At 69.9% G+C, this 55628-nt stretch carries 56 protein-coding genes, 2 pseudogenes and 1 riboswitch (1 of these 59 running past the window's edge); of the genes and pseudogenes, 25 read left to right on the top strand and 33 right to left on the bottom strand.

The genetic code is table 11. From position 1 onward, the window contains the following. From egtD to egtA, 4 genes and pseudogenes are all read right to left on the bottom strand, one after another. A protein-coding gene (gene egtD / locus GPZ80_RS32225; protein ID WP_246477565.1) for an L-histidine N(alpha)-methyltransferase crosses the window boundary here: on the bottom strand, positions 1–331 show its 5' end (the start). Its footprint begins 614 nt before the window's first position; the window shows 331 of its 945 coding nt (coding positions 1–331); the start codon lies at positions 329–331; the stop codon falls past the left edge of the window. A 99-nt stretch (positions 332–430) separates the two neighbouring features. Then, a pseudogene (gene egtC, locus GPZ80_RS32220) lies at positions 431–1150 on the bottom strand (ergothioneine biosynthesis protein EgtC); the annotation flags it as partial. Positions 1151–1155: 5 nt separating this feature from the next. Next, on the bottom strand, positions 1156–2469 hold the full coding sequence (gene egtB / locus GPZ80_RS27895) for an ergothioneine biosynthesis protein EgtB (RefSeq protein WP_187224073.1): 1314 nt from the start codon (positions 2467–2469) through the stop codon (positions 1156–1158). Beyond that, a complete protein-coding gene (gene egtA / locus GPZ80_RS27890; RefSeq protein ID WP_312880621.1) occupies positions 2466–3614 on the bottom strand; it encodes an ergothioneine biosynthesis glutamate--cysteine ligase EgtA in 1149 nt (382 codons plus the stop codon). Before egtA ends, egtB begins: the two co-directional genes overlap by 4 nt. A gap of 239 nt (positions 3615–3853) precedes the next feature. Between egtA and GPZ80_RS27885 the strand changes: the two genes are divergently transcribed. The 6 genes from GPZ80_RS27885 (at position 3854) to GPZ80_RS27860 (ending at position 10297) form a co-directional block, all read left to right on the top strand. After that, positions 3854–4447 carry a TetR/AcrR family transcriptional regulator gene (locus GPZ80_RS27885; protein ID WP_187224071.1) on the top strand — a complete coding sequence of 198 codons (594 nt, stop codon included), beginning with the start codon at positions 3854–3856 and terminating at the stop codon, positions 4445–4447. A gap of 170 nt (positions 4448–4617) precedes the next feature. Continuing rightward, the gene (locus GPZ80_RS27880) at positions 4618–5940 is read left to right on the top strand and encodes a hemolysin family protein (protein WP_187224070.1); all 1323 of its coding nucleotides are present in this window, start codon (positions 4618–4620) and stop codon (positions 5938–5940) included. Next, positions 5937–6986: a hemolysin family protein gene (locus tag GPZ80_RS27875; RefSeq protein WP_187224069.1), complete on the top strand. Its 1050-nt coding sequence runs from the start codon at positions 5937–5939 to the stop codon at positions 6984–6986. The genes GPZ80_RS27880 and GPZ80_RS27875 overlap by 4 nt, the downstream gene beginning before the upstream one ends. A 1-nt stretch (position 6987) precedes the next feature. Beyond that, positions 6988–7866, top strand: a complete 879-nt coding sequence (locus GPZ80_RS27870) for a 3-methyladenine DNA glycosylase (protein ID WP_187224068.1) — start codon at positions 6988–6990, stop codon at positions 7864–7866. Positions 7867–7959: 93 nt separating this feature from the next. Beyond that, on the top strand, positions 7960–9723 hold the full coding sequence (locus tag GPZ80_RS27865) for a substrate-binding domain-containing protein (protein WP_187224067.1): 1764 nt from the start codon (positions 7960–7962) through the stop codon (positions 9721–9723). 67 nt (positions 9724–9790) lie between these two features. Beyond that, on the top strand, positions 9791–10297 hold the full coding sequence (locus tag GPZ80_RS27860; protein ID WP_187224066.1) for a SecDF P1 head subdomain-containing protein: 507 nt from the start codon (positions 9791–9793) through the stop codon (positions 10295–10297). Here the strand turns inward: GPZ80_RS27860 and GPZ80_RS27855 are convergent, their stop codons facing one another. Continuing rightward, entirely contained in the window at positions 10298–11125 is an 828-nt protein-coding gene (locus GPZ80_RS27855; RefSeq protein WP_187224065.1) for an aldo/keto reductase, read from the bottom strand. Between the two features lie 85 nt (positions 11126–11210). On the opposite strand from GPZ80_RS27855, the gene rnhA reads away from it, so the two are divergent. Then, entirely contained in the window at positions 11211–11690 is a 480-nt protein-coding gene (gene rnhA / locus GPZ80_RS27850) for a ribonuclease HI (protein WP_187224064.1), read from the top strand. On the opposite strand, the gene GPZ80_RS27845 is transcribed toward rnhA, so the two are convergent. The 4 genes from GPZ80_RS27845 to gcvP all read right to left on the bottom strand — a co-directional run bounded on the left by GPZ80_RS27845 (position 11664) and on the right by gcvP (position 16777). Continuing rightward, the gene (locus GPZ80_RS27845; RefSeq protein WP_187224103.1) at positions 11664–12845 is read right to left on the bottom strand and encodes an RNA polymerase sigma factor; all 1182 of its coding nucleotides are present in this window, start codon (positions 12843–12845) and stop codon (positions 11664–11666) included. The two genes, rnhA and GPZ80_RS27845, sit on opposite strands and share 27 nt — an antisense overlap. A 5-nt stretch (positions 12846–12850) precedes the next feature. Continuing rightward, complete coding sequence (locus GPZ80_RS27840) at positions 12851–13258, bottom strand: YciI family protein (RefSeq protein ID WP_187224063.1); 408 nt, start codon at positions 13256–13258, stop codon at positions 12851–12853. Positions 13259–13360: 102 nt separating this feature from the next. Then, positions 13361–13795 carry a VOC family protein gene (locus GPZ80_RS27835; protein ID WP_246477556.1) on the bottom strand — a complete coding sequence of 145 codons (435 nt, stop codon included), beginning with the start codon at positions 13793–13795 and terminating at the stop codon, positions 13361–13363. A 114-nt stretch (positions 13796–13909) separates the two neighbouring features. After that, positions 13910–16777, bottom strand: a complete 2868-nt coding sequence (gcvP, locus tag GPZ80_RS27830) for an aminomethyl-transferring glycine dehydrogenase (protein WP_187224062.1) — start codon at positions 16775–16777, stop codon at positions 13910–13912. Positions 16778–16955: 178 nt separating this feature from the next. Beyond that, positions 16956–17056, bottom strand: a riboswitch (glycine riboswitch). A 79-nt stretch (positions 17057–17135) separates the two neighbouring features. Here gcvP and GPZ80_RS27825 point away from each other — a divergent pair. Further along, on the top strand, positions 17136–17900 hold the full coding sequence (locus GPZ80_RS27825) for a GNAT family N-acetyltransferase (RefSeq protein ID WP_187224061.1): 765 nt from the start codon (positions 17136–17138) through the stop codon (positions 17898–17900). A 4-nt stretch (positions 17901–17904) separates the two neighbouring features. Here the strand turns inward: GPZ80_RS27825 and GPZ80_RS33040 are convergent, their stop codons facing one another. The 7 genes from GPZ80_RS33040 to GPZ80_RS27790 all read right to left on the bottom strand — a co-directional run bounded on the left by GPZ80_RS33040 (position 17905) and on the right by GPZ80_RS27790 (position 22114). Continuing rightward, positions 17905–18564, bottom strand: coding sequence for a hypothetical protein (locus tag GPZ80_RS33040; RefSeq protein ID WP_246477555.1), 660 nt, complete (start codon positions 18562–18564; stop codon positions 17905–17907). Positions 18565–18577: 13 nt separating this feature from the next. Further along, entirely contained in the window at positions 18578–19144 is a 567-nt protein-coding gene (locus GPZ80_RS27815) for a MerR family transcriptional regulator (protein WP_187224060.1), read from the bottom strand. Positions 19145–19341: 197 nt separating this feature from the next. After that, positions 19342–19815 (bottom strand): bifunctional nuclease family protein, encoded by a 474-nt coding sequence (locus GPZ80_RS27810; RefSeq protein ID WP_054046144.1) that lies wholly within the window; start codon positions 19813–19815, stop codon positions 19342–19344. A 151-nt stretch (positions 19816–19966) separates the two neighbouring features. Further along, the gene (gene ftsR, locus GPZ80_RS27805; RefSeq protein WP_312880620.1) at positions 19967–20623 is read right to left on the bottom strand and encodes a transcriptional regulator FtsR; all 657 of its coding nucleotides are present in this window, start codon (positions 20621–20623) and stop codon (positions 19967–19969) included. 70 nt (positions 20624–20693) lie between these two features. Beyond that, the gene (gene garA, locus GPZ80_RS27800; protein ID WP_091375509.1) at positions 20694–21146 is read right to left on the bottom strand and encodes a glycogen accumulation regulator GarA; all 453 of its coding nucleotides are present in this window, start codon (positions 21144–21146) and stop codon (positions 20694–20696) included. A 131-nt stretch (positions 21147–21277) separates the two neighbouring features. Beyond that, on the bottom strand, positions 21278–21880 hold the full coding sequence (clsA, locus tag GPZ80_RS27795) for a cardiolipin synthase ClsA (protein WP_187224058.1): 603 nt from the start codon (positions 21878–21880) through the stop codon (positions 21278–21280). A 24-nt stretch (positions 21881–21904) separates the two neighbouring features. After that, positions 21905–22114: a hypothetical protein gene (locus tag GPZ80_RS27790; RefSeq protein ID WP_222719964.1), complete on the bottom strand. Its 210-nt coding sequence runs from the start codon at positions 22112–22114 to the stop codon at positions 21905–21907. 453 nt (positions 22115–22567) lie between these two features. On the opposite strand from GPZ80_RS27790, the gene GPZ80_RS27785 reads away from it, so the two are divergent. Beyond that, positions 22568–23872, top strand: coding sequence for an FAD-binding oxidoreductase (locus GPZ80_RS27785; RefSeq protein ID WP_187224057.1), 1305 nt, complete (start codon positions 22568–22570; stop codon positions 23870–23872). Positions 23873–24033: 161 nt separating this feature from the next. Here GPZ80_RS27785 and GPZ80_RS27780 read toward each other — a convergent pair whose 3' ends face one another. Further along, positions 24034–24858, bottom strand: coding sequence for a crotonase/enoyl-CoA hydratase family protein (locus GPZ80_RS27780; RefSeq protein ID WP_187224056.1), 825 nt, complete (start codon positions 24856–24858; stop codon positions 24034–24036). Between the two features lie 178 nt (positions 24859–25036). Here GPZ80_RS27780 and GPZ80_RS27775 point away from each other — a divergent pair, with 178 nt between their 5' ends. The 3 genes and pseudogenes from GPZ80_RS27775 to GPZ80_RS27765 all read left to right on the top strand — a co-directional run. Continuing rightward, positions 25037–25189 (top strand): hypothetical protein, encoded by a 153-nt coding sequence (locus GPZ80_RS27775; RefSeq protein ID WP_187224055.1) that lies wholly within the window; start codon positions 25037–25039, stop codon positions 25187–25189. 26 nt (positions 25190–25215) lie between these two features. After that, positions 25216–26013 (top strand): alpha/beta fold hydrolase, encoded by a 798-nt coding sequence (locus GPZ80_RS27770; protein ID WP_187224054.1) that lies wholly within the window; start codon positions 25216–25218, stop codon positions 26011–26013. Positions 26014–26097: 84 nt separating this feature from the next. Continuing rightward, positions 26098–27303, top strand: a pseudogene (locus GPZ80_RS27765) (MFS transporter); the annotation flags it as partial. 3 nt (positions 27304–27306) lie between these two features. Here GPZ80_RS27765 and GPZ80_RS33035 read toward each other — a convergent pair. The 6 genes from GPZ80_RS33035 to GPZ80_RS27740 form a co-directional block, all read right to left on the bottom strand. After that, positions 27307–27981 carry an ArsR/SmtB family transcription factor gene (locus GPZ80_RS33035; RefSeq protein ID WP_246477553.1) on the bottom strand — a complete coding sequence of 225 codons (675 nt, stop codon included), beginning with the start codon at positions 27979–27981 and terminating at the stop codon, positions 27307–27309. A gap of 46 nt (positions 27982–28027) precedes the next feature. Next, positions 28028–29086: an LLM class flavin-dependent oxidoreductase gene (locus GPZ80_RS27760; protein ID WP_187224052.1), complete on the bottom strand. Its 1059-nt coding sequence runs from the start codon at positions 29084–29086 to the stop codon at positions 28028–28030. 90 nt (positions 29087–29176) lie between these two features. Continuing rightward, positions 29177–31336 (bottom strand): excinuclease ABC subunit UvrB, encoded by a 2160-nt coding sequence (gene uvrB / locus GPZ80_RS27755; protein ID WP_187224051.1) that lies wholly within the window; start codon positions 31334–31336, stop codon positions 29177–29179. A gap of 31 nt (positions 31337–31367) precedes the next feature. Next, positions 31368–31931 (bottom strand): TetR/AcrR family transcriptional regulator, encoded by a 564-nt coding sequence (locus tag GPZ80_RS27750; protein ID WP_187224050.1) that lies wholly within the window; start codon positions 31929–31931, stop codon positions 31368–31370. Continuing rightward, a complete protein-coding gene (locus tag GPZ80_RS33880; protein WP_312880618.1) occupies positions 31924–34356 on the bottom strand; it encodes a molybdopterin-dependent oxidoreductase in 2433 nt (810 codons plus the stop codon). Before GPZ80_RS33880 ends, GPZ80_RS27750 begins: the two co-directional genes overlap by 8 nt. A gap of 71 nt (positions 34357–34427) precedes the next feature. Beyond that, the gene (locus GPZ80_RS27740; RefSeq protein WP_187224048.1) at positions 34428–35756 is read right to left on the bottom strand and encodes a DUF5685 family protein; all 1329 of its coding nucleotides are present in this window, start codon (positions 35754–35756) and stop codon (positions 34428–34430) included. Between the two features lie 130 nt (positions 35757–35886). On the opposite strand from GPZ80_RS27740, the gene GPZ80_RS27735 reads away from it, so the two are divergent. Together GPZ80_RS27735 and GPZ80_RS27730 are read left to right on the top strand one after the other, a co-directional pair. Next, positions 35887–36450, top strand: a complete 564-nt coding sequence (locus tag GPZ80_RS27735; protein WP_187224047.1) for a ribonuclease FAU-1 family protein — start codon at positions 35887–35889, stop codon at positions 36448–36450. A 145-nt stretch (positions 36451–36595) separates the two neighbouring features. Further along, complete coding sequence (locus GPZ80_RS27730) at positions 36596–37117, top strand: ribonuclease FAU-1 family protein (RefSeq protein WP_187224046.1); 522 nt, start codon at positions 36596–36598, stop codon at positions 37115–37117. A gap of 130 nt (positions 37118–37247) precedes the next feature. Here GPZ80_RS27730 and GPZ80_RS27725 read toward each other — a convergent pair whose 3' ends face one another. From GPZ80_RS27725 to GPZ80_RS27715, 3 genes are read right to left on the bottom strand one after another with little or no spacing between them, the layout of a single operon-like run. Then, positions 37248–38510: an RNA polymerase sigma factor gene (locus tag GPZ80_RS27725; RefSeq protein WP_187224045.1), complete on the bottom strand. Its 1263-nt coding sequence runs from the start codon at positions 38508–38510 to the stop codon at positions 37248–37250. Beyond that, positions 38507–38878: a YciI family protein gene (locus GPZ80_RS27720; protein WP_187224044.1), complete on the bottom strand. Its 372-nt coding sequence runs from the start codon at positions 38876–38878 to the stop codon at positions 38507–38509. Before GPZ80_RS27720 ends, GPZ80_RS27725 begins: the two co-directional genes overlap by 4 nt. Before the next feature lie 44 nt (positions 38879–38922). Continuing rightward, positions 38923–39105: a hypothetical protein gene (locus GPZ80_RS27715; RefSeq protein ID WP_187224043.1), complete on the bottom strand. Its 183-nt coding sequence runs from the start codon at positions 39103–39105 to the stop codon at positions 38923–38925. 345 nt (positions 39106–39450) lie between these two features. On the opposite strand from GPZ80_RS27715, the gene GPZ80_RS27710 reads away from it, so the two are divergent. Then, positions 39451–39873 (top strand): hypothetical protein, encoded by a 423-nt coding sequence (locus GPZ80_RS27710; RefSeq protein WP_187224042.1) that lies wholly within the window; start codon positions 39451–39453, stop codon positions 39871–39873. 128 nt (positions 39874–40001) lie between these two features. On the opposite strand, the gene coaE is transcribed toward GPZ80_RS27710, so the two are convergent. Beyond that, positions 40002–41171 carry a dephospho-CoA kinase gene (gene coaE / locus GPZ80_RS27705; protein WP_187224041.1) on the bottom strand — a complete coding sequence of 390 codons (1170 nt, stop codon included), beginning with the start codon at positions 41169–41171 and terminating at the stop codon, positions 40002–40004. 58 nt (positions 41172–41229) lie between these two features. On the opposite strand from coaE, the gene GPZ80_RS27700 reads away from it, so the two are divergent. Both GPZ80_RS27700 and GPZ80_RS27695 read left to right on the top strand, forming a co-directional pair. Continuing rightward, entirely contained in the window at positions 41230–41829 is a 600-nt protein-coding gene (locus GPZ80_RS27700; protein WP_187224040.1) for a DUF4126 domain-containing protein, read from the top strand. Between the two features lie 86 nt (positions 41830–41915). Further along, positions 41916–42128: a hypothetical protein gene (locus GPZ80_RS27695; RefSeq protein ID WP_187224039.1), complete on the top strand. Its 213-nt coding sequence runs from the start codon at positions 41916–41918 to the stop codon at positions 42126–42128. On the opposite strand, the gene GPZ80_RS27690 is transcribed toward GPZ80_RS27695, so the two are convergent. Together GPZ80_RS27690 and rpsA are read right to left on the bottom strand one after the other, a co-directional pair. Further along, positions 42129–42797 (bottom strand): Clp protease N-terminal domain-containing protein, encoded by a 669-nt coding sequence (locus GPZ80_RS27690; RefSeq protein WP_187224038.1) that lies wholly within the window; start codon positions 42795–42797, stop codon positions 42129–42131. A gap of 195 nt (positions 42798–42992) precedes the next feature. Next, positions 42993–44504 (bottom strand): 30S ribosomal protein S1, encoded by a 1512-nt coding sequence (rpsA, locus tag GPZ80_RS27685; RefSeq protein WP_187224037.1) that lies wholly within the window; start codon positions 44502–44504, stop codon positions 42993–42995. 278 nt (positions 44505–44782) lie between these two features. Between rpsA and GPZ80_RS27680 the strand changes: the two genes are divergently transcribed. The 5 genes from GPZ80_RS27680 (at position 44783) to GPZ80_RS27660 (ending at position 49773) form a co-directional block, all read left to right on the top strand. Beyond that, positions 44783–45604, top strand: a complete 822-nt coding sequence (locus GPZ80_RS27680; RefSeq protein WP_187224036.1) for a class I SAM-dependent methyltransferase — start codon at positions 44783–44785, stop codon at positions 45602–45604. Then, the gene (locus GPZ80_RS27675) at positions 45601–46512 is read left to right on the top strand and encodes a GNAT family N-acetyltransferase (protein WP_187224035.1); all 912 of its coding nucleotides are present in this window, start codon (positions 45601–45603) and stop codon (positions 46510–46512) included. The genes GPZ80_RS27680 and GPZ80_RS27675 overlap by 4 nt, the downstream gene beginning before the upstream one ends. 86 nt (positions 46513–46598) lie before the next feature. Then, positions 46599–47210 carry a hypothetical protein gene (locus tag GPZ80_RS27670; RefSeq protein WP_187224034.1) on the top strand — a complete coding sequence of 204 codons (612 nt, stop codon included), beginning with the start codon at positions 46599–46601 and terminating at the stop codon, positions 47208–47210. After that, positions 47207–49186, top strand: coding sequence for a YhgE/Pip family protein (locus GPZ80_RS27665; protein WP_187224033.1), 1980 nt, complete (start codon positions 47207–47209; stop codon positions 49184–49186). Before GPZ80_RS27670 ends, GPZ80_RS27665 begins: the two co-directional genes overlap by 4 nt. Continuing rightward, entirely contained in the window at positions 49183–49773 is a 591-nt protein-coding gene (locus GPZ80_RS27660) for a TetR/AcrR family transcriptional regulator (protein WP_187224032.1), read from the top strand. Before GPZ80_RS27665 ends, GPZ80_RS27660 begins: the two co-directional genes overlap by 4 nt. A 66-nt stretch (positions 49774–49839) precedes the next feature. Here the strand turns inward: GPZ80_RS27660 and GPZ80_RS32215 are convergent, their stop codons facing one another. Together GPZ80_RS32215 and GPZ80_RS27650 are read right to left on the bottom strand one after the other, a co-directional pair. Next, a complete protein-coding gene (locus tag GPZ80_RS32215; protein ID WP_222719963.1) occupies positions 49840–50136 on the bottom strand; it encodes a hypothetical protein in 297 nt (98 codons plus the stop codon). A 171-nt stretch (positions 50137–50307) separates the two neighbouring features. Continuing rightward, complete coding sequence (locus GPZ80_RS27650) at positions 50308–50706, bottom strand: helix-turn-helix domain-containing protein (RefSeq protein ID WP_187224031.1); 399 nt, start codon at positions 50704–50706, stop codon at positions 50308–50310. Positions 50707–50881: 175 nt separating this feature from the next. Here GPZ80_RS27650 and GPZ80_RS27645 point away from each other — a divergent pair, with 175 nt between their 5' ends. The 3 genes from GPZ80_RS27645 to GPZ80_RS27635 all read left to right on the top strand — a co-directional run bounded on the left by GPZ80_RS27645 (position 50882) and on the right by GPZ80_RS27635 (position 54318). Continuing rightward, complete coding sequence (locus tag GPZ80_RS27645; RefSeq protein ID WP_312880616.1) at positions 50882–52249, top strand: hemolysin family protein; 1368 nt, start codon at positions 50882–50884, stop codon at positions 52247–52249. After that, positions 52246–53289: a hemolysin family protein gene (locus GPZ80_RS27640; protein WP_187224030.1), complete on the top strand. Its 1044-nt coding sequence runs from the start codon at positions 52246–52248 to the stop codon at positions 53287–53289. The genes GPZ80_RS27645 and GPZ80_RS27640 overlap by 4 nt, the downstream gene beginning before the upstream one ends. Before the next feature lie 66 nt (positions 53290–53355). Continuing rightward, positions 53356–54318 carry a sporulation protein gene (locus GPZ80_RS27635; protein ID WP_187224029.1) on the top strand — a complete coding sequence of 321 codons (963 nt, stop codon included), beginning with the start codon at positions 53356–53358 and terminating at the stop codon, positions 54316–54318. Positions 54319–54384: 66 nt separating this feature from the next. On the opposite strand, the gene GPZ80_RS27630 is transcribed toward GPZ80_RS27635, so the two are convergent. Together GPZ80_RS27630 and bluB are read right to left on the bottom strand one after the other, a co-directional pair. Beyond that, the gene (locus GPZ80_RS27630) at positions 54385–54915 is read right to left on the bottom strand and encodes a Rossmann-fold NAD(P)-binding domain-containing protein (RefSeq protein ID WP_246477552.1); all 531 of its coding nucleotides are present in this window, start codon (positions 54913–54915) and stop codon (positions 54385–54387) included. 40 nt (positions 54916–54955) lie between these two features. Further along, on the bottom strand, positions 54956–55585 hold the full coding sequence (bluB, locus tag GPZ80_RS27625; protein ID WP_187224028.1) for a 5,6-dimethylbenzimidazole synthase: 630 nt from the start codon (positions 55583–55585) through the stop codon (positions 54956–54958). Between the last annotated feature and the right edge of the window lie 43 nt (positions 55586–55628).

The raw sequence follows: 55628 nt of genomic DNA, 5'->3' as shown, positions 1-55628 counted from the left end.
GCGCCGACTCCGAGACATCCAGGACGACGATCTGCGACAGGGTGCCGCCGTCGCGCAGGGCGTCGAGCAGCAGCCGGGTCTTCTCCGAGGAGCCCGAACCCAGTTCCACCAACGTGTGCGCGCCGGTCACCGAAGCGATCTCGGCCGCGCGGGCCGCGAGGATCTCACGTTCCGCGCGAGTCGGGTAGTACTCCGGGAGCCGGGTGATCTGTTCGAACAGCTCGCTGCCCCGGGTGTCGTAGAACCACTTGGGCGGCAGAGATTTGGGCGTTGCGGTCAGTCCCATGCGGACATCGGCGGCGAGCGAACGAGCGGCGTGGTCTTCGGGCAGGTGTACTTCGACAGCGGAGTTCCTGGCGTCGGTCGTGGTCACTACTGCGTTCCCCTCCGGTGATTCGGCGATCGGCCCCAATTCGGTGACGCGCACATCCGGGGCCGGGTCAAGCGTGGCGGTGACCAGCAGGCGGTCACCCAAGGTCGTCCACTGTGGATCGTCGTCCCACGGCTCGGAGGCCAGGACGACGCTGTCTTCGTTCCTCAGCACGGAAAGCGAGTGCCACCAGGTGGTGGCGACCAGCGTCCGGCCGTCGGTGAGCAGGAAGTTGAGCCGCGAGTCCGGCGCCACCGCGCCGATCGCGCGGGCCACCTCGGCCAGCGCGTCGGCCGGGTCGAGGCCCGCCCGCAGCCGATGCCGCACCATGGCCCAGATCAGTGCGCTGTCGGTGGGTGCGTCGAGCGTCATCAGGTCCACTGTGGGCAGTTCGGCGGCGAGCCCGGCGACACTCCCCGGCCATCCGCCGATCCGCCCGTTGTGGCTGAACATCCACGGCCCCTCGGTGAAGGGCGCGCAGGCGTCGTCGCAGATCGGCATGCCGATCGTGGCCGACCGGACGGCGCCGAGCACCACGTCGCTGCGGGTGCTCGCGGCGACGGCGGCGAAGCCGTGGTCGATCCACATCGGGACCGCGCGGCGGTAGCGGACCGTCTGCCCGTCGGTGCGCCAGGCGACGCCGAACCCGTCGACGTTGACCGTGCCGCCCTGCCGCATGTCCTTCGGCGCGAACGTCTGCCTCAGCAACCCTTGCGGCGGGTCGAACAGCAAGGTGGACAAGGACACGGCGGGGCCGAGGTAACCCAGATGTCGGCACACGGCGTCTACCGCGCCTCATCCGGGAGCACGTCGCGGGCGCATCTGAAGCCGGCGAAGATCTGCCTGCGGATCGGGTGGTCCCAGTTGCGGAAAGTCCCGCGCACGGCCGCTTCGTCGGTGCCGAATGACCCTCCGCGCAGCATCTTGTAGTCGCCACCGAAGAACACCTCGGAGTACTCCCGGTATGGGAACGCCGCGAACCCCGGATACGCCTCGAAACCGGAGTCGCACCACTCCCAGACGTCGCCGATGAGCTGGCGGACACCCAGCGCCGACTCGCCTGCCGGGTACGAGCCGACCGGCGCGGGGCGCAGGTGCCGCTGTCCGAGGTTGGCGTGCTCGACGCCGGGATCCTCATCACCCCACGGGTAGCGTCGCGAGCGGCCGGTGGCCGGGTCGAACCGGGCGGCCTTCTCCCACTCCGGCTCGGTCGGCAGCCGCTTGCCCGCCCACTTCGCGTACGCGGCGGCCTCGTGGAAGCTGACGTGCACCACCGGCTCGTCCTGCGGGATCCGTTCCACCACACCGAACCGCGTGCGCACCCAGCCATCGCCATCGCGCTTCCAGAACCGGGGCGCCACCAGGTTGGCCTGCTTGCGGTAGGCCCAGCCCTCGGGGCTCCACCAGCGCTCGTCGTCGTAGCCGCCCGTGTCGATGAACGCCAGGTAGTCGCCGTTGCTGACCGGGACCGTGTCGATGAAGAAGGCGTCGACGTGGCGCCGGTACGCGGGCCGCTCGTTGTCCAGCGCCCACGGCTCGGTGGAAGTGCCCATGGTGAACTCGCCCGCGGGCACCAGCACCTCGCGCCGCGCGGGCCGAGTCGCCGGACCTGGGTCCGGCGCGTGCAGGACCGGCGCGCCGACGCGGAGTTGGTGGGTGGCCAGCATGGTCTCGTCGTGCTGCTGCTCGTGCTGCACGATCATCCCGAACGCGAAACCCTGGTCGACCAGCCGCGAGCCCTCAAGGGGGACGCGCTCAAGCACGTCTAACACCTTCTCGCGCACCTCGCGCACATACCCGCGGGTCTCTGCGGGTGAGAGCAGCGGCAGCGCGGGCCGGTCGGCGCGCGCGTGCTGGAAAGCGTCGTAGAGGTGGTCGATGTCCTCGCGCACCGGCTCGCGTCCGCCGACGTCGCGCACCAGCCAGAGCTCTTCCTGGTTGCCGATGTGCGCGAGGTCCCAGACCAGCGGCGACATCAGCTTCGAGTGCTGACGGACCAGGTCGTCGTCATCGACGGCTTCGGTCAGTGTGGTGCTGCGCTCACGGGAGCGCCGCAGCGCGTCGGCGACCTTCCCGCGCAAATCCTCCGTGCTCGTCACGGCGTCCTCTCCATGGTCCTGTCGGTCAGCCGTTCCAGTTCCCCCGTGACCAGCCGGGCGTATTCGGGCGGAAGGCCCAGGTCCGCCACCGCGCGCAGCCCGATGTCGATCACCGCGCGGGCGGCGGCGGCGAGCGGCGGGTCGGCCAGGCCGCGCCGGGCCGCGACGACCCAGCGGTCGGCCACCGGCGCGCAGGCCGCGGCGACCGCGTCGACGGTGGCCGGGTCGGCGGTCAGCGCGGCCACGAGGGCCGCGGGGGTGATCCAGCCCGCGCCGTCCTGGGCGTCGAGGTAGCGCACCTCGAAGTAGCCCTGCGGGCGAACCGGTGGGAACAGCGTCGAGATGTGGTAGTCGAGATCGGCCGTGGTGGGCGGGTCGGGCAGGGCCCCGGCGATCCAGTCGGCGAAGGTCACCCCAGGGGGCGCGTCCCAGGCCTGACCTGGTCTTCGCACGCAGAGCAGCGGGGTGTCAAGAACATGCTGGACCCACGCGCCCACCGGGTCGTCGGTCCGCGGCAGCGGGCGGCTGCGCGCCGGGTCGGTGCCGAACACGCTGCGGGCCCTGGTCGAGGCCCAGCCGGTGAGCTCGCCCGCGAGGTGCGGCGAGTTCGCGAACAGCGCGAGCATCACGGGCCCCAGTGACGTGATCGCCGCCCACCGGGCGGGGGTGTCGGCGGCTTCACCGACGTCGACGCAGACCTGTAGGCCGGCGGTCGCGCACATCATGGCGATCCCGTCGGGGCCGATGGGCTCGAACGCGCGCTCCATGGCCGCGTAGCGGGGGGTGTCGAGGACTCGGCGCGGAGTCCGGAAAGGATCGGTGCCCCAGGCACCCAGGACCAGGCCCGCTTGATCGAGCCGGTCGGCGAGATAGTGGTGGTCGGCGATGACCGCGTCGAGCAACTGCCCGAAATCGGAGGCCGGGAGGGAGGAGATCTCGACTTGACCGCCAGGCTCCAAGGAGAGCGGCGATCCCGCCGGAAGTGCGAGATGGGGACTGTCGGGTCTTAGTGTCGGCGGTGTGTGGGGCCCCAGAGCGGCCGCCAGATGATCGGAGTCGAGACGCCGCCGGGGATCGTCACGATGGTGGACGGTCCATTCGAGCTCGACTCCCACCAGGTTCGGTGGTCCATGTTTGAAACACACCGAAGCGACGTACGCCTCGGCTTCCACACGGGCCCGTAACCGTCGTCCGTCGGGCCCGGTGGTCTCCGGATCGCATACTGCGGTCAGAGGACTCACCCCTTCGTCCGTGCCGTGAAATCGACGCTACACGGGGGCACCGACAGCCGCATGATCTCAAAGTGCGGGGGCACGAGGGCGACGTGATACCCAATACGTACGTACGGATTGCTTCCTGCGGGTTCGACTGACACGATCGTCGGGTGCCCCGCGTGAGCCAAGACCACCTCGACGCGCGCCGCCGTCAGATCCTCGACGGGGCGCGGTCCTGCTTCGCGCGCCACGGGTACGAGGGTGCGACCGTGCGCCGCCTCGAAGAGGCTACCGGGTTGTCGCGTGGCGCGATCTTCCACCACTTCCGCGACAAGGAGTCGCTTTTCCTCGCCCTGGCCGAGGACGACGTGCTGCGGATGACCGAGGTCGTCGCCCAGCAGGGCCTCGTCCAGGTCATGCGTGAGCTGCTTTCCACCCCCGCGGGCGGCGACGGCGACAGCCCGGCCGACTGGCTGGGCACCCGGCTGGAGGTCTCGCGCAGGCTGCGGACCGACCCGGAGTTCCGGGCCCGCTGGGCGGAGCGCTCCGAGCAGCTCACCATCGCCACCCGCGAGCGCCTGCTGCGCCAGCGCCAGGCAGGCAACCTGCGTGACGACGTCGACGTGACCGTGCTGACCGCGTTCCTCGAACTGGTCCTCGAAGGTCTGGTCTCACACTTGGCGATGGGCCTGCCCGCCGACGACCTCGATCCGGTCCTCGACCTCGTCGAGGAGACCGTCCGCCGACACCGCCGGACCACCTGACGCCGGTCGAGCGAAAACCCGTCTGGATTCCCTAGAATGGGCTACCAGCAGATTCTATTTCTCAAGGAGTGACCGTTTCCCGTGCGTGAAGCACAATCACCGGGCCGCAGTAGCGGGCCGGGAGAGAGTCCCGGCGACCATACCGGCCCGGTATCCGGGTGTGATGCCCGGTGACCGGTCCCCTGATCAGCGTCCTCGGCCTGCTGGCCGTTTTCGCGCTCACTCTCGGAACGGCGCTCTTCGTCGCCGCCGAGTTCTCCCTCACGACCCTGGAACGCAGCCAGGTCGACCACCACGCCGAGCAAGTCGGCGACCGGCGGGCGCTGGCCATCCAGAAGGCCCACCGGACCCTGTCGTTCCAGCTCTCCGGCGCGCAGCTGGGCATCACGATCACCACGCTGATCACCGGCTACATCGCCGAGCCCGCCCTCGCGCAGCTGATCGAGCCGCTGCTAGCGCTGATCGGCCTGCCCAAGAGCGCGGCCGACGCGGTGGCGATCACGATCGCGCTGGTCGTGGCGACCTCGCTGTCGATGGTGTTCGGCGAGCTGGTCCCGAAGAACCTCGCCATCGCCCGCCCGCTGGCGACCGCGCGCGCCGTCGCCGGTCCGCAGGCCGTGTTCTCCGCGGCGCTGCGGTGGCTGATCACCGCCCTCAACGGCGCGGCGAACTGGGTGGTACGCCGCCTCGGCGTCGAGCCCCAGGAAGAACTGCGGTCGGCCCGCTCCCCCGACGAGCTGGGCGGCCTGGTCCGCTCCAGTGAGGCCAAGGGGATGCTCGACACCGGCACCGCCGCGCTGTTGAGCCGGTCGCTGCGCTTCGGCGACCGCACGGCCGACGAGCTGATGACCCCGCGTGTGCAGGTGCAGGCGCTGCGCGCGGACGCGACGGTGCTCGACTTGATCGCGCTCGCGCGCGCGACCGGGTTCTCACGGTTCCCGGTGCACGGCGGCGATCTCGACGAGATCCGCGGCGTGGTGCACGTCAAGCAGGTCTTCGGCGTCCCTCACGCGATGCGTGCGACGACGAAGGCGGCGTCCCTGGCGCGTCCGGTGCCCACGGTCCCGGAGACGCTCGACGGCGACGTCCTGCTCGACCGACTGCGCGGCTCCGGGCTGCAGGTCGCGGTGGTCGTCGACGAGTACGGCGGCACGGCGGGCCTGGTCACCCTGGAGGACCTGATCGAGGAGATCGTCGGCGACGTGCGCGACGAGCACGACCGCGGCGAGGTCAACCCGGTCCGCCCGCTGGGCAAGGACAGCTGGATGGTGTCCGGGCTGCTGCGCGACGACGAACTGGCCGAGGCGACCGGGTTCCGGATGCCCGCGGGCGACTACGAAACGGTGGCGGGGTTCGTCCTCAACCGCCTTGGAAGGATTCCCTCGGTGAACGACGAGCTGCGCTATGACGGCTGGCTCATCACGGTGATGCGGATGGACCGCCACCGCATCGCCGAGCTGCGGGTCGCCAAGGTCCACGAGGTGACCGCATGACCGACGTCCTCGCCCTGTTCACGACCATTCTCCTGTTGCTGGGCAACGGTTTCTTCGTCGGCGCCGAGTTCGCGATCATCACCGCCCGACGCGACCGGCTCGAGGCGCTGGCCCGTGAGGGCAAGCACCGCGCGGCCGTGGCGATCGAGGCGGGCCAGCAGCTGCCGCTGCTCATCGCGGGCGCGCAGCTGGGGATCACGGTGTGCTCGCTGGGGTTGGGCGCGCTGTCCGAGCCGGTGATCGCGAGCCTGCTGGAGCGCCCGTTCCACTCGCTCGACATTCCGCCCGCGGTCCTGCACGGTGTCGCTTTCGCGATCGCCCTGGGCATCGTGGTCACGCTGCACACGGTGATCGGCGAGATGGTGCCGAAGAACCTCGCCATCGCGGGCCCGGAGGGCGTGGCGATGGCGCTGGTCCCGGTGCACTACGCGTTCTGCAAGCTGGTGCGGCCGGTGCTGGCGCTGTTCACGGTGGCGTCGACGTTCGTGCTCAAGCGGTTCAAGGTCGAGCCACGCGACGAGATGGAGAACGCCTACACCCCCGACGAGCTGGCGAACCTGATCTCGGAGTCCCGGCGCGAGGGTCTGCTCGACGACTCCGAGCACCGGCGGCTCACCCAGACGCTGTCCTCGGCGGAGCGGACCGTCGCCGACGTGATGGTGCCGCTGGCACAGCTCAAGACCGTGCCCTCGCCGCCGACCCTCGGCGACATCGAGCGCGCGGTCGCCGAGACCGGCTACTCGCGGTTCCCGGTGCGGATGTCCGACGGGTCGATCACCGGCTACGTGCACGTCAAGGACGTGCTCGACCAGGTCGACGCCGACCCGGCGACCCGGCTGCCCGCGTCGCGGGTGCGCGGGCTGCCGCAGCTGCCCGCCGACTCGCGGGTCGACGAGGCGCTCAGCGCGCTGCGCCGGGCGCACAGCCACCTGGCGACCGCGGTCGCCCCGGACCGCACCGTGCTCGGCGTGGTCGCGCTGGAGGACCTGGTCGAGGAGTACGTGGGCACCGTGCGGGACGGGACGCACATCGCCAACGGTGGCTGAGATGACCGTCCTCGAGGAGATCGACTGGCACGCCCGGCGCGACGCGCACGCCGAGCGGATGCGCGCGTGGACCGAGCCACACCAGGCGCGGCGGGCGCGCGGCGAGAAGCACCCGGTGCTGGACTTCCTGTTCACGTACTACTCGCACCGGCCCGCGCACCTGGAGCGGTGGCACCCGGGTGCGGGCGTGGTATTGGCGGGCGAATCGGCGCGGGCCTACCTGCGCTGGCCCACCTACACCGCCACCGACGCGGGCGTCACCGTCGACCTCGCGGCGCTGCCGCAATCGCGGCGGCGCAGCGCCCGGTTCATCCGGGACCTGGTGGCCGCCACCGCGTCCCGGCCGCCGCGGCTGGGCTGCTTCGGGCTGCACGAGTGGGCGATGGTCTACCGGCTGCCGGAGACGGAGATCCGACACGTCGACTGGCCGCTGCGGCTCGGCGCGGCGGGCACCGACGAGGTCGTCGAAACTCAGACGATCAAGTGCAGCCACTTCGACGCCTTCCGGTTCTTCACCGAGCCCGCGCGCCCCCGCAATACCCTGGAACCCAGCCGGGACCGGCAGATCGCGATGGAGCAGCCGGGCTGTCTGCACGCGACGATGGACTTGTTCAAATGGGCGTACAAGCTCGATCCGTACACGCCGTCGGACCTGCTGGCCGACTGCTTCGAACTGGCGTCCGACGTGCGCGAACTGGACATGCGGGCAAGCCCGTACGACCTGTCCCCGCTGGGCTACGAGCCGGTGCGGATCGAGACCGAGCGTGGCCGCGCCGAGTACGCGCGCAGGCAGGCGGAGTTCGTCCGCCGCGCGGAACCGTTGCGCCACAGGCTGATCGCGCTGTGCGACCTTCTACTGGAGAGTTCTACTCACAGTTAGACCCTTGACGCACGCACTTCACCTAATAGAGTGCCTCTGCCGGGCGCCGACTACGGACAGCATCTCTGTTCGCGAGCGCACGAAAGGGTAGGCATGCCTCGACAACGTGTGGTCGGCCGTCGCAGCGCGCTGCGGCGGTCGGTTCTCGTCCTGGGCTTGGTCCTGCTCATGATCGCCCTGTGGCTGGGCGCCACCTGGCTGCGCTATGTCGCCGACGAGCGGGCCGCCGAGCGGGGCCGCGAGTGTCCACATGGGCCGACGACGCTCAAGGTCACCGTCGCGCCGAGTGTCGAAGAGCCGCTGCGCGAGATCGCCGGGCGGTGGAACGCCGCCGGGGTGGTGGTCGACGATTTCTGCGTCAAGGTCACGATCGCGGCGACCGAGTCCGGTCCGATCCTCACCGGGCTCACCGGCGAGTGGAACGTCCGTGAACTCGGCGACCGGCCGCACGCCTGGCTGCCGGAGTCCTCGTTCTGGACCGACCGGCTCAGCGCCGTCGACGACGCCCTGCTCGGCTCGGCGCCGGACACGGTCGCGAGCAGCCCGGTGGTGCTGGCGACGCCGGAACCAGCGTCGAAGGCACTCACCGACACGGTGACGTTCACCTGGGCCGACGTCGCCGCCCTGATCCCCGACCCGAGCGGCTGGTCGCGGTTCGGCCAGTCCGGCTGGGGCAGGCTGATCGTCGCGCTGCCGCAGCCCGCGGCGAACCCCGCCACCGGGCTGGCGGTGCAGGCGGTGCTGTCCGGGGTCGGCAAGCAGAGCCCGCTGACCCACGACGTCCTCGAACGCCCGGAGGTCGCCGACGCGATCGGCAAGCTGACCGCGGGCCAGCCGACCGGTGTCCCGGAGACGACCCGCGAAGCCCTGATCAGCCTGGGCGCGGCGGAGTCGATGACGACCGCGCCGTTCAGCGCGGTGCCGGTGTTGGAGGTCGACCTGCACCGGCGCAACCTCGCCATCGACGGCGGTCCCCCGGCCAGGCGTCCGCTGTTCGAGGTCATGCCCGACGGCCCGATCCCGACCGCCGACTTCCCCTTCGTCCGCCTCGCGGGCATCGACGCCGCCCTGGCGAACGCCGCCGACCGGTTTCGCCAGTTTTTGCTCGAACCGGACCAACAGCGGTCGCTGGGCCGCGCGGGCCTGCGGACGGCGTCGCGGGAGCGCCCGCCCAGCACCCTCGGCATCACCTGGCCGGACCTTCCGCCCGCCACCGCCCCGGCGAACCCGCGCACCACCCAGCAACTCGCCGCCACGTGGGCCGCGGCCGCGGAGGGCGGGCGCATCGTGACCATGCTGGTGGACGTGTCGAAGTCGATGGGCGACGACAACGGCGACGGCCGCACGCGGATGCAGTGGGTGCAGGAGGCGCTGCACGGGTACGCGAACTACACGGTGTCCGGTTCGTTGGGACTTTGGCGGTTCTCCCAGGCGCTGGACCGCGGCAGGCCCTACCAACAGTTGGTGGCGACCGGCCCGATCGGCGACACCCGGGCTCCCCTGCACCAGGCGGTCGACACCCTGGCGCCCACCGGGGCGACTCACCTGCACGAGAGCGTCGCCGCGGCTTATCGGTCGGCGGTCAGCGGCTATGTGGTGGGCAAGCGCAACGAGATCGTCGTGATCACCGATGGCGGCAGCGAGGGCTCGATGACGTTGACTGAGCTGACCGCGGCGATCAAGGCGCTCGGCAGCACCAAGAAGCCGGTCGCGGTCAGCGTGATCACGTTGGGAACCAACCAGAACCGGGCCGCGTTGCGCGACATCGCCAAGCTCACCGGCGGGACTGTTTCGACGCTGTCCAGCGCACGCGGCCTTCAGGCGGCGTTGGGCCAGCTCGCGGCCCGGCGAGACTGACCACCACCCGAACAGGCACCCAGCAACGAACCCCGCCCGGCCAGGTAGGACATCATAGGATCCGATCATGCCCAAGCTGATCATCCTCGCCGGTCTGCTGCTCGCCCTCACCGCGTGCGGCACGGAGTCGGCCCCGACCCCGCCACCGCGGACCACGCAGGCGGGCAGCGGGCCGGTCGACGTCAAGGTCGCGGTGGAGATGCGGCCGGTGCTCGCGGTCGACCCGCCCGCCCAGACCCCCGCGCCTGCCGCCCCTGACGTGCTGACCGGCGAGGACGGCTCGACCTACCGCCTCGGCCCGTCCATCGGCGACTTCAAGCGGTTCGAGAACGTCGCGACGGAGCAGACCGACTCCGGTTGGGTGCTCACCATCGAGCTGCCCGAGGACACCGCCGCGATCTTCGCGAAGTGGACCGGCGAGCACGTGGGCGAACAACTCGCCATCGTGGTGGACGGTGAGGTGGTCTCCGCGCCGAAGATCATGTCCGCGATCACCGGTGGCACGCTCCAGATCGCCGGTCGGTTCACCCAGAAGGAGATTCGAGAGCTGGGGCGCGCCATCACCGGGAAGTGATCACGCCCAGAACTTCTCCGGGTCGGGACCGGTGCGCACGCCGTTGTCCAGCGCGTCGAGTGCCTTGTGGTCCTCGGTGGTGAGCTCGAAGTCGAACACGTCGAAGTTGGCGCGGATCCGTTGCGGGGTGACCGACTTCGGGATGACGACATTGCCCAGGTCCAGGTGCCAACGCAGGACGACCTGGGCGGCGGAGCGGCCCAGCCGGTCGGCGATCGCGACCACGGTCGGGTCCTTGAGCACCACACCTTGGCCCAGTGGGCTCCACGCCTCGGTGGCGATGCCGTGCTTGGCGTGGAACGCGCGAAGTTCGGCCTGAGGCAGGTTCGGGTGCAGCTCGATCTGGTTGAGCGCGGGCACCGTGCCGGTCTCGGCGAAGAGACGCTCCAGGTGCGGGACATGGAAGTTGGACACGCCGATCGACCGGACGCGGCCGTCTTCCTTGATCTTCTCCAGGGCCCGCCAGGTGTCGACGTACTTGTCGGCGCCGGGCGCGGGCCAGTGGATCAGGAACAGGTCGATGTAGTCGAGCCCCAGGTTCGCCAGGCTCTCGTCGAACGCCCGCAGCGCCTCGTCGTAGCCCTGTCGGTCGTTCCAGACCTTGGTCGTGACGTACAGCTCCTCGCGCGGCAGCCCGGACTCGGCCAGCGCCCGGCCGGTGCCCACCTCGTTGCGGTAGTAGGCGGCGGTGTCGAAGCTGCGGTACCCGGCCTCGACGGCTTCGGCCACGACCGCGCGGACCTCGTCGTCGGGCACCTGGAACACACCGAACCCGAGTTGCGGGATGGTGGTGCCGTCGTTCAGCGAGATGTCGGGGTTGGTCGGCATGCGGCGGTTTCCTCCTGTGTGGATGTTCTCCACCAGGTGCCAACTCCCGGAGGGCCCACATATTCCCGCCGCTAGGATCGCGCCAATGACCGTGGTCGAGATCTACACCGATGGCGCCTGCATCCCCAATCCCGGCCCGGGCGGCTGGGGCGCGGTCCTGCGCTACGGCGGCCACGAACGCGAACTGCGCGGCGGCGACGTCGGTGAGACGACCAACAACCGGATGGAGCTGATGGCACCCATCCAGGCGTTGGAGACGCTGACCCGGGCGGCCAAGGTGAACCTGTTCACCGACAGCACCTACGTCCGCAACGGCATCACCAAGTGGGTCACCACCTGGAAGTCCAACGGCTGGATGACGAGCGCCAAGAAGCCCGTGGCCAACGAGGACCTCTGGCGCCGCCTCGACCTCGCCGCCGCCCGCCACGACATCGAGTGGCACTGGGTCAAGGGCCACAACGGCCACCCCGACAACGAACGCGCCGACCGCCTGGCGCTGGCGGGCCTGCACGACGCCTTGCTGGTGGCGGGCCTGGAACTACCCGTCGGACGCAAGCGAGTCTGAGAACCCGCCGGGGTCCCGCAGCCGCGCGTTGAGCCGTGCGGCCTGGCGGGTGAGGTGGTCGCGTTCGGGCAGGCTGGACGCCGACCGCGCGGCCTGAGCATAGAGCCTCGCCGCGGTCGCCAGGTCACCGTCGCGCTCTTGCAGGTACGCCGCGACGGCGGTGTGGCGCGGCAGGTCGGGGTCGAGTTCCGCCAAGGCGGCCAGGCCCGCCCGCGGGCCGTCGGCCTCGCCGACCGCGACGGCCCGGTTGAGGCGGGCCACCGGGCTGCCGGTGAGGCGCACCAGTTCGTCGTACCACTCGACGATCTGCACCCAATCGGTCTCCTGCGCCGTCCGGGCGTCGGCGTGGAGCGCGGCGATGGCGGCCTGCGTCTGGAACTCGCCCAGGCGGTCGCGGGCCAGGGCAGCCTGGAGGATGTCGACGCCCTCAACGATCAGGCGGGTGTCCCACCGGCCGCGGTCCTGCTCCGCCAAGGGCACGAGCCTGCCCTCGGCGTCGGTCCGCGCCGGGCGGCGGGCGTGGTGCAGCAGCATGAGCGCGAGCAGGCCCGCGACCTCCTCGTGGTTGATCCTGGCGGCCAGCTGGCGGGTGAGCCGGATCGCCTCCGCGGCGAGGTCGACGTCGCCGGAGTAACCCTCGTTGAACACCAGGTAGAGCACCCGCAGCACGGTGGCGACGTCGCCGGGCTGGTTGAACCGCACCGCCGAGACGGTCCGCTTGGCCCGGCTGATCCGCTGGGCCATGGTCGCCTCCGGCACCAGGTAGGCCTGCGCGATCTGCCGCGTGGTCAGGCCACCGACCGCGCGCAGCGTGAGCGCGACGGCCGACGCCGGGGTCAGCGACGGGTGCGCGCACAGGAAGTACAGCTGCAGCGTGTCGTCCACCGCCTCGCCCGGGCCGGACACCGGTTCCTCCTCGACGCGCGCCTCGCGGTCGCGCCGGGAGGTGTCGGCGCGGACGGCGTCGAGGAACTTGCGCCAGGCCACGGTGACCAGCCAGCCCTTGGGGTCCGCAGGCGCGTCCCGCGGCCACACCCGGAGGGCCTCGATCAGGGCGTCCTGCACGGCGTCCTCGGCCGCCGCGAAGTCAGCTCCGCGGCGGACGAGGACGCCGATCACGCTGGGGGTGAGCGCCCGCAGCAGGGCCTCGTCCACAGTCGTCACTCCGTGGTGGTCGGGCACACGCCGTAGAACGGGCGCACCTCCAACCACTCGTGGATCGGCTTGCCACCGGCGCCCGGGGCCGCGGACAACTCGCCCGCCAGCTCCAGCGCGCGCTCATAGGTCTCGACGTCGATCACCATCCAGCCCGCGATCAGGTCCTTGGTCTCCGCGAACGGACCGTCGGTGATCGGCGGGCGGCCCTCGCCGTCGGAGCGGACGAATGTGCCCTGCGGGGAAAGCGCCTGGCTGTCGACGAACTCGCCGGTGCCCTCGAGCTTGGCGGCGAAGTCGTTCATGTACCGCATGTGCGCCGAGACCTCCTCCGGCGTCCACTGGTCCATCGGCACGTCGTTGACCGATGCGGGCGCGCCCCGGTAGTGCTTCAGCAGCAGGTACTTGGCCATCTTGATCTCCTTGTGAAGTGCGGCCCTTGTGGCCTGTTCACCCCGGGGACGGAGCCGCGCACGGGTTCTCGACATCCCACCGCGGGTAATTTCGGAAATTTCTCAACCGAGCTGTTCGCCCAGCGAGACGATGATGCCCGCGGGACCGCGCAGGTAGCAGAGCCGATAGCTGTCCTCGTACTGCGTCACCTCGCCCACCAATTCGGCGCCGTGGGCACGCAGGCGGGCGACGGTGTCGTCGATGTCGTCGACGGCGAACATGATGCGACGCAGGCCCAGTGTGTTCGCCGGTGCGTTCGGCTCACCGCCGAGCACCTCGGGCGAGCGGAACCGGGTCAGCTCAAGGCGGCCGTGGCCGTCCGGGGTCCGCATCATCACAACGTCGACCCGGACACCGTCGAGCCCGACGCACTTGTCCACCCACTCGCCCTCGGCGGGCCCCTTGCCCTCCACCTCCATGCCGAGTTCGACGAAGAACGCGGTGGCGGCGTCGAGGTCGTCGACGACAACGCCGACGTTGTCCATCCGCTTGATCATGGTGGGCTCCTCCGCTTGTCGCGTCGCCCGCCGTGACGCTGGTGTCCCCTGGCATGACCAGCCAATGGAAACGGGCCCCGCCGAAGGTTATCGGCGGGGCCCGTCCCGAGGCGATCAGCTCTGGTAGGCGTCCAGCGGCGGGCAGGAGCAGACCAGGTTGCGGTCGCCCTTGGCGCCATCGATGCGGCGCACCGGGGGCCAGATCTTGGTGGCGCTGACGCCTGCCGGGTAGACCGCTTCCTCCCGCGTGTACGGGTGGTCCCACTTGCCCGCGATCGACGCGGCTGTGTGCGGGGCGTTGCGCAGCGGGTTGTCCTCCAGCGGCCAGTCCCCCGCCGCGACCCGGTCGACCTCGCCCTTGATGGCGATCATGGCGTCGCAGAAGCGGTCGATCTCGGCGAGGTCCTCGGACTCCGTCGGCTCCACCATCAACGTGCCCGCGACCGGGAAAGACATGGTCGGGGCATGCAGGCCGTAGTCGGCGAGCCGCTTGGCCACGTCGTCGACCGTGACGCCGGTGGCCTTGGTCATCGGGCGCAGGTCGAGGATGCACTCGTGGGCGACGAAGCCGCCCTCGCCGGTGTAGAGCACCGGGAAGTGCTCGTCGAGCCTGCGGGCGACGTAGTTGGCCGCGGCGACCGCGGTCAGGGTGGCCCGGCGCAGGCCGTCGGCGCCCATCATGCGGACGTAGGCCCACGAGATCGGCAGAATCGACGCGCTGCCCCACGGGGCGGCGCTGATCGGGCCGACGCCGGTGGCCGGGCCCGCGAGCGGCTGCAGCGGGTGGTTCGGCAGGAACTGCGCGAGGTGCGAACGCACGCCGATCGGGCCGACGCCGGGGCCGCCGCCGCCGTGCGGGATGCAGAACGTCTTGTGCAGGTTCAGGTGCGAGACGTCCGAGCCGAACTTGCCGTACCGGGCGAGGCCGATGAGCGCGTTGAGGTTCGCACCGTCCACATAGACCTGGCCGCCCGCGTCGTGCACCAGGGCGCACACCTCGCGCACGGTGTCCTCGTAGACCCCGTGGGTGGACGGGTAGGTGATCATGACCGCGGCGAGGTCGTCGGCGTGCTCGGCGACGCTGGCCCGCAGGTGGTCCATGTCGATGTTGCCCGAGTCGTCGCACTTGACGACGGCGACGCGCATGCCCGCCATGACCGCGCTGGCCGCGTTGGTGCCGTGCGCGCTCGACGGGATCAGGCAGACGTCGCGCTCACCGTGGCCCTGGGAGCGGTGGTACGCGCGGATCGCCAGCAGGCCCGCGAACTCTCCCTGGCTACCCGCGTTGGGCTGCAGGCTGACCGCGTCATAGCCGGTGAGCTGCGCGAGCCAGGTCTCCAGGTCCTTGATCACCTGGAGGATGCCCGCGGCGTCCTCGGCCGGGGCGAACGGGTGCAGGTCGGCGAAGGCGGGCCAGGTGATCGGCTCCATCTCCGCGGTCGCGTTGAGCTTCATCGTGCACGAGCCCAGCGGGATCATGCTGCGGTCGAGCGCGACGTCCTTGTCCGACAGCGACCGCAGGTAGCGCAGCAGCGCGGTCTCGGAGCGGTGGGTGCTGAACACCGGGTGCGTCAGGTACTCCGAGGTCCGCACCAGCTCGGCCGGGATGGCGTCGTCGGTGTCGAGGTCGAGCGCGTCGGCGTCGGCGGTCACGCCGAACGCCTGCCACACCAGTGCGAGCGTGTCGCGCGAGGTGGTCTCGTCGCACGCGACGCCGACGTGGTCGGCGTCGACGAGGCGCAGGTTGACGCCCAGGTCGCGAGCCGCGGCGACGATGTCCGCGGCGTTGCCGGGAACACGGACCCGCACGGTGTCGAAGAACGAGTCGGTCACGACGTCCACGCCACCGGCGCGCAGGCCCGCGGCCAGCACCGCGGCCATGCGGTGCGCGCGGGTCGCGATGGCCTTGAGGCCGTCCGGGCCGTGGTAGACGGCGTACATCGAGGCGACGACGGCGAGCAGCACCTGCGCGGTGCAGATGTTCGACGTGGCCTTCTCGCGGCGGATGTGCTGCTCGCGGGTCTGCAGCGCGAGCCGATAGGCCAGGTTGCCGTCGGCGTCGGTGGACACGCCCACCAGCCTGCCCGGCAGCTGGCGCTCCAGTCCGGCGTGGACGGCCATGTACCCGGCGTGCGGGCCGCCGAAGCCCATCGGCACACCGAAGCGCTGTGTGGTGCCGACGACGACGTCCGCGCCGATCTCACCGGGCGCGCGGAGCACGGTCAGTGAGAGCAGGTCGGCGGCGACCGCGACCTTCGCGCCGCGCTCGTGGGCCTCGGCGATCAGGGCTTCGTGGTCGCGGACCGCGCCGCTGGCACCCGGGTAGGACAGCAGCACACCGAAGAAGTCACCCTCGGGCAGCCCGTCGGCCAGGTCGGACACCACGACCTCGATGCCGAGGGGCTCCGCGCGGGTCTCGATGACGGCGATGGTCTGCGGGAACGTGTCGGCGTCGACGACGAACCGGGCCGACTTCGACTTGCCCGCGCGGCGCACCAGGGTCATCGCCTCGGCGGCCGCGGTGGACTCGTCGAGCATCGACGCGTTCGCCGTCGGCAGGCCGGACAGGTCGGCGACCATGGTCTGGAAGTTGAGGAGGGCTTCGAGCCTGCCCTGGGAGATCTCCGGCTGGTACGGCGTGTAGGCGGTGTACCAGGCCGGGCTTTCCAGCACGTTGCGGCGGATCACCGGCGGTGTCACGGTGCCGTAGTAGCCCAGGCCGATCATCTGGGTGAGGGTGCGGTTGCGGGAGGCCAGTTCACGCAGCTCGGCCAGCGAGCCGACCTCGGTCGCCGGCGGCGGAAGCTCAAGGCCCATGTCGCGCTCGCGGATCGACTCCGGCACCGCGCGCTGGGCGAGTTCCTCAAGCGATCCGACCCCGATGACGTCGAGGATCTTCGCCAGCTCAGCGGGGCGGGGACCGACGTGCCGGTCGGCGAACAGGGTGCCGTGCTCGAGCGCGGCGAGGGGGATCCGAGTCATGGTGCAGCTCCTCCGGCGATACAAGGGGTCGGGCCTGAGCGGGTGGTTGCCCGCTTGGCCCTCCCCCTCTGTCCGTGCCCGTGAACCCGAGCGCCTGAGAGCTTCGTCCGAACTGCCGGACTTGCACCTTCGGCGGGGCTTCCCAGGGGTGCCTGGGATGCCCGCTTTCCAGAGGCGTCTCGCCCACGCGGTCCTTGTGCCTGAGAGGTTCCGGGGAGGATTTGCTCCTTCGGCGTCGACACGGCCGGTTGACCGCTCGAGCTCTCCCGCGTGGGATCAGCGACGACACCGTGAAGTCTAGACGGTGGGTATCCAAACTCGTTTGCCCAGAGTGCTCAATGCGGGGTCCACTGTCCGAATGGACACCTCGTCGGCACTCTCCGCGTTCGATCGACAACTCAGGCGTGAACTTCCGCCCGGTGACTCAGCCACCAGGATCGAGCGGACGGCCCGGCTCGTCCGACACGTCAGCGACCAGCCGCACAGCTGGACCGGTGTGGTGTGGAGCGACCTGGACTCCTCGACGGCGGGCGCCGAGATCGCCGCCGAGTCCCGGAACTTCCGCGGCGGCTACGAGTGGAAGTACTACACCCACGACCTCCCCGCCGACCTGCCCGACCACCTACGCGCGGCGGGCCTGCGCCAGGGGGATCTGGAGGCGGTGATGGTGGCCGAGGCCGCCGAGGTCCCGGACTTCGCCCCGCCCGCCGGGGTCGAACTGGTCGACGTGACCGACGAGGAAGGCATCATCGCGGCCACCGACGTGCACGACGAGGTGTTCGGCCAGTGCCACCGCGGCCTGCGTGAGCGGCTGCTGGCCGTGCTCGCCGAAGCCCCGGAGACCTTGGACGTGGTACTCGCGGTCGCCGGTGACACCCCGGTGAGCGCCGCGCGAACCGACTACTACCCGGGCACCGAGTTCGCGGGGCTCTGGGGTGGCGGCACCCTGGAGGCGTGGCGCGGCAAGGGCATCTACAAAGCGCTGGTCAGCCACCGCGCCCGCCGAGCCCAGGCTCGGGGAGTGCGTTATCTGCAGGTGGACGCGCTACCGACGAGCGAGCCGATCCTGACCCGCATCGGCTTCACCCGCCTAACCTCGACCAGGCCATTCATGGCCGGGTGAACGGCTACTGCCAGCCGCCCGGCTGCTGCGGCGGATAGCCCGGCTGCTGCGGGGCAAATCCAGGCTGCTGGGGGTAACCGGGCTGCTGCGGGTAGCCGTAGCCCGGTGCCTGCTGGGCGAACGCGGGCGGCGGCTTGTATCCGCGCATGCCGTGGCCGACGGGCGGAAGCATGACGATGACCGTGGCCGCCAGCCACACCAACAGCACGATCACCAGGAAGGCCATGCGGCTCGCACCGCCGAGGCTGATCACCCTGATCACCGCGAACACGTAGTACAGCGAGACCATTACGCCAAGCCCGGCGAGCGTCCACCGCGCGAAACCGAGCCGGAAGAACATCGCGATCGCGAGCGCCAACACGGCCGCGCCGATCCCGGCGGTGATCCACAGGAGGGCCTGCCGGGAGTCGGCGGACGCGTCTCCGTTGCCGAACGCGATGCCGATCGACGAAATCGCGATCTCCGGGTAGTCGAACCCGCCTTTGAGCGCAGCCTGGCCGGTCAGGATCCCGATGACGATGCTCAACGCCGAACACAGCACGAACAGGCTGGCGGACACGTAGGCCATCACTCGGCTGGGCGGACCTGCCGGACCACCACCCCAGCCCTGCATCGGCGGACCAGCCGGAAAAGGCTGCTGGAACTGCGGGTTGGGGTAGCCCATTGTCTGTCGGTACCTAACCGGCGTTGCGCGCCTTCCGGCGCTGGGTGAGCTCGTCCTGCGACTGGTGCGGCATCTCGATGCCGTCCGCGCGCTCGGCGGGGAACTCGTGAATCGTACCGGTGATCTCTCGGATGGCGCCGCTGACGGCGATACCGAACACGCCCTGTCCGCCCTGCAACAGGTCGACGACCTCTTCGGGGGACGTGCACTCGTAGACCGTGGTGCCGTCGCTGAACAGGGTGATGCGGGCCAGGTCGCGCACACCGTGCCGTCGCAAGTGGTCGACCGCCACGCGGATGTTCTGCAGGGAGACGCCGGTGTCGAGCAGGCGCTTGACGACCTTGAGAACCAGGACGTCCTTGAACGAGTACAGCCGCTGCGAACCGGAGCCGTGCGCACCGCGCACCGTGGGAACCACCAGGTCAGTGCGCGCCCAGTAGTCGAGCTGCCGATACGTGATGCCTGCGATCTGGCACGCGGCAGGACCCCGGTAGCCGACGAGTTCGTCGGGCAGTGAGGCGTCCGGGAACAGTTCGCCCTGCTCTCCGGTATCAGCCCCGACGGGACCTTCCTCGAACACGCCTGCCTCCCCTCGTCCGACCACCGATGTGGCCGGCGAACGAGACCGCCCGTTCCGCTCTGGGGAACCGCCGGCCATGCGTATCGGCCGGTGCGGACTGTGGGTCACGGCCGCATCGGCGATTCGCTCATCCCTGACGGTAAGACTGGCGTGGGGACTGGTCAACGCGACGCGCGGGAACGCGACGCGCCGGTTGCTCAGGTGTCGGCGCCGCGGAAATCTTCCGGCGAGACGGAGTCGAGGAACTCTCGGAACTTCTCGACCTCGTCCTCCTGCTCGTCCGGAATGATCAATCCGGCTTCCTGCAGCACTGAGTCCTCAGCGTGGATCGGCACGCCGACCCGCAACGCCAATGCGACGGAGTCGCTCGGCCGGGCCGAGACCCGGACGTCGCCGTCGAAGACGAGTTCGGCGAAGAACGTGCCCTCGCGAAGATCGGTGATCCGGACCTGTTCCAACTCGCGACCCAGCGCCCCGATCACGTCCTTGAGCAGGTCATGGGTGAGCGGCCGCGCGGGCCGCACCCCCTGCTGCTCAAGGGCGATCGCGGTCGCCTCCACGGAGCCGATCCAGATCGGGAGATACCTCTCACCTTCGGTCTCGCGCAGCAACAAGATCGGCTGGTTCGCGGGCAACTCCACCCGCACTCCCACGACGCGCATCTCGCTCATCGGGCTCGCCTCCCTCCGCTCGCTGGGGCGTCCGGCGTCCCGTCATCTGAGGATCGCTTATCGCCTACTCCGACGCTACCCGCCATCCGGCTCGGACGCCTGACTATCTCATCGTGATCAGATCACAATGATTACCTGCACAAGGCCACTTTTACCGGCCCGTGATACGCCGCAGACCCGCTTTGACCAGCAATGAGTGCAATCCGACCGACAACGCCCCGAGTTCGCGGGCGATGCTGTCGGCGCGATCGCGCGCCGCGGGATCGCGTTGGCGGTACATCGGCGCGACCACCTGCTCCATGAGACCGACCTCCCGGTCGGCCGCCGCGCGGAACGCGCGCAGGTGCCGGGGTTCGATCCCGTAGTCGGCCAGGCCTGCCGCGAGCCGGGCGATCTGGACCGCGTCGGCGTCGTAGAAACCGTCCGAGCCCGCCGCGACGAGTCCGTACTGCTCGAGATCGTCGAGCAGCATCCCCGTCACCCCGGCTTGGCGCAGCACATCGTCCCTGGTCAGCCGGGTGTCCGAGCCCGCGGCGAACTCGTCGGGATCGATCCGTTCCACGGCGATGGCCAGCGGTCGGGCGGCGCCGCCACGATCGGCCTGCTCCAACTGGTCTTTGATCACGCGCAGCGGCAGGTAGTGATCGCGCTGCGCGGCCAACACGAAGCGCAGACGCTCCACGTCGTCGCCGGTGAAGCGCCGGTATCCGGCGGGCGAGCGGTCCGGCCGGATGAGGCCTTCCGCTTCCAGAAACCGGATCTTGGAGATCGTCACGTCCGGGAACTCGGGGCGGAGCCGTTGCAGCACCGCCCCGATGTTCCACCCGTCACTGGCGGGCCGCGCCGCCGTCACGGTCGAATGCCCATAAGTCAAACCACTAGGCGCCCGCGCCGGGTCCGGTGAGGAACACCAGGCGGAACTTGCCGATCTGGACCTCGTCGCCACCGGCGAGCACGGCCTGGTCGACCGGTTCGCGGTTGACGTAGGTGCCATTGAGGCTGCCGACGTCGATCACCACGAACTCGCCACCCTCGCGGCGGAACTCCGCGTGGCGACGGGACACGGTGACGTCGTCGAGGAAGATGTCGCTGTCCGGGTGCCGTCCCGCACTGGTGGTGTCGCGGTCGAGCAGGAATCGGGAGCCCGCGTTCGGGCCACGCTTGACCACGAGCAGGGCCGACCCGGCAGGCAGGGCGTCGACACCCGCGACCGCGGGTTCTGGAGCCGGGGCCTGGGTGCCCTCGACATCGGAGAGGAAGTCGGCCCGGAATACGGAAGTCCGCTCCGGAGACTGCTCCGGCGGGACGCCGGGCCCGTCGTTCGTGCTCACCTGAGCTCCTCCTGCTGTCCTATTACGTTGAACACTGCCAACGTACCGTGCGCGATCAGCAGCCGGGCCGGTGGCTCCCCTCCAGCCCGAACGATCGAACGAAGATCGTCTCACGCGGCGGGCGCGGTTGGCTACGCGACTCCGGTCTTGAGCCGCAGCGCCGCCCTCGTCTGCACGAGGTAGAGCGCCCCCGACCAGAGGAACAGCGCGCCACCCCAGATGGCCAGCGCGTAGGAGACCGGGCGGACGACGCCTGCCAGCGTGGAGGTGCCCTCGGCGAGCAGCAGCAGGGGGAAGGCGTACATCAGGTTGAAGGTCGCCGCCTTGCCGATGTAGGTCACCTCCGGTGGGCCGAAGCCGCGCCGCCGCAGCAGCGCGACGCAGCCTGCCACGACCACGTCACGCGCGATCAGGGCGGCCGCGACCCACCACGGCACGATGTCGCGCAGGACGAACGCGACGATCGTGGCGAGGGTGTAGAGCCGGTCGGCCAGCGGATCGAGCAGCGCGCCGAGCCTGCTGGCCTGGTCGAGCCAGCGGGCGATCTTGCCGTCCAGCCAGTCGGTGAACCCGCTGAACATCAGGATCGCGATGGCCCACCCGTCGGCCTGCGGCCCCAGAAGCAGGTACAGGAACACCGGCACACCGGCCAGGCGCAACGCGCTGAGCGCGTTGGGGATGGTGAGGACCCGATCGGATCCCCGGTCAGACGGTTCCCCGTCGCGTGCGGCCATGAGCGGGAGCGTAATCGGCCCGATTCAGGCTCGGCGGTGCGACCAGCCTTGGCTGTCGAGCGCGGTCGGGGTCAGGGCGCAGGGCCTGCCGTAGGTGTCCATGCCGACCCAGCGGGCCGTGCCCGCGAACCGCTCAAGGACGAAGGGATGGCCTTTGCTCCACACGACGCTGCAGGGAACGGTCGGGAGTGGGCGGGGCTTGCGGATCACGGGTCTGGCCGCGATGTCGTTCACGCTGTTTTCCGTTCAGCACGATGGTGGGTCCAACCCTGCCGCTCGAGTGCGGATCTACTCAGCGACTGTGGTCTGCCGTAGCGGTCGAAACCGACCCAGAACGCGTACCCGTCCACAGCTTCCAGGACGTAGGCGCGCCCGCGGCTCCACACGACGCTGCAGGGCAAGGTGGGCAGTCTACGCGGATGCTTTTGGGTCAGTACGGGCTGACCCGACTCGGGCTCGAACTCCGAGATCGCCTCGCTCATCTCGCCCACCTCCGTCAGAAGTGTCGATCACGGAATCGGCTTCGTTAGCCTGTTCACCTAGTGGACGCCTGACTGGTGGAGTTGTTCCACTTCCTGGCCCACACAGAGCTACATTGCGCACCCTGAAAGGGGACCTGTGAGCCTCGTCCGGCGGCTTGCCTCGACGGTGGGTGACGACCATGTCCTCACAGATGCGGCTGTGTGCATGGGTTTCACGACGGATTGGACCGGCAGACACCGCGGCCACGCCCGATTCGTCGTCCGGCCCGCCGACCGCGACCAGGTCGCCGAGGTGCTGCGGCTGTGTCGGGACGAGGGCGTCGCGGTGGTCCCGCAGGGCGGCAACACCGGGCTTGTCGGCGGCGGGATCGCCCACCATGGCGAGGTTCTGCTGAGTCTGACCCGGCTCGACACGCTCGGCGAGGTCGATGGAGCAAGCAGGCAGGTGACAGCGGGCGCGGGCGTCACGCTGGCCGCGCTTCGGGCGCACGCGGCGGGTTCCGGACTGGATTTCGCGGTCGACATCGCCTCGCGCGACAGCGCGACTGTCGGCGGGATGGTGGCGACCAACGCGGGCGGACTGCGGGTGCTGCGGTGGGGTCCGATGCGCCAACAGGTCGCCGGGGTGGAGGCCGTGCTGGCCGACGGGCGGGTCGTGGGCACGCTTTCGGGGCTGGACAAGGACAGCACCGGCTACGACCTCGCGGGCCTGCTGACCGGCAGCGAGGGCACCCTTGCCGTGATCACCGCAGTCCGGCTGCGGCTCATTCCGGCCTTCGCTTGCAAGGCTACGGCGACGCTGGCGTTCGCGACCACTGACGACGCGGTCGCCGCAGTGACGGCGTTGCGAGCACTGCCCTCGTTGACCTCGGCGGAGGTGTTCTACGACGACGGCGCGCGACTGGTGTGCGCCCACCGGAACGTGCCACCGCCGTTTCCGGTGCCACACCCGGTGTACCTGCTGGTCGAGTGCTCGGACGACACCGACCCGACCGAGCCGCTTGGCGCCGCCGTCGAGGGCCTGCCCGGGGTGCTCGACTCGGCCCTGGCGGTCGACGAGCCGTCCCGCCGAGCGCTGTGGACCCTGCGCGAGGGACACGCCGACGCGGTCAATTCCCTTGGCCCGCCGCTGAAACTCGACGTCGGCGTGCCTCCCGCGGCCGCCGCGGAGTTCGAGCGGGAGATCCGTTCGATCGTCACCAGCGGCACATTGGTCCTTTTCGGACACTTGGCCGAGGGCAACTTCCACGTCAACGTGGTCGGCGCGGGAGCGGATGAGGACCGGATCACCGAGGCCGTGCTTCGCGCCGCCGCCGCCCACGGCGGCACCATCTCAGCCGAACACGGCATAGGCGTCGCCAAGGCTCCCTGGCTACACCTCACCCGCTCCCCCGCCGAACGCGACCTCTACACCGCCATCAAACAAGCCTTCGACCCCACCGCCCTACTCAACCCCGCCACCCTCGTTTCGTCCCCGACACGGTCGCGAGTCCCACGTTCCCGACAGTGAGTTCTACGTTCAGGACAGTGAGTTCTCATTTCGCGACGCTCAAGCCCCCGCAAGTCAGGTGCTGCAACCGAACTCGGCTGTCGCGAAATGAGAACTCACTGTCCTGAACGTAGACCTCACTGTCGGGAACGTGGGACTCGCGACCGTGTCGGGGTGCGCGGTTATTCGCCGGTGAAGTTTGGGGGGCGGCGTTCGAGGAAGGACTGGACGGCTTCGCCGAGGTCCTTGCTGGGGAGGAAGGCAGAGTTCCAGGCGGCGACGTAGCGCAGGCCGTCGGCGACGCGGCGGTCGCGGTCCTGGCCCAGCACGTCCTTGGTGCCCTGCACGACCAGCGGGGGATTCTGCGCGATCTCGGCGGCCAGCGCCCGGGCGGCGTCGAGGAGCGCGGCCTGGTCGGGGTGGACGTCGTTGACGAGGTTGATCGCGCGGGCCCGCTCGGCGTCGATGTCCTTGCCGGTGAAGGCGAGTTCGCGCAGGTGGCCCTCGCCGATGATGCCGGACAGGCGCTGCAGGCTGCCCAGGTCGGCGACGATCGCGACCTTGACCTCGCGGACGCTGAACTTGGCGTCAGCGCTGGCCAGGCGGATGTCGGCGGCCGCGATGACGTCCACGCCGCCGCCGATGCACCAGCCGCTGACCGCGGCGATGACGGGCTTGCGGCACGCGGCGACCGACGTGACCGAGTTCTGCAGGTCGCGGATCGTGTCCAGGAACCGGGTCCGCGCGCCCGCCAGGCTGTCCGGGCCGAGCATGTCGGCCCAGGAGCCCATCATCGCGGGCAGGTCGAGCCCATAGGAGAAGTTCGCGCCGCTTCCGGTGAGCACGACCGCGCGGACGTCGGGGTCGGCGTCGAGGGCGTTGAAGACCATCGGCAACTCGCGCCAGAAGTCCGGTCCCATCGCGTTGCCCTTGCCCGGACCGAGCAGCGTCACCTCGGCCACATGATCGGCTACGTCGACTTTCAGGGACACCAGGTTTTCTGTCATGCGGCTATTATTACTCACGAGTAACCAGTTGTCTGCCTGCGTCTGGGACTGGGGTTCTACTCGCGGTATGTCAAGCCACGCCGCGGGGTTCCCCCGATCGTGCAAGGCCTGGTTTGTCAGGCTGCACCCGGGCGCGGGGTAAATTCCGAGTCTGAAACGGGAGCGATGGGAGACCCGCATGGCAGGCCAGACCGCTATGTCGACGCCGATCTTCGACGAACTGCTGCGGGAGATGGCGGCGAACTCGGCCAAGCCGGAACAACCGAAGCAGGACACCGCCGAGCAGTCGGAGGCCAAGGCGGGCGCCGGGCGGCGCAGGCGGCCCGAATGAGCCATACCGCCGAGTAACATCTCGGCATGGAACTCGCGCGGTCCTTCACCACCGGCGGACACACCCTGCGCTACACCGAGTTCGGCACGGGCGACACGCTCGTCGTCCTCACCCACGGCCAGCTGATGACCCGCCGCATGCACGCGCCGCTGGCCAGGTCGCTGGCCGAGGCGGGCTACCGGGTGATCACCCTCGACCTGCTCGGCCACGGCGAGTCCGACCGCCCGACCCGGTCCTGGGAGTACTCGATGTCCATCTGGGCCACCCAGGTCGTGGCCCTGCTCGACCACCTCGGCGTCGACCAGGCCGTCATCGGCGGCACGTCACTGGGCGCCAACGTCTCCCTCGAGGTCGCCGTCGCGGCCCCGGAGCGCGTCCTCGGCCTGGTCGTCGAGATGCCGGTCCTGGACAACGCCATCGTCGCCGGGCTGATGGCGTTCACCCCGTTGCTGTTCACCGCGCGCTTCCTCCCCGCGCTGGTCCGTGGCGTGGCGTGGCTGGCGGACAAGGTGCCCAGCGGCGACCAGTGGGTCGACGTCGTCACCGACACCCTGCGCCAGGAGCCTGCCGCGATGGCCGCGGCCGTGCACGGGATCTTCTTCGGCCGCATCGCCCCGCCGAAGGCGCTGCGCACCGCGATCACCGCGCCCGCCCTGGTGATCGGACACCGGCGCGACCCGATTCACCCCTTCGGCGACGCGGACATGCTCGCCAACGAGCTGCCCAACTCGATGTTCGTCGAGGCGGAGAGCCCCCTGGAGCTGCGCTTGCGGCCGGAACGGCTGACCAGTCGGATCACCGGGTTCCTGGAGACCATTTCCTGATCGAATTCCGCTGAACCACCCGCACGTGGATCGGGGGACCGTCATACTCCATGCGGCCGAATCCCCGACCGATGACGGACGCCCATGACCTCGACGACCGGCACCGCTTCCCGGGGTATGTTCGAGCCCTTGCGGCACACCATGTTCCGCAGGCTCGCGACCGGCCGGGTCGCGACCTACCTGGCCAACTCCATCGCGCCCATCGCGCTCGCGTTCGCCGTGTTGGACCTGACCGGGTCGGTCATCACGCTGGGCCTGGTCGTCGGCGCCCGCTCGATCGCCAACGTGACCCTGCTGCTCATGGGCGGCGTGCTGGCCGACCGGCTGCCGCGCGGGGTGATTTTGCAGGGCGCCAGCATCGCCGCGGCGGTGTCGCAGGCGCTGACCGGTGCCGCGGTCCTCATGGGGTTCGCGACCGTGCCGATGCTGGTCGTGCTGAGCGTGGTCAACGGCGCCGTCTCCGCGGTGTCGCTGCCCGCCGCGTCCGCGCTGACCCCGCAGACCGTCCCCACGCACCTGCTCCGGCAGGCGAACGCCGTAGTCCGGATGGGCGTCAACACCGCCATGATCGCCGGTGCGTCACTGGGCGGCATGGTCGCCGCATTCGCCGGTCCCGGCTGGGCTATCTCGGCGACGGCGCTGGTCTTCGTGGTCGCCGCCGTCTGCTACGCCCGGGTCGACGCCCCCGAGATCGACGAGACCGCCCCGACCCGCCCGCTCGCCGACATCCGGGCGGGCTGGCGCGAGTTCACCGCGCGGTCCTGGGTCTGGTCTGTGGTGGCGGGCCTGATGGTCATCAACGCGGCCGTGGTGGCCGGTGTCTTCGTGCTCGGACCGTCCATCGCCGACTCGACCATCGGACGCTTCGCCTGGGGTCTGGTCCTCGGCGCGCAGACCGTCGGGTCGCTGATCGGCGGCATCGTGGCCAGCCGGTGGCTACCGTCGCGGGCCCTGCTGTTCGGCACGGCGCTGCTCGGGTCGCAGTCGGTGGTGCTGGTGGTCCTGGCGCACGCGCCGCTGATGATCCCGCTGCTCGTGGTGATGTTCGTCGGCGGCATCGCGGTCGAGCAGTTCGGCATCGCGTGGGACTTGGCGCTGCAGGAGAACGTTCCGCAGGACCGCCTTGCCCGCGTGTACTCCTACGACGCCCTCGGCTCGTTCATCGCCATCCCCTTGGGCGAGATCGCCGTGGGCCCGCTGGCGAAGCAGTTCGGCGTGTCCACCACGCTCACCGGGGCCGCGATCCTGGTCGGCGCCGCTGTCCTGGCGGTCTGCTTGGTGCCCGCCGTCGGTTCACTGCGGCGCAAGCCGGACGCCGAGGAGGCCAAAGAGCGCGTCACCGCCCGCGTCGGTCAGTCGGACAGCCCGCGAAGTACCGACGCGGACTACCCACCGCCGGGTCGTCAGCGTGGCGCACAGGGCGGCTCCGGCGGCTCCGGCAAGGTGCGGCCTGCGCTCAGTCCAGTCGAGACAGGCCCGGGCGACGGGCCTGCTGCCTGACCGCAGGTCGACCGCGAGGTCGCCGAACCACGCCGCACCTTCCTTGGTGAGGCTGAGGTTGGTGTCCAACAGCCGCCTGTCCCGCATGGCGTCGGCGATCCCGACGCCGAGGGTGCCCGCGAGGTGGTCGTAGCAGGTGCGGGCGGCGGCCATGGCCTTGTTGGTGGTGGCGGCTTTGAGGGTCTTGGTCGGCGCGGGCGAAAACCTGGTCATCATCAGTTCGATGAGTTCGGCGGTGCCGTGGTCGGCCAGCCGGACGTAGCGGTGCCTGCCCTGGCGTTCCTCGGTGAGCAGGCCGCCCTCGACGAGCTTGCTCAGGTGCTCAGACGCGGTGGACCTGGCGACCCCGGCGGCGTTGCCCAGTTCGGTCGCCGTCCAGGCCCGGCCGTCGAGCAGGGCCAGGCAGAAGCCCGCCCTGGTCTCGTCGGCGAGGAGGGCGGCGAGCTTGGCCAGGCCTTGGGCGGACATGGCTCCAGGATGCCCTGTGGACGGTTCGGCGGCGGCCGAAGTGTGGTCAGTCGCCGAGAAGCTGCCTGACCCGAGGCACGACCTGCTCGCCGTAGAGCCGGATCGACTCAAGCCGCTGGTCGTGCGGCAGGCCGCCGACGCCGTATTTGAGCTGGAATCGGGACAGGCCGAGGGTACGCACAGACCAGGCGATCTTCTGCGCGACGGTCTCCGGCGACCCGACGAACAGCGCGCCGCGTGGGCCGGCCATCGCGTCGTAGTCAGCGCGGGTCATCGGCGCCCACCCGCGCTCGGCGCCGATCTTGGCGAACGCTGCCTGGTGGTGGGCGAAGTGCTGGGCCCGCGCGAGTTCGTCGGTCTCGGCGAGGTGTCCAGGACTGTGCATGGCGACCGGCAGGTCCGGGTGGCCTGCCTCGGCCAGCGCCCGCCGGTACAGCTCGGCCAGTGGAACGAACCGCTCCGGCGAGCCGCCGATCACGGCCATCACCAGCGGCAGCCCGTAGGCGGCGGCCCGGACGACGGACTGCGGCGTGCCGCCGACACCGACCCACGCGGGGAGCCGACCCGACTCGGTGACCGGGTACGCCTGGGCCTGCTCCAGTGGCGGCCGGACGGATCCGCGCCAGGTGACCGGCTTCTCGTCCTGCAGGTGGGTGAACAGGTCGAGCTTCTCGGCGAACAGCACGTCGTAGTCGGCCAGGGAGTGCCCGAAGAGCGGGAAGGACTCGGTGAACGATCCGCGGCCCAGCGTGACCTCCGCGCGCCCGCGCGACACCGCGTCCAGGGTGGCGAACCGCTCGTACACGCGGACCGGGTCGTCGGAGCTCAACACGGTCACGCCGGTGCCGAGCCGGATCCTGTCAGTCTGACCGGCGATCGCGGCGAGGACCACGTCCGGGGAGGACACCGCCATCTCGGCGCGGTGGTGCTCGCCGACGCCGAAGTAGTCGACACCGACCTGGTCGGCCAGCACGCCTTCGGCCACGACTTGGCGGATCGCCTCCGCCTGGCTCACCAGCTCGCCGTCGGCGCCGTTCTCCACGTCGCCGAAGGTGTCCAGCCCGAACGTGGGCTCCTGACGCGTGCCCAGGATCTCGTAGCCCATTGCCCCACTCCCCTATTGGTAGTTGAACTCTCAAACAAGGGGTGGGGCGGGCCTATTCCCGCACTGACGGTCGACGCACGCCGAAGGCTGTCACTTGATCCCGGCCGCGTCCATTCCCCGGAGTTCGCGCTTGAGGTCGTGGATTTCGTCGCGCAGGCGGGCGGCCAGTTCGAACTGGAGGTCGCGGGCCGCGTTCATCATCTGGTCGGTCAGCTGTTGCACCAGGTCCGCCAGTTCCGCGCGGGGCATCGACTTGACGTCCTTGCCGCCGACGATGCCCGCGCTTCGGGCGTTGCCGGGCTCCCCCGCCGCGCGCTTGCCTCGGGAGGTGTTGCGGCCGGAGCCGCCGACGGGGACCGAGTCGTCGTCGGTGGCTTCGCTCAGGACGCGGTCGAGGATGTCGTTGATCTTCTTGCGGAGCGGCTGCGGGTCGAGACCGCGCTCGGTGTTGTACGCGATCTGCTTCGTGCGCCTGCGGTTGGTCTCGTCGATCGCGTGCTGCATCGAGTCGGTGATCCGGTCGGCGTACATGTGGACCTGGCCAGAGACGTTTCGGGCTGCGCGGCCGATGGTCTGGATCAGGGAGGTTCCGCTGCGGAGGAAGCCCTCCTTGTCCGCGTCGAGGATCGCCACCAGGGAGACCTCCGGGAGGTCGAGGCCCTCACGCAACAGGTTGATTCCGACCAGGACGTCGTAGTCGCCGAGCCTGAGCTGGCGGAGGAGCTCGATGCGGCGCAGGGTGTCGACCTCGGAGTGCAGGTACCGCACCCGGATCCCCAGCTCCAGCAGGTAGTCCGTCAGGTCCTCGGACATCTTCTTGGTCAGGGTCGTGACCAGGACGCGTTCGTCACGCTCGGCGCGTTCGCGGATCTCGTGGACCAGGTCGTCGATCTGGCCCTCGGTCGGCTTGATGATGACCTCGGGGTCGATCAGACCGGTCGGGCGGATGACCTGCTCGACGAACTCGCCGCCCGCCTGGCCCATCTCGTAGGGGCCCGGAGTGGCCGACAGGTACACCGTCTGACCGATCCGCTCGGCGAACTCCTCCCAGGTCAGCGGCCGGTTGTCAACCGCGCTGGGCAACCGGAAGCCGTGCTCGACGAGGTTGCGCTTGCGGGACATGTCGCCCTCGTACATGCCGCCGATCTGCGGCACCGTCACGTGGGACTCGTCGATGACCAGCAGGAAGTCTTCGGGGAAGTAGTCGATCAGGGTGGCGGGGGCGGTGCCGGGGCCGCGGCCGTCGATGTGCCGGGAGTAGTTCTCGATGCCGGAGCAGAACCCGACCTGGCGCATCATCTCGATGTCGTACGCCGTGCGCATCCGCAGCCGCTGCGCCTCCAGCAGCTTGCCCTGGCGCTCCAGGGTCGCCAGCCGCTCCTCCAACTCCCCCTCGATGGCGCCGATGGCACGTTCCATGCGCTCGGGGCCCGCGACGTAGTGGGTTGCCGGGAAGATCCGCAGCTCGTCGACCTCGCGGACGATGTCTCCGGTCAGCGGGTGCAGGTAGTAGAGCTTGTCGATCTCGTCGCCGAAGAACTCGACCCGGATCGCCAGCTCCTCGTACGCCGGGATGATCTCCACCGTGTCGCCGCGCACGCGGAACGTGCCGCGGGCGAAGGCGATGTCATTGCGCGCGTACTGGATGTCGACCAGCGCGCGGAGCAGCACGTCGCGCTCGACCTCGCCGCCGACGTTGAGCCCGACCGAGCGGTCGAGGTAGGACTGCGGGGTGCCGAGGCCATAGATGCACGACACCGAGGCGACCACGATGACGTCGCGCCGCGAGAGCAGGCTCATCGTCGCGGAGTGGCGCAGCCGCTCGACGTCGTCGTTGACCGACGAGTCCTTCTCGATGTAGGTGTCCGTCTGCGGGATGTACGCCTCGGGCTGGTAGTAGTCGTAGTAGCTGACGAAGTACTCGACCGCGTTGTCCGGGAAGAACTCGCGCAGCTCGTTGGCCAACTGGGCGGCGAGCGTCTTGTTCGGCGCCATCACCAGCGTCGGCCGCTGCACCCGCTCGATCAGCCAGGCCGCCGTCGCCGACTTGCCGGTGCCGGTCGCGCCGAGCAGCACGATGTCCTGCTCGCCCGCCTTGATCCGCTTCTCCAGCTCCTCGATGGCCGCGGGCTGGTCGCCCGCGGGCGAGTAGTCCGCCACCATGCGGAACTTCCCGTCGGCGCGCGGGATGTCGCCGACGGGTCGGTGTTCGGAGTGCGCGAGGACTGGGTGCTCGGTCGGAAAAGCCACAACTCGACAGTACGCGGCCCCACCGACAATCTCAGTCGGACAGCTTGAGCAGGGCCCTCAGCTCGACGCCCACCCTGGTCAGGGGCTCGGTGTCGCGCCGCGCCCGACACATCAGCAGCGCTCCCTCAATGCTCGCGATCGCCAGTGTGCCCAGCGTCGCCGCGCGCTCGGCCGGGACGCCGCGGCGGGCTATCGCGGCGGCCAGGAGCGACTCCCAACGCGCGAACGCGCGTCCCGCCGCGTCGCGGGCCGACGCTGTCTCCTCGGACGAGAGAGCGGCGGCGCCGACCGGGCAGCCGTCGACGAAATCGGCCTTCGTCATGGCCGAAGTCCAGTAGTCGACGAACGCGGCGACCGCCCTATCGCCGTCGACGTCCCCCAGAAGCCGCTCAAGCAGGTTCCCGATGAAGTCGCCGCCGCGCTCGGTGGCCGCGAGGGCAAGTTCCTCCTTGCCGCCCGGGAAGTGGTGGTAGATCGATCCCCGCGATACGCCGCTGTGCTCGACGACGTCGCGCAGGGAGGTGTCGGCGACCCCGCGCTGCCGGAACAGCACGACAGCGCTGTCGATCATGGCGTCCCGCGGCGACCTAGGCATGGATGCGCTCCAGGCGGGCCGGGACGTACTTGTGCCATGGCGTGCCCGCCAGAAAGTCCCTGTGGTGCAGCGAGGTCAGTTCGTTGGGCGCGACCCCGGTGACCTTCGGGGTGCCGTTGTCGAGCCCCATGCCGTTGGGCAGCGAGATATGGCCCGCCTGCATCATGTCCGAGACCTCGACAACCGCCTCGGCCTGCCCGCGCTCGGTGACCACCCGCAGCCTGTCCCCTGTCTCGACCCCCAGGCCCGCGGCGTCGGCCGCGTTCAGCCGCAGCGCGCCGTCGGCGTCGCGGCGGCGCCAGGACGGGTCGCGGATGATCGTGTTCGCGGTGAAAGACCGCCGCTCCCCCGCCGAGAGCACGAACGGGAACTCCTCCGTGACCCACGAACTCGGTTCGTGCGCCAGCGCGCGCACGCGGTCGAGCAGTTCGGGGACCTCGAGAGTGAACTTCCGGTCGGGCCTGCGCACGTAGTCCCAGGCGTGCTCGTAGTCGTCGAGCGTGAACACCACGCCCTCCCCGCGAAGCACGGCGTCGAACAGCTGGTCGCCCGGTTCGAAGCCGGACCCCTCGAAGCCCGCGCGGCGCACGGACTTGGGGTTGGCCATCGCGCAGAGCTGCGCGGCGCCCCACAGCGACGCCGTTCCGGCGGCGCCCTCGGCCAACGTCTCCCCGAGCGTCTCGATCAGCAGGTAGGGCGCCAGCGGCATCAGCTTCGGGTTGGCGCCCACGGCGGTGAAGAACGCCGGCGCGAACTGCTTGCGACCGCGCCGGGCGGCGCGACGCAGCGGCTCTAGGACGCTATCGCCGACGACGCCGAGTTCGCGGATCAGCCGCGTGTAGATCTCCGGTTCCGCGAGCGTGCCCGGCAGCGGCGACATGACCGGCGCGCGCAGGTGGAAGACGTTGCGCGGGAAGTCGACGTTGAAGAACGTGCACTCCCACTTCTCGAACTGGCTCGACGCGGGCAGCACGTAGTCGGCCAGGCGCGCGGTCTCGGTCATCGCGATGTCGATGACGACGGTCAGGTCGAGTGTCCGCATCGCCTCGCGGAAGCTCGCGGAGTCGGCCAGCGAGTGCGCGGGGTTGACGCTGTCGATCCACATCGCCCGGAACCGGTCCGGGTGGTCGGTGAGGATCTCCTCGGCGATCGAGTTGCACGGCACGAGCCCCGCGATGATGCGCGCGTTCGTGACCGGGGTGCGCCTGCCGCCACCACCCGGTTTGCCGCCTGAGCCGCCACCCGCGACCTTCGCGACCGAGGGCTGGAGCAGTGCGCTCAGGCGGGTGGCGAGGAAGTCCGGCAGCACGGCGGGCAGCCGGAGGGCCGCCGCGGCAGCCAGGTCCGTGGCCGTCGCGGCCGCACGCTGGACAGGGCTCTTCGGGCGGCGCGGCCCGCCTGAGCCCCCGGCAGGTCCGCCCGCGAGCGGCGCGAACGACGAGTGCAGGAACATGGCGCCCTGCTTGGCGAAGTTGCCGGTGAGGATCCACAGCATCTTGTTGAGGTAGGACGACAGCGTGCTGTGCGGGGCCTGCTGGATGCCGAGGTCCTCGTACGTGCAGACACTCTTCGCGGTACCGATGCGGCGCGCCGTCTCGCGAAGCAAGTCCTCGGGGACACCGCACCGGCTCGCGTAGTCCGTCACGTCGATCTCGCGGTAGGCGGCCAGCACCGATTCGGCGCCGGTGGTGTGGTCGTCGATGAACGCGTGGTCGACCAGGTCCTCCTGGACGAGGATCGCGCCGAGCGCGGCCAGGCACCACGCGTCGGTGCCGGGCCGGACCTGCAGGTGGATGTCGGCCATCGCGGCCGACTCACTGCGCCGCGGGTCGATGACCACCATCGTGCGCTCGGGGTCGGCGGCGAGTTGCTTCAAGACCGGGCGGGCGCGGGGGAAGCTGTGTGACTGCCACGGGTTCTTGCCCACGAAGACGACGACCTCGGCGTGCTCGAAGTCGCCCTTGGTGTGGCCGCCGTAGAGCCTGCCGTCGACGTACATCTCGCCGGTCTTCTCCTGGGCGAGCGCGTTCGACTGGTACTTCGCCCCCACCGCGCCCTGCAGGGCCTTGTTGTAGGTGGCGCCAAGGTGGTTGCCCTGTCCGCCACCGCCGTAGAAGAAGATCTTGTCGCCGCCGTGGGTGTCGCGGACAGCCTTGAGGCGAGCCGCGATCTCGGTGATCGCGGTGTCCCAGTCGATCTCCTCGTACGAGCCGTCGGCGCGCCTGCGCAGCGGGCTGGTCAGCCGCACTGTCCGGCTTTGGTAGTGGTCGAGGCGCAGCGCCTTCTCGCACGTGTAGCCCTCGGAACCGGGGTGCGACTTGTCGCCGCGGATCTTGGCCAGGCTCCGGTCTTGGACCTGGACCTCGATACCGCAGTTGCACTCACAGAGGATGCACGCGCTCTTCTGCCAGCTGGACTCGTCCACGAGCACACCTCCACGCCGCGACTATGACAGCTGTCATAATCACTGACGAGTAGGCATCGGTCAAGGCCGGATCAGCAGCTGCAATCGCAACAATCGCAGCAGCAGTTGTCACAGCTACCGCAGTCGCAGTCGCCGCACGCGTCGTGCGGCTTGCCGCTCCACGGCCCGGGGAACGGATCGCGGCAGCACTGCTGACAGGTCCCGCACTCGTAGAGGCAGGCCGCGCAGCCGAGGATCACCCCTCGGCTCCGCGGTACCGGCTTGAGCTTGGGCCACTTCCAGCACAGGCAGCGCGACGGCTCGTAGATGTCGCGCCCCTTGCGGCCCTTCTTGGGCGGGGGCGGCGGACCCTCCGGGCCGGTCGCCCCGGGAGGCGGCGGCCCGGCGCTCATCGGGGGCAGCGGCGGACCGGGACGCTGCCATCCCTGCTGCCCATAGGGCTGATGTCCATGCCCCTGGTGCGGGCCAGGTGCGCCATGACGCTGCGGCGACGGGCCGTACGGCCCGTTGGGCCCCGGCGGGCCGTACGGGCCCTGCGGACCTTGCGGGTAGTGCGCCCTGAAGGTGCGGCCGACCGCGGCGCCCAATTCGTGGACGAGCAGGGCGTGCACCAGTTTCGAGTCGCTGAAGCTCGCCTCGGACAGGGCCAGCCGGACACCCATGACGGCGTCGTCGCACAGCCGCCGGGCCTCTTCGACGCTGGTGCCGGTCGCGGTCAGCGGGTTCCAGGCACCGGAGACCTTGTCGGTTTCGAGGTCTTCCACGGCGTCGATCAGGTGGGCGACACGGCCGAAGAGCTTCCCCGCCTCGCTCAGCGGTGCGATGTTCTCCGGCCGCTCCGCGAGCAGCGCGGTGTGGGCGAAGGCCCGCGAGGTCGCGGACTCCGTCGGCTCGGTCGCCGTCAGCACGGAGGAACCGAGGCCCAGGGCGGATTCCACCTCGCCCTGGCGTCCGACGGCGTCGAGGAGGACCGCGGTCGAGAATCCGATGTCGGCCCCCGTTCTGTCACCTTGGCGGGCCCAGCGGGTCGCCATCCGCCGTGCCGCGCCCGCGACCGGGCGGCGGCCGAACACGCCGTCGCGGTCCTCGACGTGGTCGTTGATCTTCGCCGAGGCGAGCACCAGCGAGACGGCGGCCGCGAGACGGGCGCCGGATCCCTCGGCGACCGACGTCGGTTTCATCGCCCGGAGCGCGCACGGTCCGGCCATCCGACGCCGGGCGGTGGCCGCCTGCGCCTCGACGAGAGCGGAGATCACCAGCCCGTCGTAGTTGGTGACGGTGCGCGCGAGTTGGCCGTGGTCGTCGCGAAGGGCGAGACAGAGGCCGCAGAGATGGGCGAGCCAGGTTTTCGCGAGGTCGCCGGGCAGACGGTGGCGACAGGGCCGCAGGATTCCGAACATGTGAGCGCGACTGTCCTTTCGAGAACACCACGGCGAGTCCGCGGGAGCCTAGCGGGATTCACCCGATCGGACGTCGGAAACCCACGGAAAAGGCTGTGCCGCGACCGGGTGGAGTAGGCACGATGGGCCAATGGCCGCGAACTTCCCGGTGCCCGTCCCCATCGCCCGCCGCGACGACCGCCACCACGAGGTGCACCCACCCAAGGTGGAGCTCTTCGACGTCGAGGCGATGACGAACATCGATCCCAAAGGCTTCGTCCGCACGGTCGACGAATACCGCCACACAGAGCACGGGCTCTACATGGCGCGGCCGGTCGACGGCCACCGACGAATCGCCTACTTCGAGTCGCTGCTGCTGCCCGAGTTGGGTCTGCGGGTGTCGAAATGGCAGGCCAACCCTGGTTTCGACCTCGGCCATGACTTCTACATCGACATCGTCGACATCACCGACGGGCCGATCTGGCGGACCAAGGACCTGTACCTGGACATCCTGGTCCGCACCGGCCACGACCTCCGCGTCGAGGACACCGACGAGTTGCTCGCGGCGCTGCGGATCAAGCTGATCGACCAGTCGGCGGCGCAGCGAGCCCTTGAACGCACCCATCGCACGGTCGACGGGATCTCGCGCCACGCCTACGACGTCGACGGTTGGCTCAACGGTTTGGGTATCACGACCTCATGGCGAAAGCGCTAGCGCGAGGCCGGCTAACGGGTCAATAGACCATTAGCGGATCGGGTGATTATTTCGCCCGATAGATATCCGGGTGAACACGAGTCGTGACATAACGAATCGGTCCCGATGATCACAGAACGGATACTGCCGACTACCCTCGGGCCGCGTGGGCACGGCCATCACGCCGCAACTGGTCGACATAGTCGACACGGTGAGCGCAACACGCAGCTACTCGTCCGGGATGTCACGCAACCTCCGGACGTGCCAGATCGAGCGCTGGGGTCTCCGCATGGAGTGCCCGACCCCCGAGGACCCGTTCTCCGACACCGAAGTCACCTGGCTGCTCCCCGACCTGAACCTGCGGCTGACCCAGCAGAAGCCCCGTTCCAGGCACGCGCGCGGCGGACCCAGCGTCCTGACCGCCGTCCGGGTGCTGCGAGACGGCCGCTACTGGCGGACAACGGACCTGCTTCTGGGGCTGGCCGCACCGGGAAACGGTGCCACGGCCCGCATCGTGCGCTCGGAGGAGTTCGCGGCCGCGGTCGCGGGCCTGGTCCTCCGAGTCGGCGACGCGGACTTGGCGCTGTGCACGGTCCACAAGACCCTCGAAGAACTGAGCCGCTTCCGCCACGACCTGTCGTCATGGCTGGCCTACAAGCACATCTTCGAGGTCTGGCCGCCATACTGATCGAACCGGCCTCTCGGATTTCGGGCCCCGTGGGCGTACTTTTCACTGGTGACGCCCGGGTTGCGGCTCGGCATCCTCGGCCCGCTCGATACCGCCGCCGACGGACTGCGGCTCGACAAGATCGTCACGACTAATCGAGGTTGTGAGCCTTGTTCAGCAGGTACCTCTGTTCGACTTGGTTGTCGGTCAACGTGGCGGCCTCGCGGTAGAGCTCTGCCGCGGCGGCGGTGTTGCCGGTGAGTTGGAGGAGGTGCGCGCGGACGGCGCGTTCTCGTTGCCGGGTGAGCGGGTCCTCGTCCAGGCGGTGGTGTTGGTTGAGGTCGTCGAGCAGTGCCAGGCCTCGCGCTGGTCCATGGGCTTTGGCGACTGCCACGACGCGGCCCAACCGGACTGGGCCGGTGGGGGTGAACCGTTCCAGCCACAGGTAGAGCGCGGCGATCTGGTGCCAGTCCGTATGTTCGGGTGAGGGGGCGGCGGCATGCACGGCCGCGATCGCCGCCTGCAGTTGGTACGGGCCGGTTTCACGGCGGTGCCAGACGCTGTCGATGAGTTCTGTGCCCTCACGGATCAGGCCGGGATTCCACTGTGTCCGGTCCTGTTCCTCCAGCGGCACAAGTTCGCCGTCGCCGCCGGTGCGGGCGGGACGTCGGGATTCGGTGAGCAGCATCAGCGCGAGCAGGCCGGTCACTTCCGGGGTCATCGGATCGTCGGAGGGCAGGGTGGCGTGGAGCATGCGGGTGAGTCGGATCGCTTCGGCGGTCAGGTCGACCCGGGTGAGCTCATCACCGGACGAGGTCGTGTAGCCCTCGTTGAAGATCAGGTACAGGACCTGTGTCACGGCGGTGAGCCTGCTGTCCCGATCGGCTTCGGTCGGTGGGGTGAAGCGGGCGCCTGCGCGGGCCAGTTGTTGTTTGGCGCGGCTGATCCGGGTGCCCATGGTGTTCTCGGTGGTGCCGTGGGCGTGGGCGATCTCGGCGGTGGTGAGGCCGCCCACCGCGCGCAGGGTGAGCGCCACCTGGGAGGTGGGGCTGAGCGTGGGGTGGCAGCAAAGCAGCAGCAGGGTGAGGCTGTCGTCGGTCTGCGGTGGTAGGCCCGCCTGGCGGGTGGGTTCGTGCATGGCCAGTTCGGCCATGCCGGTTTCCTGCTCGCGGCGGCGGCGGGCCTGGTCGGAGCGGAGCAGGTCGACCATCCGCCGGTAGCCGATGCGGATCAGCCAGCTGCGCGGGTTCTCCGGCACGCCGACGGTGGGCCACTTCCGGCTCGCGGCGAACAGCGCTTCCTGCACCGCGTCCTCGGCGATATCGAAGTGGCCGAAGCGCCGCACCAACGCGCCGAGCACCTGCGGCGCCTCGGTGCGCAGCAGGTGCTCGACATCCCCGGCGGGGTGGGTCATGCGCCGAAGTCGTCGCCCATGATCGGGCGGATCTCGATCGGTTCGCCCAGCGCGTCGACGATCCGCGAGACGATCTCGACGGCGCGATCGTGGCTGGCGACGTCGATGACGGCGAAGCTCGCCAGGACCTCTTTGAGCTCGGCGAACGGCCCGTCGGTCGCCACCACACCGTCAGCGGTCCTGCGGACGGTGGTGCTGACCGCGGGGTGGCCGAGGCCCTCGCTGCTGACGAACTCGCCGGTCTCGCGTAGTTCCTGTTCGAACTCCTGGTAGGCGGCGAACGCCGCCATGGCCTCCTCGGACGGGATGTCGGCGGTGTCGGCGTCCCAGGCGGCGGCCGGCGTGTAGCCGAGCAGCAGGTACTTCATCACAGGTTCCTTTTGTTGATCGTGTCGGCAACAGTATGCCGAGGTCAGGCGGTGCGCCGCAGGGATATCGCGAGGAGGGTCGTCCAGGTGCGGGCGACCAGGCCGTTCACCGCGAGATGGATGCTCATGTGTTCCGGCGACACAGGCAGCAGCAGCACGAGCGCGACGGCGCCGTTCAGCACGGCCTGCCCCACCTGCCGTCGGCGGGCGTACCGCGCGGTCCGCACGATCGCCGCGACGGCCAGCGCGGTGAACGCGACCGCCGCCGAAGAATCCGGTCAAGATCAGCAGTGCCCGCCTGCCGAACACAGGCCCGGCGAACGCCCCCGCGAGCAGCAGGGGCGACACCGAGCGACCGCCGGCAGAAGCGGCGGCCACGGTGGGCGCGGAGAGGGTGGTCATGGCTTCCTCCTGCTGTGGTTGGTGGGGTCTCGCGCAACCTCGTGACCGATCCCCGGATCTCGACACGCCTCGAATGTGATCCGAGTCACGAACATTCGGTGTCGAGACGCGCGCGCCGGCTCCGAGGTAACGGCGAACACCCCATCCAGCACTCCACCGAGGAGGACAAGATGAACGAAATCCAGCCCAGTGCGGAACTGCAGGCCCTGGACCGCCTGGTCGGCACCTGGACCGTGACCGGCGGCGCCGAGGGAACTGTGCGGTACGAATGGATGCCCGGCCAGTTCTTCCTGCTCCAGCACGTCGACCTCACCCAGTACGGCCAACCCGTCACCGGCCTCGAGGTGATCGGCAACCTCCGCCCGTTCGGCGAACCCACCGGCACCGACGTGGTCTCCCGGTTCTACGACTCGACCGGCAACACCCTCGACTACGTCTACGAACTCACCGGAGACACACTCACCATCTGGGGCGGCGCCAAAGGCAGCCCTGCCTACTACCAAGGCACCTTCAACACCGACGACAGCACCGTCACCGGCGAATGGGTCTACCCCGGCGGAGGCGGCTATCCCTCCACCATGACCCGTATCTGACGTCGACGCGCGAACACCGACCCAGAACGGCCGGAGGGCGTGAGCAGCGGTCCCAACATGGGATGCCACCGCCCTCCGGCCGTTTCACCACGCGATGCGAGGACCCGACTTGCCGAACGGCGGTTATCTCAGGGCGTCCAGCCGGTCTCGTCTGCCCAGTTCTCGGCCCGGAGGATCGCCTGGGCGAACCAGTCGTCCTTGGCCGCGCCGTACTCGGGGATCGAGTCGAACCTGTCCGCCAAGTCGCGCTTGAGCTGCTCGTACTCCTCGCGCGCCGCGTCGTCGGCGCGCAGCCAGGCGGGGATCAGCAGGGCGACCCGCCAGCCGGGCGAGTCCTGCTCGCGGACGTGGACGTTGACCCAGCGCAGCGGGTCGGCCCCGACGTGGGTGCGCTTGGGCCAAGGCGCCGAACCGTCGTGCGGGGTGTCGTGATCGAAGCCGGGAAGGAGCGGAAACCCAGCCCGGGCAAGGGGTTCGTCCAGCGAGTCGTCGAGCGCGGCCACCGTGAGTTGCAAGTCGAGGACGTCCTTCGCGGCCAGTCCCGGCACCGACGTCGACCCGATGTGGTCGACCCGCAGGGCCTTCTCCCCCGCCGCCAGCCGCAGCCGGGCGAGCACGCGCTGGGCTTGGGCGCCCCAGGTCGGGTCGGCGGGCACCAGTCGCGGCGCACCACGCGGCGTGTGGCGGTGCAGGCGCACGTTGGCCTCGTAGCGGACGAGCCGGTCGGCCCAGAGTTCGTCGACCGCGGCGAGCACCTGGTCGGCGGGTCCGCTGTTGTCGAGCCATACGTCGGCGACCGCGCGCCGGGCCTCCTCCGTGGCCTGCGCGGCGATCCTGGCGCGCGCGTCGGCCTCCACGAGTCCCCGCGAGTGCACCAGTCGATGCACCCGGACCTCCACGGGCGCGTCCACGATGATCACCAGGTGGTACACGGGCGCCATGCCGATCTCCACCAGCAAGGGGATGTCCTGCACGACGACGGCGTCGGCGGGCGCCTGCGCGATCAACTCGGACGTCCGCGCCCCGATCCTGGGGTGCACGATCGCGTTGAGCCGCTGCCTGGACTGCTCGTCGGCGAACGCGATCGACGCCAGCGCCTGCCGGTCGAGTGAACCGTCCGCGGCGAGGATCCCGTCGCCGAACGCGGCGACCAACTCGGCCAGGCCCGCGGTGTCGGGCTCGACGACCTCCCGAGCGATCTTGTCCGAGTCGACGACGTAGGCGCCGTGCTCGGCCAGCCTGCCGGCCACAGTGGACTTCCCGGACCCGATTCCGCCGCTGAGGCCGACATACAACATGCGTACCAGTCTCCCAGCCGGCGCGCGGTGATCACGGTCCGGTCCTAACATCACTGCCATGCTCGCGGCACTGACCGGCATGGGCCTCTCCGCTGCGGCGGGCCTCAACGCCTACATCCCGATCCTCGTGGTCGGCCTCCTGGCGAATTTCACCGATTCGGTGACCCTGCCCAAGGAGTTCTCCTGGCTCGGCAACGGCTGGGTGCTGGGCATCGTGGCGGTACTGCTGGCCGCCGAGTTCGTCCTGGACAAGGTGCCGGTCGTCGACAGCGTCAACGACACCATCCAGACCGCCATCCGACCGGCGTCCGGCGGCATCGTGTTCAGCGCGACCCAGGCCGCGTCCGACTTCGACAACTCGACCTGGATGAGCGATCACCCATGGGTGGGATGGCTGCTGGGCATCGTCACCGCGCTGATCGTGCACGTCACCAAGGCCGCGGCCCGGCCGGTGATCAACGCGGGCACCGCCGGGGTGGGCGCCCCGGTGGTGAGCACAATCGAGGACGCGGGATCGATCGGCCTGAGCTTCGTGGCGATCTTCCTGCCGATCCTGGTGATCGTGTTTCTGATCGCGCTCGGCTTCATGGCCGTGTGGACGTACCGCAAGGTTCGGGCCTTCCGCCGACGCCGGGAGCGGCGGCCGGTACCCGATTAGGGCGACACACCGGCGAAATTCCACCGTTTACCCACGGTGGGTCGTACGGTTGCGCGCAACACCGTCACCCACACGGAGGAACTTCGATGCGGAGCGCGCGGCGGTCTGGACGGCACCGGCTCGGGACCCCTGGTTTGGTCCACTGTGTCGTCCACGCGTCCGTGGCCGATGCCCTGGTCGAGTACCGCCGTTCGTGGCTCTCGACGGTTCTTCTCCCCGCCCGGCACAGCCTGGCGGGCTTGCGCAGGCGCGCCGTGGCCGCGGCCATGGAACGCGCCTGGGCGCCCGCTATCGGCTGATCACTTCGCCAGGGCCTTGGTGAGGTAGTCCTCGGCCTTTTCCCGGTCCGCGCCGAGCGCGGGCAGTGGCGAGTCGTCGATCTCGAACAGGGCCAGCAGCAGGTGCTCGGTGCCGACGTAGTTGTGGCTCAGCCGCAGCGACTCGCGCACGGACAGTTCGAGCGCCTTCTTGCTCGCGGGTGAGAACTCGACCAGCGGCCCCGGCTCGGCGTCCCCGGCTTCGGGCAGCACGACCCCGGAGCGAATCTTGTCCGCGTCGACCCCCTGGTCGGCCAACGCCTTCATGGCCAGGCTGGCCGGTGCGGACAGCAGGCCGAGCAGCAGGTGCTCGGGGTAGATCCGCGACCGCTTCGACTGCTGCGCCTCGGTTTGAGCGGCCATCACGGACTGCTTCGCCTTGTCGGTGAAGCGGGCGAACATGTTCGGGTCGTCCTTGCTGACGAAGCGCTTCTGCGCGGCCTGCTTGGTGACGCCCATGCTCTTGCCGATCTCGGTCCAGGAGGCGCCGGAGCGGCGGGCCTGGTCGACGAAGTGGCCGATGAGGTGGTCGGAGATCTCGCCGAGGTACTCGGCGGCGATGACGGCCGCGGACAGCTGGCCGAGGGGGTTCTCGTCGGAGTAGGTGGTACGGATGGCGCCGATGAGGTCATCAAGACGTGGCATGGTCATGCCGTCAACCTTAGGTTGACGATACCCTAATCGTCAACCACTGGTTGACGTCCGCGAATCCCCACATCCCGACAGTGACTTCGCAGTTGAAGTGGGAACTCGCTGTCGGGAGGTGGGGACTCGCGGGGGTAGAGCGAGAGCCCCGCACCGGGATCCGGTGCGGGGCTCTCGTCAGAGCTACTTCAAGCGGCTAGATCAGACGCCGCCCGACAGCTTCTCGCGCAGAGCGGCGAGCTGCTCGTCGCTGGCGAGGGTGCCGCCCGACTGGGCCGCCTTCTCGGTGCCCGCGGACGAGTAGTTCTGCTCGCCACCGGAACCGCCGCCTGCCGGAGCCGCGCTTTCGCCTGCGGCCTCGGCCTCGGCGTCAGCCTCGGCGGCCTTGACGATCTGCTTCATGTGCTGCTCGTAGCGAGCGTGCGCGTCGGCGTACTGACGCTCCCACTCCTCGCGCTGCTTGTCGAAGCCTTCCTGCCACTCCTGGGTGTCCGGGTCGAAGCCTTCGGGGTAGATGTAGTTGCCCTCGGCGTCGTACTCGGCGGCCATGCCGTACTGCGTGGGGTCGAACTCGGTGTCGGCGGTGAAGCCCTCGTTGGCCTGCTTCAGCGACAGCGAGATGCGGCGACGCTCGAGGTCGATGTCGATGACCTTGACCATGACGTCGTTGCCGACCTGCACGACCTGCTCCGGGATCTCCACGTGGCGCTCGGCCAGCTCGGAGATGTGGACCAGGCCCTCGATGCCCTCGTCCACGCGGACGAACGCACCGAACGGAACCAGCTTGGTGACCTTGCCCGGCACGATCTGACCGATCGCGTGGGTGCGGGCGAACTGACGCCACGGGTCTTCCTGCGTCGCCTTGAGCGACAGCGACACGCGCTCGCGCTCCATGTCGACGTCGAGGACCTCGACGGTGACTTCCTGGCCGACCTCGACAACCTCGGACGGGTGGTCGATGTGCTTCCAGGACAGCTCCGAGACGTGCACCAGGCCGTCGACGCCACCGAGGTCCACGAAGGCACCGAAGTTGACGATCGAGGACACGACGCCCTTGCGGACCTGGCCCTTCTGCAGCTGGTTGAGGAACTCGCTGCGAACCTCGGACTGGGTCTGCTCGAGCCACGCGCGGCGCGACAGGACCACGTTGTTGCGGTTCTTGTCGAGCTCGATGATCTTGGCTTCGAGCTCGCGGCCGACGTACGGCTGCAGGTCGCGCACGCGGCGCATCTCGACCAGCGACGCCGGGAGGAAGCCACGCAGACCGATGTCCAGGATGAGGCCACCCTTGACGACCTCGATGACCGTGCCCTTGACCGGCTCGTCCGACTCCTTGAGAGCCTCGATCGTGCCCCACGCACGCTCGTACTGAGCGCGCTTCTTGGACAGGATCAGACGGCCCTCCTTGTCCTCCTTCTGGAGAACGAGGGCCTCGACCTCATCGCCGACCTTGACCACGTCGGCGGGATCGACATCGTGCTTGATCGACAACTCGCGCGAGGGGATGACACCCTCGGTCTTGTAGCCGATGTCGAGCAGGACCTCGTCCCGGTCGACCTTGACGATCGTGCCCTCGACGATGTCGCCATCGTTGAAGTACTTGATCGTCGCGTCGATGGCAGCGAGGAACTCCTCTTCGGATGCGAAGTCGTTGACGGCGACCTGCTGCTTCGGCGCGGTGACAGCCGGGACAATGGTGGTGTCGGTGGACATAGGGTAGGTGGCTCCGGTACGGATTGGTTTGGGTCGGGCTTACGGTTTTCAAGGCATTCGATATCCGGGGCGCGGCGGAATTTTTCGCCGACGGCACACCCGAACGAACAGGACCACACCGACAACGCCGCGCGACCCGTGAATGATTCCCAGCGGTCAGAAACCCAAGTCAGCGCGAAACCACTGCGCGGCGGTATCCTACGCGGCTGCGTGATGACCGGGCAAACCCGGGGGTACTCCAGGATTGCTGGTCCGGCCACTGGTGACAGGATGTCACGGTGTCCAACCCAAGCGCCGAGAAGGCCCTCGGCACGACCGCCGTCGCCAGGGTGAACGTGGGGTCGGCCGAGTCCGTCGCCGCCAACATCGCCTGGTGGGACGCCGACGCCGACGATTATCACGCCGAGCACGGTGAATTCCTCGGTGTCGCCGACTTCGTCTGGTGCCCGGAATCGCTTCGCGAAGAAGACGCCAACCTGTTGGGTGAGGTCTCCGGCCGCGATGTGCTCGAGGTCGGCTGCGGATCCGCGCCGTGCGCGCGGTGGCTCTCCGCGCGGGGTGCGCGGGTCGTCGGCCTGGATTTGTCGGCCGGGATGCTGCGCTACGCCTCTGCCGCCAACCTGGCGACCGGGATCGACGTGCCGCTGATCAGGGGGAACGCCGAGAAGCTGCCGTTCGCCGACGCGTCGTTCGACCTGGCGTGCTCCGCCTTCGGCGCCGTGCCGTTCGTGGCCGACGTGGGCGCTGTGTTCAGCGAGGTCGCGCGCGTCCTGCGGCCCGGCGGCACGTGGACGTTCGCGGTCACCCACCCGATGCGCTGGATCTTCCCCGACGACCCGGGCCCGGACGGCCTGCGCGTGACCGGCTCGTACTTCGACCGGACGCCGTACGTCGAGGTCGACGAGCAGGGCACGCCGACCTACGTCGAGCACCACCGCACGCTCGGTGACTACGTCCGCGCGCTGACCGCCGCCGGGCTCACGATCTTCGACCTGGTGGAGCCGGAGTGGCCGGAGGGCCACACCCAGGAGTGGGGCCAGTGGAGCCCCCTGCGCGGCGAGTTGTTCCCCGGCACGGCGATCTTCAGGTGCCGCCGGTGACGGCGGCGCTCCTGCGCGCCCAGTCCACCCGGTTCGCCGGTCTGGACCCCCTGCTCCCGGCCGCGGTGGAACCACCACCCGGCGATCTGCTCACGGCCGCCCTGCCCGACGGCGAGCGGGTCTCGGCCGTGCTGACCCGCACGCTCATCGAGCCGGGAACCCCGCAGTCGCTGTGGTCGGCGTCCGAGGTCTTCGAGTTGCACCCGCTGCTCGGCGCGGCCGACGGCGGCGCGCTCGACCCGCTGCTGCGCGCCCTGCCGGGCAGGCTGACCGCGGCGGGCACGGACACCGCGTGCGTGGTGACCTGGCCGAGCCGGGACGCGGCGGCGGCCAGGGCGCTGATGACCCACGGATTCATCCCGCTCTCGGTCCTGGCGGTGCGCACGACTCCCCCGCCGCCGAGCGACCCGGTGCCGGGCGTGGTCGTCCGTCGCGCGACCCGGGCCGACCTGGACGTGCTGGTCGAGTCCGCGCTGGCGGAAGTGGCCTATTCGGCGCAGGTCGGCGGCGCGATACCGCGGTCGGACGCGCGCGCGGTCAAGCGGGCCGCGCTGCGGGCGCACCTGACCCAGGGCGACCCGATCTGGCTGGCCGAGCGCGACGGGGTCGCGGTCGGACACGCGGAGGGCTGGCACACCGAGTCCAGGCCGGGGTCCTGGGCGGAGACCCGCGTGCGACACGGCCGCTGGGGTTACGTGAACTGCCTGTCCGTGCTGCCGCACGCACGGCACGCCGGGGTGGGCCGGGCGCTGATGGACGTCGCGCACGCGGACTTGAGCCCGCGCACGGTCGGCTCGTTCCTGTATTACAACCCGCCGAATCCGCTGTCCCCGGCGTTCTGGGCCCGCCAGGGGTACCGTCCTCTGTGGACGGTATGGGAAGTCCGCCCGGCCGCCGCGCTGCGCTGACCAGGTCCCCCCGAAACAAGTTGCGCCAGCCAACCGTCATGGGACATTATTTGTACTGACTGGTCAGTTTAACTGGAGGGGGCATCATGGACGTCCGTGCGGACCGCGTCGCGGTCACCGGAGCCCACGGCCCACTGCTGCGGGCCACCTCCTTGCGGGTCCGGTCAGGTGAGCTCGCGGTCGTCGCGGGCGACCCCGGGCAGGGGCACACCGCGTTCGGCCTGGCGTTGACCGGCCGGATCACGCCGTCGGCCGGGTCGGTCGAGCCGTGCGCGGCCGAGTTGCGCGAGCGCGCGGTGCTGGTCGACGCGCCTGGGGTGACCGAGCCCGAACCCGGTCTGAAGGTCATCGACGTCATCACCGAGGAACTGGCCCTGACCCGCGTCCGCCGGTCCCGCACCGAGTTGTTGGACAAGCACGGGCTCACCGCGCGAACCCGCTTCGAGGCGGTGCCGCCCGCGGTCCGGATCGCGCTGCTGACGGACCTCGTCCGGCCCGGGGCGGATTTGCTCGTCCTCGACACCCCGGACCGGCACACGGCCGATGTGGGCGACTGGTGGCCCACCGCGCTGGCGCAGGCCCAGTCGGGCCGGGCGGTCGTCGTGCTGTGCGGCACCGCGGCCGCCGACCGGCTCCCCCTGACTCCCGCCCGGCTGGGCGAACACTTCCAGCCCGCACCCCTGGAGACCCTGTCGTGAACACCCTCCGCCTGGCCCGCAGCGAACTGCGCCGCGTCACCACCGGCCGACTCCCCCGGCTGGCGATCCTCGCGCTGGTCCTCGTGCCGTTGCTCTACGGATCGCTGTACCTCTACGCGAACGCCGACCCGTACGACCGGCTCGATCACATCCCGGCCGCGCTGGTCGTGGCCGACGAGGGCGTGACGAAGGCGAACGGCACCCGGTTCGACGCGGGCCGCAAAGTCGCCGACAAGCTCAAGGACTCGGGCGCGTTCGAGTGGCACGAGGTGTCGGCCGCCGAGGCCGAGGCCGGGGTGCGCGACGGCCGGTTCACCTTCTCGCTGACGCTGCCCGCGGACTTCTCCTCGGCGCTGACGTCGACCGCGGACTTCGCGCCGCGGCAGGGGCTGATCTCGGTCACCACCAACGACGCGAACAACTACCTCGTCGGCACCATCGCCGACCGGGTGGTGAGCGAGGTGCGGCGGTCGGTGGCCTCGGAGGTCGGCCAGGAGGCGGCGGAGAAGTTCCTCGTCGGGTTCGGCACGGTCTACCAGCGCACCCAGGAAGCCGCGGCCGGGGCGTCGAAGTTGACCGACGGCGCCGGGCAGGCCAGCGCGGGCGCCACGAAGCTCGCCGACGGGCAGCGGGCACTGCTCGACGGATCGCGGAAGTTGGCGGACGGGACCGCGACAGCCGCGTCCGGGGCGGGTGAGCTGTCGGCTGGGCTGAACACGTTGCGGGACAGGACAAACGACCTGCCCGCCCAGACCGCCCGGCTTGCTTCCGGCGCGCGCCAGGTCGCGAACGGCAACGAGCGGTTCGCGGTCGCGGGCGAGGAGGTCGCGGGCGCCGCGCAGGGTGTCGTGGACAAGCTCGACGGCGTGGAGAGCGACATCGCCGGGCAACTGCGGGCGATAGGCGTGCCTGAAGACCGGGTCGCCGAGGTGATGGCGAGTGTCCGTGGCTTGCGCGCGCCGGTCGACCAGGCGAACGGGAAGGTTCAGACGGCGGCCACACAACTGCGGACTCTGGCCGACGGAGCCGAACAAGTCGCCGACGGCGCGGACACTCTCGCGGCGGCGACTCCCGCGCTGACCGAGGGGATCTCGAAGGCGGCGGACGGCGGCAAGCGGCTGGCCGACGGGACGTCCCAGCTCCGCGACGGCGCGGCGGCCCTGCGCGATGGCGAGCAGACCGCCGTAGACGGCACGGATCGGCTGGCCGCAGGCGCCCGCGCGCTGGCGGACGGCTCGACGCAGCTGCGTGACGGGCTCACCGCCGGCCTGGGCACCATCCCGCACCCGGACGACGCGACCCGCGACGCCACCGCGCGGACCATCGGCGACCCGGTGGCCGTGCGGACGGTCGGTGAGAACTCGGCGGGCTCGTATGGCGCGGGCCTGGCACCGTTCTTCCTCGGGCTGGCGACGTGGATCGGCGCGTTCGTGCTGTTCCTGGTGCTGCGACCACTGTCGTCGCGAGCCCTGGCGGCCGGGTATCCGGCTGTGCGCACCGCTCTGGCGGGGTGGCTGCCCGCGGCGCTGCTCGGGCTCGCCCAGGTGGTGCTGATGTTCACGGCGGTGACCACGCTCATCGGCATCCACCCGGCCCGACCGCTGGCGACGCTCGGGTTCCTTGCGCTCACGTCGCTGGCGTTTATCGCGATCGTGCACGCGCTCAACGCGTTCTTCGGCCCGTCGGGCAAGTTCGTCGCGCTGGTCGTGCTGATCCTGCAACTGATCAGCGCAGGCGGGACGTTCCCCTGGCAGACTCTGCCCGAGGCGCTCTACCCGCTGCACAAGGCACTGCCGATGGGGTACGTGGTCGACGGGCTGCGACACCTGATGTACGGCGGTCCGCTTGGCGGGGTGGGCATCGATGTGGCGGTGTTGGGGGCGTACCTGATCGGAGGGCTGGCGGTGTCGACTCTTGCCGCCCGCAAGCAGCGGGTGTGGACGGCCAAGCGGCTGCGGCCGGAGCTTGTGCTGTGAGCCCTCGACCGGGACGGACCGACGTCACCAAGCGGAAGCTTTTCGACGCGACCCTACGGCTGGCGGGGACGCGCGGGATGGTCGGGCTGACGGTGGACGAGATCGCCGCCGAGGCCGGGGTCGCGAAGGGGACGGTCTACTACAACTTCGGCAGCAAGGACGGGCTGATCGACGCCCTCCTGCGGTACGGGGTGGACCTGTTGGCGGCCCGGTTGAGTTCGGCGGACGGGGACGCCTCGGACACGCTGTCGCGGTTGATCGACGGGATGTTGGCGTTCTTCGCGGAATATCCGACGTTCGCGCAGCTGTTGGTGAGCGAGCTGTGGCGGACGCCCGGGCAGTGGCAGCAGACGCTGTCGCTGCTGCGGGAGCAGGTCACGTCGATCATCCGGGGGCAGTTGCAGCGGTTGGCCGATGCCGGGGAGCTGCCCGAGGGGGTGGCGGTGCCCACGGCATCGGCGGCGTTGTTCGGAACGGTGCTGGTGGTGGCGCTGGACTGGCAGGTGTTCGCGCCGGAGCGGAGCCAGGAAGAGGTGCGGGACTCGGTGTTGACGCTGGTCCGCGGCCTGCGGGGCACCGTGGGCTGAGTGCCCGATTCGGGAGCGGATTCGCCACGGCGGGTCAGCTCATTCGAACATCGGCCACGCGAGGAATCACTGTGGCGTGGGTCGGATGCGCACCTGATTGTTGTGATCAGCATGCGCGATCACCGTGCCGGAAAGAAGCGCGTTCATCACCGGAAGGTCGATCTCAGAGGGCATCTCGATGATCTCGACCAGGCCCACCGCGTCAGGAACGCCCTCGATACGGGGGAAGACGCCGAAGCGTTGCCGACCGATGACCTCCCCAGTGATATGGGTTCCCAGCGGCAACGCGGCGACGGTCGCGGCCCAAGCTTGTCGTGCTCGTTCGCCCAAGGCGCGGTCATCTGGCCACGAGTAGTCATCCATTGCCGAGAGTATGTCCGGCATCTTGCCTGCGTGCGCCCTGTTCTTCCTCATTGTCGAGCCGTGGACCACTGGTCACACTGCGGTGTTGGGACGTGGTCGGTGAGTGCCGTGGCAGAACGCACGCGGCGCTGTTGACGGTGGTCCGCGGCCTGCGCGGAGCCGGCTGAGCACCTACGCCGGTGGCATGTGCTGACCGATCTCCAGCGCGGTGGTGATCAAGGACTGGGCGCGCGTGGTGATCGCCGCGAGCAGGCCGTGCGCGTGTGGAGCGGTGGATTCCGCCACCTCGCGCAACGCGCGCACGTCCTCGTCGAGACGATGCAGCAGGCCTAGGACATCGGCGTTGTTGGTGCGCAGCGCGGTGGTGATCTCGTCGAGGCTGACGCCGTGGGCTTCGAGTTGGCGGATGGTGTTCACGCGCTCGACCGCGCCCACGTCGTAGAGACGGTAGTTGGCGGGGGTGCGTTCGGCGGGCACGAGGAGGCCGAGGTGGGTGTAGTAGTCGATGGTGCGCGTGCTGACTCCGGCCTGGGCCGCGAGTTCCCCGATGCGCAGCAGTGTGTCGCCCACGGGCAGCCTCCTCGCGCGTCACCTGGGTGGGTCAGCGGGCTAAACCATACAGTGTCACGTGATAGTGTCTGTGCGTGCATATCGACGCCGATGGGTGCAGTACCCGGCCGGGGCGAGCCCGGCTGATCAGGTCCGCCCGTGTCTCCACCGTGTCCAATCCTGCCCGCTTGGGCGGGTGTTCGCCGTGTTGATCGCCGCCGGGTTGGTGGTCACCCTGGTGTTGACCGCAGCGACCGGGTACTTCGTGGCCCAGGAGTTCGCCTACATGGCGGTCGACCGGGGCAGGCTGCGGCAGCTGGCCGAGACGGGGGACAAACCCGCGCAGCGGGCGTTGCAGGTGACGCAGAAGCTGTCGTTCATGCTCTCGGGCGCCCAGTTCGGAATCACCGTGACCGCGCTGCTCGTCGGGTATGTCGCCGAGCCGTTGCTGGGTACCGGTTTGGCTGATCTGCTCGGGCTGACCGGGCTGAACCGTGCCGCCGCGTTGTCGTTGTCGCTGGCGGTGTCGTTGGTGTTCGCGACTGTGGTGCAGATGGTGTTGGGCGAGTTGTTGCCGAAGAACCTGGCCATCGCCAAACCGGTGCCCCTCGCCCGGGCGCTGAGCGGATCCACCCTGGTCTATCTGAAGATCGCCGGACCGTTGATCCGACTGTTCGACGCGGCGGCGAACCGGTTGCTGCGCGCGGTGGGGATCGAACCGGTGGAGGAGCTGCCGCAGGGCGCGACCCCGGAGGACCTCGTGCGCATCGTCGACCAGGCCGGAGCTCAAGGCCACCTCGACCCCGAGCTGACACAGCTGCTGGACCGGGGTCTGGACTTTCGTGGGCTGGTCGCCGAGCAGGCGATGACCCCGCGGGTCGCGGTGCGCACGATCCACGTCGACGAGCCCGCCTCCCGTGTGGTGGAGCTGCTCGATACCGGGTTCTCCCGCTTCCCCGTGGTGCGAAACGACTTGGACGACCTGGTCGGTGTGGTCGGGTTGGCCGAAGTGCTGACCATCGAGCCCGAACAGCGCCCGCACACCCCGGTCGGGCGGATCGCCACCCCGGCGGTGATGGTGCCCGCGACGCTGCCGCTGCCCGCGGTGCTGGAGCGCTTGCGCGCCGAGCACCGGCAGCTGGCGTGCGTGGTCGACGAGTTCGGCGGGTTCGCCGGGGTGGTGTCGTTGGAGGATTTGGCCGAGGAGTTGGTCGGGGAGATCCACGACGAGGACGACCCGGTCCAGGCCGTCATCGAACGTCGCGGCGAGGGAGCCTGGCTGGTCCCTGGCCGCGCCCGGGTCGACGAGATCGCCGACGCCACCGGGATAGCCCTGCCCGAGCACGAGGACTACGACACCGTCTCCGGGCTGGTGCTGCTGCACCTCGGGCGTGTCCCGCAGGTCGGCGACGAGGTCGAGCTGCTCATCACGACACCTTCGCACGAGGATGTGCCCCCGCCGCCGCAGCTCGTGAGTGTGCGGGTGATGACCGTCGCCCGGCATGTTCCCGCCACCGTGCTGGTCTGCGCGGCACCCGACGGCGCCCAGGAGGTGGGTCGATGAGCATCGGATGGTCGTTGATCGCCTCGCTGGTGTTGTTGGTGGGCAACGCTTTCTTCGTCGCCGCCGAGTTCGCGTTGATCTCGGCGAAACGCCACCGGCTTGAGGCGTTGGCCGCCGAGGGCAGCCGTGCCGCTCGTGCCGCCGTGGCCGGGACCCGCGAGTTGTCGCTGATGCTCGCCGGGGCCCAACTCGGAATCACCCTGTGCACCCTGGGTCTGGGTGCGCTGGCCGAACCGGCGGTCGCCGCCCTGCTCGACATCCCGCTGCTCGCACTCGGCCTGCCGGCCGGGGTGTCGCACGCGATCGCGTTCGGGATCAGCCTGGCCCTGGTGGTGTTCCTGCACATGGTCGTCGGGGAGATGGCCCCGAAATCCTGGGCGATCTCACACCCGGAACGTTCGGCGCTGCTGCTGGCACTGCCGTTCCGCGGGTTCGCCCACCTGGTGCGGTGGGTACTGGCCGGACTCAACGGGGTGACCAACGCGCTGCTGCGGGCGGCCAAGGTCACCCCGCAGGACGAACTCGCCCAAGCCCACCGCCCCGACGATCTGCGGATGCTGGTACGCCAGTCCGGTGAGCACGGCCTCATCGCCGAGGGCCAGCAACGGCTACTCACCCGCATGCTGGCCTTGCAGAACACCCGCGTCGAGCAGGTCATGGTGCCCCTGGATGAGACCGTCACCGTCTCCGAGGACATCACCGCGCGCGCGATCGAACGCCACAGCCGCGAGACCGGTCGCTCCCGCTTCCCCGTGAGCGACCACAGTGGACGGTTCGTCGGGCTGGTCCACATCCGCGAAGCCATGCGGGCCACCGCCCGCGGTGGCGACCCCACGGCGCTGGAGCTGATGGGTGAGGCCGTGACCATCCCCGCGGACCTGCCTGTCGCGGCCGCGGTCACCGCGATGCGGGAACGCCGCGCCCAACTCGCCCTCGTCGCCGCGGGCACCGGGGGCCCGGTGGTGGGCATCGCCACCATGGAAGACCTCCTGGAGGAACTCATCGGCGAGTTCGACGACGAGACCGACACCCCCAGCTGATCCCCTGACCTCACCCCCGCACCGACCGGTGCGGGGTCTGTTCACCCATTTCAGGAGGAAATGCCGATGTTCAAACGGATGCTCAGTGCCTTCGGTGTCGGAGGACCATCCGTGGACACCGTTCTCGACTCACCCCACGCCGTGCCCGGGCAGGTGATCACCGGGCAGGTCCGCATCCAGGGCGGCAGCGCCGACGCCGAGATCGGCCAGGTCGTGCTCACCCTGGTCACCGCCGTGAAAACCCAGCACGGACACAACCCGCACACCGAGTTCCACCGGCTCGTCGTCGACCAGAACGTCCGCGTCACCGCCGGGCAACCGCTCAACCTGCCCTTCCGGCTTCCACTGCCCTTCGAGACACCCATCACCGCGGTCGGGAACAACCCGCTGCCCGGAGTCACCGTCGGCGTCCGCACCGACCTGGTCATCTCCGGGGCCCCGGACAAGGGCGACCTCGACCCCGTCCTCGTGCATCCCCTGCCCTCCCAGGACCGCGTCCTCGACGCGTTCGGCGAACTCGGCTTCCAGTTCCGCAAAGCCGACGTCGAAGCCGGACACCTGCACGGCGTCCGCCAGGAACTCCCCTTCTTCCAGGAAATCGAGTTCTTCCCACCCGCCCAGTTCGCCCACACCGTCAACGAGGTCGAACTGACCTTCGTCGCCGACCCCAACCACCTGCACGTCATCCTCGAAGCCGACAAGCGCGGCGGCGGATTCCACGGCGGCGGCGACACGTTCGGCCGCTTCCACGTGTCCCACCAGGAAGCCGAGGACACCAACTGGGCCGACGCCATCGGCGGCTGGTTGCAGCAGATCACCGACCGGCGGCCCGCCCACAACGCCTTCGGCGGCCACGGCAACCCCGCCTTCGGCCAACCCGGCCACGGACAGCACGGTTACGGTCAGCAGCGGCGAGGCCCGGGCATGGGAGCGGCCATCGGCGGCGCCGCCGCGGGCCTGGTCGGCGGCATGATCATCGGTGACATGATCGGCGATGCCTTCGAGGGCGGCGACGACGGCGGCGAGTAGTCCGCGGGCTTGAATCCCGCGCGCGGGCTCGCCCCGCGCGCGGATCACCGTCACGTCGGGTAGACGTCAGCTGACGTGGACGCCGCCGACCTGGTGGATGCCGGAAGGGCGTCCGTCGAGGCCGCGGTGGATGGCGTCGGTGACGCTGGTGGCGATTTCCGCGTGAGTGAGCCAGCGGGAGGAGCCTCGGTCCGTGACCGGGCGGAGCACGACCTGCTGTGTTGGGTGATCGGTGATCACCGGGTCTGGGCAGCCGGCGATCGGGTCGGCCGACGAGCTGCCATGGACCTCTACGACCGGAGCGTCGGGGGCGAGGAGTCGGGCCACCGCCTTGAGGACCGGCACGCGCGATCGGCTGTCGATCCAGGCGACCAGGAGGTCGGCTGGGCCGCCCAGGGCGCGTGCGGCTCGGTCGGCCAGGCGCTCGGGGTAGGTCCAGTCGGCTTCCACCCACAGGGCTCGGCCGGTGCCTTCCGCGGCCAGTGGGGCGTAGCGGCGGCTGGGGAGGACGACGTGCCAGCCGTCCGCGATGAGCCCCGTCGTGACTCGTGTGAGCATTCCGGTGCCGCCCAAGACCAACGCCCGCCGTACCGCCATTGCTGTCTCCCTCCGGGGAATCCCCGAGGTTACCGGGGAGTCAACCGGTGTGTGCGCTGTAGCGCTCGTGATGGACCACCTGGTCGAGTGGCATCCGGCTGCGCCAGCCGTGCCGTTCCAGGTCAGGCACCTCCTGCAGCCGGTCCACGGGACCGAGGCACAGCCACGCGACCGGCCGCACTGTCTTCGGGATACCCAGCAGGCTCTGGAGGTACTCCTCGCGGTAGAAACTGACCCAGCCGACGCCCAGACCCTCTGCGGTCGCGGCGAGCCACAGGTTCTGGATGGCCAGGCACACCGAGTACAGGCCGGCGTCGGCGATGGCGTGTCTGCCGAGGACCGACGGCGAGCCCCGGTGCGGGTCGTAGGTGACGACGACGGACAGGGTCGACTCCAGGATGCCGTCGATCTTGATCCGCTCGAAGGTGGCGGCCCGCTCGCCGGTCAGCGTCGCCGCGTACTCCGCCCGCTCGCCGTGGACGTGCTGGTGGAACTGGGTGCGCGTGTCCGGGTCCCGGACGAGGACGAAGTCCCACGGCTGGCTCATCCCCACACTCGGCGCGGCATGCGCCGCGCCGAGTACACGGTGGAGCACCTCGTCGGCGATGGGCGCGCCGGTGAACTCGGCGCGCACGTCACGCCGCTTGCCAATGACCTCGTAGACATCCACCCGGGCAGCCTAGGCCGTGTCTCGAAGTCCTGACCAGCTGAGA

Source organism: Actinokineospora xionganensis (assembly GCF_014323725.1).
GTDB lineage: Bacteria > Actinomycetota > Actinomycetes > Mycobacteriales > Pseudonocardiaceae > Actinokineospora > Actinokineospora xionganensis.
Note: the sequence above shows the minus strand (reverse complement) of the source record. Positions and strands in the feature narration are given on the sequence as shown.

Coding starts and splice junctions, on each gene's coding strand:
- GPZ80_RS27855 (WP_187224065.1), bottom strand. CDS start 11,125: ATGCCGACCAACCCCGACATCTCGCTGAACGACGGCACCACCATCCCG.
- GPZ80_RS27640 (WP_187224030.1), top strand. CDS start 52,246: ATGAGCATCGGATGGTCGTTGATCGCCTCGCTGGTGTTGTTGGTGGGC.
- GPZ80_RS27780 (WP_187224056.1), bottom strand. CDS start 24,858: ATGACAGAAAACCTGGTGTCCCTGAAAGTCGACGTAGCCGATCATGTG.
- GPZ80_RS27770 (WP_187224054.1), top strand. CDS start 25,216: ATGGAACTCGCGCGGTCCTTCACCACCGGCGGACACACCCTGCGCTAC.
- GPZ80_RS33035 (WP_246477553.1), bottom strand. CDS start 27,981: ATGTCCGCCCAAGGCCTGGCCAAGCTCGCCGCCCTCCTCGCCGACGAG.
- GPZ80_RS27785 (WP_187224057.1), top strand. CDS start 22,568: ATGGGTTTCACGACGGATTGGACCGGCAGACACCGCGGCCACGCCCGA.
- GPZ80_RS27700 (WP_187224040.1), top strand. CDS start 41,230: ATGCTCGCGGCACTGACCGGCATGGGCCTCTCCGCTGCGGCGGGCCTC.
- GPZ80_RS27810 (WP_054046144.1), bottom strand. CDS start 19,815: ATGAGCGAGATGCGCGTCGTGGGAGTGCGGGTGGAGTTGCCCGCGAAC.
- GPZ80_RS27775 (WP_187224055.1), top strand. CDS start 25,037: ATGGCAGGCCAGACCGCTATGTCGACGCCGATCTTCGACGAACTGCTG.
- GPZ80_RS27630 (WP_246477552.1), bottom strand. CDS start 54,915: ATGGCGGTACGGCGGGCGTTGGTCTTGGGCGGCACCGGAATGCTCACA.
- GPZ80_RS27670 (WP_187224034.1), top strand. CDS start 46,599: ATGGACGTCCGTGCGGACCGCGTCGCGGTCACCGGAGCCCACGGCCCA.
- GPZ80_RS27720 (WP_187224044.1), bottom strand. CDS start 38,878: ATGAAGTACCTGCTGCTCGGCTACACGCCGGCCGCCGCCTGGGACGCC.
- GPZ80_RS27740 (WP_187224048.1), bottom strand. CDS start 35,756: ATGTTCGGAATCCTGCGGCCCTGTCGCCACCGTCTGCCCGGCGACCTC.
- GPZ80_RS27735 (WP_187224047.1), top strand. CDS start 35,887: ATGGCCGCGAACTTCCCGGTGCCCGTCCCCATCGCCCGCCGCGACGAC.
- GPZ80_RS27760 (WP_187224052.1), bottom strand. CDS start 29,086: ATGGGCTACGAGATCCTGGGCACGCGTCAGGAGCCCACGTTCGGGCTG.
- GPZ80_RS27825 (WP_187224061.1), top strand. CDS start 17,136: ATGGACACCTCGTCGGCACTCTCCGCGTTCGATCGACAACTCAGGCGT.
- GPZ80_RS32215 (WP_222719963.1), bottom strand. CDS start 50,136: ATGGATGACTACTCGTGGCCAGATGACCGCGCCTTGGGCGAACGAGCA.
- GPZ80_RS27725 (WP_187224045.1), bottom strand. CDS start 38,510: ATGACCCACCCCGCCGGGGATGTCGAGCACCTGCTGCGCACCGAGGCG.
- GPZ80_RS27635 (WP_187224029.1), top strand. CDS start 53,356: ATGTTCAAACGGATGCTCAGTGCCTTCGGTGTCGGAGGACCATCCGTG.
- gcvP (WP_187224062.1), bottom strand. CDS start 16,777: ATGACTCGGATCCCCCTCGCCGCGCTCGAGCACGGCACCCTGTTCGCC.
- GPZ80_RS27860 (WP_187224066.1), top strand. CDS start 9,791: ATGCCCAAGCTGATCATCCTCGCCGGTCTGCTGCTCGCCCTCACCGCG.
- GPZ80_RS33040 (WP_246477555.1), bottom strand. CDS start 18,564: ATGGGCTACCCCAACCCGCAGTTCCAGCAGCCTTTTCCGGCTGGTCCG.
- GPZ80_RS27835 (WP_246477556.1), bottom strand. CDS start 13,795: ATGATCAAGCGGATGGACAACGTCGGCGTTGTCGTCGACGACCTCGAC.
- GPZ80_RS27865 (WP_187224067.1), top strand. CDS start 7,960: ATGCCTCGACAACGTGTGGTCGGCCGTCGCAGCGCGCTGCGGCGGTCG.
- clsA (WP_187224058.1), bottom strand. CDS start 21,880: ATGGCCGCACGCGACGGGGAACCGTCTGACCGGGGATCCGATCGGGTC.
- rpsA (WP_187224037.1), bottom strand. CDS start 44,504: ATGTCCACCGACACCACCATTGTCCCGGCTGTCACCGCGCCGAAGCAG.
- coaE (WP_187224041.1), bottom strand. CDS start 41,171: ATGTTGTATGTCGGCCTCAGCGGCGGAATCGGGTCCGGGAAGTCCACT.
- GPZ80_RS27695 (WP_187224039.1), top strand. CDS start 41,916: ATGCGGAGCGCGCGGCGGTCTGGACGGCACCGGCTCGGGACCCCTGGT.
- GPZ80_RS27875 (WP_187224069.1), top strand. CDS start 5,937: ATGACCGACGTCCTCGCCCTGTTCACGACCATTCTCCTGTTGCTGGGC.
- GPZ80_RS27840 (WP_187224063.1), bottom strand. CDS start 13,258: ATGGCCAAGTACCTGCTGCTGAAGCACTACCGGGGCGCGCCCGCATCG.
- GPZ80_RS27710 (WP_187224042.1), top strand. CDS start 39,451: ATGAACGAAATCCAGCCCAGTGCGGAACTGCAGGCCCTGGACCGCCTG.
- GPZ80_RS27750 (WP_187224050.1), bottom strand. CDS start 31,931: ATGCCTAGGTCGCCGCGGGACGCCATGATCGACAGCGCTGTCGTGCTG.
- GPZ80_RS27870 (WP_187224068.1), top strand. CDS start 6,988: ATGACCGTCCTCGAGGAGATCGACTGGCACGCCCGGCGCGACGCGCAC.
- GPZ80_RS27690 (WP_187224038.1), bottom strand. CDS start 42,797: ATGACCATGCCACGTCTTGATGACCTCATCGGCGCCATCCGTACCACC.
- rnhA (WP_187224064.1), top strand. CDS start 11,211: ATGACCGTGGTCGAGATCTACACCGATGGCGCCTGCATCCCCAATCCC.